Source organism: Phycicoccus sonneratiae (assembly GCF_016887965.1).
In the GTDB taxonomy this organism is placed as follows: Bacteria; Actinomycetota; Actinomycetes; order Actinomycetales; family Dermatophilaceae; genus Phycicoccus; species Phycicoccus sonneratiae.
This window is the reverse complement of the sequence record NZ_JAFDVD010000007.1, coordinates 113,281-167,824: the sequence shown is the minus strand read 5'-3', so window position 1 is coordinate 167,824 and position 54,544 is coordinate 113,281. Positions and strand designations below refer to the sequence as shown.

Below are 54,544 nucleotides of genomic sequence, written 5' to 3'. Positions count from 1 at the left end.
CGACGGTGTCGACGGCCGCGTGCGCGGCGGCGTCGACGTGCTCGCGGGCCACGGCCTCGGCGGCGTCGGGGTCGCCGGCGGCGATCGCGTCGACGAGGCGGATGTGCTCCTCCCACGAGTGCGGCGCCCGTTGCGCCGCACCGCGCTTGAAGACCCAGTGCACGTGCAGGTACAGCGACTGCGAGATCGAGCGCATCCACCGGTTGCCCGTGATGTCGATGACCCGCATGTGCAGCGCGCTGTTCAGCTCGGCGACGGTGGAGAGGTCGTCGGCGTCGGTGGCCTCGCGGGCCCGGTCGAGGAGTCGGCGCAGGTCGGCGACGTCGTCGGCCCCGGCCCGCTCGGCGGCGAGCCGCGCGGCGACCGTCTCGAGGCTGGCCCGCACCGCGAAGAGGTCGGCGAGGGTCGAGGCGTCCGGGGCGGCGACGACCGCACCGCGCCGGGGGGTGAGAGAGACGAGGCCGTCGGCCTCGACGACGCGCAGCGCCTCGCGGACCGGGTTGCGGGAGACCCCGAAGTCCTCGGCGAGCCGCTCCTCGGTGAGCCGCTCGCCGGGCGGGTAGTCGCCGTCGACGATCCGCCGCCGGAGCTCGGCGAGGACCTGGTCGCGCAGCGGGACGTGGGCCCCGCCGATGGTCTGGCCACTCGCCACGACGCCACCTCCCGGGAGACCGGAACGGGGTCGCTCCGCCGCTCCTGACCCCGACCGTATACGAAAGACAAGAGGGTGAGACCGCTGTTCCCCACCGCCGGCCCGGCCCCCGCCGCCTCCGTCCCCGGCGTGCCCGTCGGGCACTGGCTGCTCGCCGTCAGCCCCGTCGTCGTCCTCCTCCTGCTCGTCCTCTGGGGACGCCTGCCGATGTGGGTCAATGCCGTCGTCACCGTCGCGTGGGCCTCGCTCGTCGCCTGGTCCTCCTTCGGTGCCGGCACCGCCACGGTCCTCGTCGGGCTCGGCAAGGGCGCGTGGGTCGGGGTGTGGATCCTCTACGTCATCGGGCCCGCCCTCCTCGTGCACCACCTCGCCTCGAGCGTCGGCATGACCGCGCTCGGCCGCGTGCTCGCCGGCATCCTCCCGACGCGCACCGAGAACGTCCTCCTCCTCGCGTGGGTGCTGCCCTCCTTCATCCAGGGGGTCTCGGGTTTCGGGACCCCCATCGCCGTCGCGGCGCCCCTGCTCGTCGCGCTGGGGGTCGGGCGGACCCGGGCCGTCGCGCTGCCGCTCGTCGGCTACCACTGGGCCGTCGGCTTCGGGTCGATGGGCTCCTCGTTCTACATGGGGGCGCTCACGGCGCACCTCGACGGGTCCGAGACGGCCGAGTACGCCGCCGCCGCCGCCCTCGCCCTCGGGGTCAACTGCCTCCTCTCGGGCCTGCTCGTCGCCCTGATGTCCGGCGGCCGGTCGGCCCTGCGCGAGGCCTGGCCGATGCTCGTGACGGTCGGTCCGGCGATGGCCCTCGTCCAGGCCGCGGTCGTCCGCGTCGAGCCGGGGATCGGGGCCCTGTGCGGCGGGGCGGCCGGGGTCGCGGTCGTCTTCCTCCTCCGCCGGCTCCGCGGCGGGAGCGCGCCGGCCCCCGAGGCGAGGGACGAGGTGGTGCCGGAGGAGCGCGGTCGCGCCCGGGCCGCCGTCGTGCCGTACGTGCTGCTCGCGGCCGTGGCGCTCGCGGTGTTCCTGCCGCCGCCGGTGCGGGCCTGGGCCAAGGGCCACCTCCTGCTCGGGCCGTCGTTCCCCGCGACGTCGGCCGCGGACGGGGTCCGGACGGCCGCGGTCGACACCTACAACCCGATCGCCGTCGTCGGCCACCCCGGCACCTTCCTCCTCGTCGCCTGCCTCGGGAGCGTCCTCGTCTGGCGGTGGGGCGGGCGCTGGCCGCACGGCTCCTGGGGCCCGGTGTGGCGCGGTGCGCTGCGCCAGCTGCGCAAGTCCTCGCCGTCGGTGGTCCTCCTCGCCTCGGTCGCCGGGGTGCTCGTCGACAGCGGGATGGTGACGACGGTGGCCCGCGGGGCGGCCGCGGCCGCGGGCTCGGCCTACCCGGCGGTCGCTCCGCTCGTCGGGGCGCTGGGGTCGTTCGTCACCGGGTCGACGACGAGCTCGAACGCCCTGTTCTCGGCGCTCCAGGCCGAGGTCGCGACGCTGACCGGTGCCCCCCGGGCGGACCTGCTCGCCGGGCAGCTCGCCGGGGGGAACATCGGCAACTCGCTCGCGCCGGTCGTCATCGTCCTCGGGCTGAGCGCCGTCGGGGGCGACCGCTCCTCGGCCGGGCGGGTGCTGCGGACCACCCTCCTCCCGGCGGCTGTGCTGCTCGCCGCGACCGTCGCGGTGACGAGCGCCGTGGTGGCCCTGCACGCGTGACGGCGGGCTGGCCTAGGCTCGCGGCGTGAGCGGACGGGACGGGGTCTTCATCGCCTTCGAGGGCGGCGACGGGGCGGGCAAGTCCACGCAGGTGCGCCTCCTCGCCGAGGTCCTGCGCGCCCGAGGCCGCGAGGTGCTGCTCACCCGCCAGCCCGGCGGCACCGAGCTCGGCGCCGCCATTCGCGACCTCGTGCTCCACGGCGACCACGTCTCGCCGCGGGCCGAGGCCCTGCTCTTCGCTGCGGACAAGGCGCACCACGTCGACCTCGTCATCCGGCCGGCACTCGCCGCGGGGCAGGTGGTGCTCACCGACCGGTACACCGACTCCTCCGTCGCCTACCAGGGCGCGGGTCGCGACCTCGGCGCCGACGAGGTGCACGACCTCCAGATGTGGGCCGTCGACGAGCTCGTCCCCGACCTCACCGTCGTCGTCGACGTGCCCCCCGAGGAGGGCCGGCGCCGGCGCGGCGAGGTCCACGACCGGCTCGAGGCCGAGGCCGACGCCTTCCACGCCTCCATCCGCGAGCACTTCCTCGCGATGGCCCGGGGCAACCCGCAGCGCTACGTCGTCGTCGACGGCACCCGGCCGGCCGAGGACATGCACGCCGAGGTGCTCGCCCGGGTCGAGGCCCTCGGCGTCCTCGACCCCGTCACCGGAGGGGCGCCGTGAGCGTCTGGCGCGACGTCATCGGCCAGGAGGCCGCCGTCGCCACCCTCGAGCGGGCGGTCCGCGACCCCGCCTCGATGACCCACGCGTGGCTGTTCACCGGCCCGCCGGGGTCCGGGCGCTCGGTGGCGGCCCGGGCCTTCGCCGCCGCGCTGCTCTGCCCGCAGGGCGGCTGCGGCACCTGTCGCGAGTGCCGCACGGCCCTCGACGCCACGCACGCCGACGTCGACGTCATCGCCACCGAGGGGCTCTCGATCAAGGTCGAGCAGGCCCGCGACCTCGTGGCGCTCGCCGCGCACCGGCCGTCGGTCGGGCGCTACCGCGTCATCGTCGTCGAGGACGCCGACCGGCTCACCGAGCGGGCCGCCGACGCCCTCCTCAAGGCCCTCGAGGAGCCGACGCCCCGCACCGTGTGGATGCTCTGCGCCCCGTCCGTCGAGGACGTCATCATCACCATCCGCTCGCGCTCGCGGCACGTGCGGCTGCGCACGCCCTCGGTCGAGGCGGTCGCCGACCTCCTCGTGCGCCGCGACGGCGTCGACCACGCGATGGCCCTCTACGCGGCCCGGGCCGCCCAGTCGCACGTCGGGCTGGCCCGGCGGCTGGCCCGCGACGAGCACGCCCGCATCCGGCGCCACGACGTCGTCGCGATGGCCGCGCGGATCACCTCGGTCGGCGAGGCCGTGGGGGCCGCGCAGGACATCATGACCATCGCCGCCGAGGAGTCGGCCGCGGCGTCGGGGGAGCGGGACGCCGCCGAGAAGGCGCGACTGATGGAGGTCCTCGGGGCCGACGCCACGGCCCGCACGCAGCCGCCGCACATCCGGTCGCAGGTGGCCTCGCTCGAGCGGGAGCAGAAGGCCCGGGCCACCCGGTTCACCCGCGACGTCGTCGACCGCGCGCTCGTCGACCTGCTGTCGGTCTACCGCGACGCGCTCGTCCTGCGCACCGGGGCCGGCACGGCGCTCGTCAACGAGGACGGACGGCCGGTCGTCACGCGGGTCGCCGAGGTCTTCACCGCCGAGCAGGTGCTCGCGGCGATGGACGCCATCGGCACGGCGCGCGAGCGCATCGGCGCCAACGTCGCCCCGCTGCTCGCCCTCGAGGCGATGGCCCTCGACCTACGCCTGCCACGCTGAGGCCGCTGCCGCCGCAGCCGGTCGGGGCGCCGACTGCGGCCGGATCGTGACCTCCCCGGCGCGAGGGCTCCCATGGTGCTCACCTATCGTGCGAGGCATGACCCCGCGCCGTCCCCTCGCCCTCGTCGCGGGTCTGACCGCCGCCCTCACCCTGCTCGGTGGGTGCTCGCTCGTCGACGGCCTCCGCGAGGACGACGCGACGCCCGCGGCCACCGGGTCGCCGCAGAGCCCGCCGGCGGGGTCCGAGGCGCTGGCCCGGTTCTACTCCCAGACCCTCGACTGGACCGAGTGCTCGGGGGCCCAGTGCGCGCAGCTCACCGTGCCGGTCGACTACGCCCGCCCGGACGGCAGCACCATCGAGGTCGCGCTGCTCAGGGTGCCGGCCAAGAAGGCCTCGAAGCGGCTCGGCTCGCTCGTCGTCAACCCCGGCGGACCGGGCGGCTCGGGGGTGGACTACGCGCGGGCTGCGGACTTCATCGTCGGGCCCGGGGTCCGCGACCGCTACGACGTCGTCGGCTTCGACCCGCGCGGGGTCGGGCGCTCGGCGCCCATCGACTGCCTCACCGACACCCAGCTCGACGCCTTCCTCGGCTCGGACCCGACCCCGGACGACGAGGCCGAGCAGCGCACCTTCGCGCAGGGCTCGGCCGCCTTCGCGCGCTCGTGCGCGACCAAGGCCGGCGCGCTGCTGCCGCACGTGTCGACCGTGGACGCCGCGAAGGACCTCGACGTCCTGCGCGCGGCGCTCGGCGAGGAGAAGCTCACCTACCTCGGCAAGTCCTACGGCACCTACCTCGGCGCGACCTACGCCGACCTGTTCCCGAAGCAGGTGGGGCGCTTCGTCCTCGACGGCGTCGTCGCCCCGGACCTCACCTCGGAGCAGATCAACCTCGGCCAGGCCAAGGGCTTCGAGCTCGCGACCCGCACCTGGGCGAAGTACTGCGTCGACGAGGGCGACTGCCCGCTCGGCGACTCGGTCGAGAAGGTGATGGAGAACCTGCGCACCTTCCTCGCCGACGTCGACGCCACCCCGGTGCCGAGGACCGGCGACGGCTCGGTGCCGAAGCTCACCGAGGGCTGGGCCTCGCTCGGCATCGCGGCCGCGATGTACGACCAGGGCGCCTGGCGCACCCTCGTCGACGCGATGGACGACGCGCTCACGGGCGACGGCACCGCCCTCATGCAGCTCGCCGACCAGTACGCCGACCGCAACCCGGGCGGCGGCTACGCGGGCAACATCATGGAGGTCATCTACGCCGTCAACTGCCTCGACAAGCCGGAGTCCGACAGCGTCCCCGAGCACCTCGCCCAGGCCGACGCCGCTGCGAAGGAGGCGCCGACGTGGGGCCGCTACCTCGCGTGGAGCTCGCTCGTCTGCGGGTACTGGCCGGTGCCGGTCACCGGGGAGCCGCACGAGGTGAAGGCCGAGGGCGCCGAGCCGATCGTCGTCATCGGCACGACGCGCGACCCCGCGACCCCGTACGAGTGGTCGGTGCGGCTGCGCGACCAGCTCGACAAGGCCTCGCTCATCACCTTCGACGGCGACGGGCACACCGCGTACACACGCTCGAACTCCTGCGTCGACGACGCCGTCGACGCCTGGTACCTCAAGGGCAAGGTCCCGAAGGACGGCCTGCGCTGCTGAGCCGCAGCTCCCAAACCGTCGAGAGGACAGAACACGCCGTGTGCGGCCACGTGCAGACGGCGTGTTCTGTACTCTCGACGGGTTCGCCGGGCGGATTCGCGGCGCGTGCCGTGGCCTGCCTATACTCGTCCGCGCGCCCTCGGGCGCACGCCGCCTTAGCTCAGTCGGCCAGAGCGATTCACTCGTAATGAATAGGTCGTCGGTTCGATTCCGACAGGCGGCTCCACCACGGTGGCCCTGTCCTGCAGCGATGCAGGGCGGGGCCACCGTCGTTCTCCCGCCCAACCGGCCCCGGGTGACGCGTGGGGCGACCCCGCGTGATCGGGCGACGTCGCGGCCTCACGGTGCGGGACCCAGCAGACCTGCTCGGGCGGCGGTGAGTGCGACGGCCGCGGCCCGGTCGCAGTCGTGGTCGGTGACCGGGGCGCTCGTCACGAGGAGGTTGAGGTACAGGGGGGCGACGAGGGTGGACAGCAGCGCCGTCGGGTCGGTGCCGGCGGGGAGCTGGCCGGCCGCGACGGCGGCGGCCACCCGGTCCGAGGCGACGGCGGCCCGTTCGGCGAAGAAGCGGCGCTTGGCGCTTTGGACGGCGGGCAGGCGCCCGGCGTCCGAGGCGAGCATCGCGACGAGGGGGCGGCCGACGGGGCCGTCGAGCCATCGGGCGAGGGCCCGGACCCCGTCACGCAGGTCGGCGTCGATGTCGCCGGTGTCCGGGATGCCGAACTCGGTGGAGGAACCCTCGAGGACCGCGTCGGTCACGAGCGCCTCGCGGTTCGACCACCGTCGGTAGACGGTCGTCTTGTGCACTCCGGCCCGTTCCGCCACGGCCTCCATGCTCAGGGACGCGTATCCCGAGTCGGCGAGGAGCTCGAGGGCGGACCGGAGGACGCCGGCCCGCACGGCGGCGCCGCGGCGTCCCGTCGCCGGTCCACGGGCCGTCATCGCAACTCACAGTTGCGTTGGCTGATCGAAGGGTGCATAGTCGGGAGCCTAACGCAACAAGGAGTTGCGATGATGGAGGAGCCGCCATGTCGCCCACCACTCGACGCCGACTGACCGGCGCGCTGGCCCTCGAGCTCCTCGCGGTGGGTGTGCTCGCCGGCGTCGGGCCGGAGTTCCCCCGCGGCGGCTCGCCCGCATCCGGCTGGGACGCACTGCTCCACGACGGGGTGGCCGCGGCGCACGCCGGCCTCGGGGTGGTGATCGCCGTCCAGGCCCTGGTGCTCCTCCTCCTGCCCCGTCCCCGGACGTTCGTCGCGCTCGCCGCCGTCGCGGCCGTCGTCGCCGCGGGGGCCGGGGCGTGGTATATCGGCGGCGGCCAGGAGGACGCACCGCTGATGGCGATGACGGTGGGGTGGGTGGTGGCCACCCTCGCCGCCCTCGTCGCGTGGGTGCAGCAGCGCAGGGACCGGGTCGCCGGGACCCCGATCGGACCCGTGGCGGGCGAGTCCCGGCACTGATCGTCGGGCGGCGGCCGCGCGCGCCTCAGGTGGTGGGCGATGACGGGTCGCCCGGGACCCGGACCGGCGCGCCCCGACGGCGCCGCCGGAGGACGACGAGGCCGGCCAGCGCCGCGCCGGCCGTGCCGAGCACCTCGTCGCCGATCGTGTCCTGGTACAGCCCGTCCGACTCGACGCCGGCCTTGAGGAAGACGTACCACTCGCCGACCTCCCAGAGGACCGCGAGCAGGGCGCCGACCCCCGCGACGGTGAGCACCGTCAACCCGGGCCGCGCCACGGACTCCCGCGTGGGGAAGACGAGCAGACCGATGCCCCACAGCAGGAGGAACCAGTTGACGAGGTGGTTGAGGTCGTCCCAGGCCTCGATGCGGTCGTAGAGGTCGAGGAAGTTGCCGAGGACGTCGACGAGGAACGGCGTCATGACGAGCGCGAACGCGCCCCACGGCGGCTCGACCCCGCGTCCGCGGTGCCGCCACCACCAGGCGAGCGGGACGGCGAGCATGAGCACCGGGTAGATGACGATCCGCGCCACGAAGCCCTTGCCGTTGAAGGACTCGAACCCCACGGTGAGGCCGACGACCATGAGCAGCACCGTGACGACCAGCACCCCGGCCGGCAGCGCCGCACCCCGCGACCACCGCATCCGCCCGCTCCCGTCCGGCGCGTCCGGTCCGCGCCCGCGTCGAACCTAGCGACACCGCGCCCCGAGGGCCACGACCGCGGACGTAGCGTGGGCGGATGCGACGTCCCGTGCCCGAGCGACCCGGACCCGGCCAGGAGTCGGTGTGGGACTACCCCCGCCCCCCGGCCGTCGACCCGAGCCCCGAGTCCGTCGAGGTCTGGCTCGGCGGCGTGCGCGTCGCCGCCTCGACCCGCACCCTGCGCGTGCTCGAGACGAGCCATCCACCGACCTACTACCTGCCGCGCGAGGACTGGGTCGACGGTGCGCTGCGCCCGGCCCCCGGGTCCTCCTTCTGCGAGTGGAAGGGCGAGGCGGCCTACCTCGACGTCGTCGGGGGAGGCGTCGTCGCACCGGGCGCCGCGTGGACCTACCCGCAGCCGACGCGCGGCTTCGAGGGCCTGCTCGACCACGTCGCCGTCATGCCCGCGGCGATGGAGCGCTGCGTCGTCGACGGCGAGGTCGTCACCCCGCAGGCCGGGGGCTTCTACGGGGGTTGGGTGACGAGCCGGGTCGTCGGCCCGTTCAAGGGCGAGCCCGGCACCTGGGGCTGGTGACGGGCAGACCCGTCCGGGGCCCTCAGTCGTCGCTGAGCGGCTTGTCCTTCGTCGCGAGCTCGGAGCGCGCCTTCTCGGCGGCCGCGGTGACCTCGTCCGGGGTGTGCGCGGAGGTCACGGCCGTCTCGGAGGTGACGTCGGTGGCGTGCGCCGGCATCCGCCAGCGGGCGGTCGAGAGGCCGGCCGAGCGGGCCCGCTCGATGGCCTGGGTGATGCACGCCTCGGCCTCCTCGCGGCCGGCCCAGTGCGCGCCCTCGACGGACTTGCCGGGCTCGAGGTCCTTGTAGGTCTCGAAGAAGTGCTGGATCTCGAGGCGCTCGAACTCGTTGATGTCCTCGAGCTCGGTGACGTGGCTGCGCCGCGGGTCACCGGCCGGGATGCAGAGGATCTTGTCGTCGCCGCCGGCCTCGTCGCGCATGTGGAACATCCCGATCGGGCGGGCGCGGACGATGCAGCCGGGGAAGGTCGGCTCGTCGAGGAGGACGAGCGCGTCGAGCGGGTCGCCGTCCTCGCCGAGCGAGTCCTCGATGTAGCCGTAGTCCGACGGGTACGACATCGCCGTGAAGAGCATCCGGTCGAGGCGGATGCGCCCGGTCTCGTGGTCGACCTCGTACTTGTTGCGGTGACCCTTGGGGATCTCGATGGTGACGTCGAACTCCACGGTGTACCGGCTCCCTCGGGGTGTGTGACCTAGGCTCGACGGACAGTCTGACGCATGAGGGGCGCGGAGCACGAAGGGAGCAGGGGTGAGACGTGTCATGGTGGCCTCCGCCGTGGCCGCCACCCTCGTCGCGGTCGGCGGCTACGCCACGGCCGACGTGCTCGACCTCGTCCCCGGCGTCCTCACCCTCGACCGGCCGGCCGGTGCGTCGACCCCCGGCGCGCGGACCCCGGCCGCCGACCTCCTGCCGACCCCCTCGACGTCCGCCGGCGTCCTCGCGGCCGACGGGTCCGACGCCCCCGTGCCCACCGCCGCCGGCCTGGCCCGCGCCGTGGCCGCCGCCTCGGGCGACCCGGACCTCAGGAAGGGCCTCGGCGTCAGCGTCCGCGACGGCGTCACCGGGGACGAGCTGTGGTCGCTGGCCGGCAGCACCCCGCGGCCCCCGGCCTCGACGGCCAAGCTCCTCGCGGCGCTGGCCGTCGCCGAGACCCTCGACCTCGGCGCCCGGGTGCCGACCACGGTCGTCGCGCCGGCCGGCTCCTCCGAGCTCGTCCTCGTCGCCCGCGGTGACATGCTGCTGGCCCCCGGCGCGGGCGACGCCACCGCCGTGGCCGGCCACGCCGGGCTCGCCGACCTCGCCGACGACGTCGCCGCCGCGCTGACCGCCGACGGCCGCACCCGCGTCGGGCTCCGGCTCGACCTCTCGTTCGCCCCGGGCCCCCGCGTCCCCCCGTCGTGGAACCCCCACGACGTCCGCGACGGCTTCGCCGGCCCGGTGCTCATGACCGGCTTGACGACGACGCGGGCCACCCCCACCCGTCCGTCCCCGGCGAGGCCGGAGGCCGTCGTGGCGAGCACCTTCGCGAAGCTGCTCGCATCACGCGGCGTCAAGGCCACCCTGCGGGACGAGAAGGGCTGGACCGCACCGGCACCCACCGCGGCCGTCGAGCTCGGGCGGGTCGAGTCCGCCACCTACGGCGAGCTGCTGTCCCTCGCCCTCGACGAGAGCGACAACTCGCTCGCCGAGAGCCTCGTGCGCCAGGCCGCGGCGACGGCGGACGCGCCCACGACCGGCGCCGGGGCCAACGCCGCGTTCATCCGGGGGCGGCTCGAGGCCGCCGGGGTGCCGACGACCGGCCTCGTCCTGCGCGACGCCAGCGGCCTGAGCCCCGGCCAGGCGGTGGCTCCGGCCACGCTCTCGGGCGTGCTGGGGCTGGCCGTCCGCGGCGAGCCCGAGCAGTTCCGCGACGTCGTGGCCCGGCTGCCGGTCTCCGGGCTCTCCGGCACCCTGCGCGGGCGGTTCGCGGCGAAGGCCACGCGCGACGTCCTCGGGGTCCCGCGGGCCAAGACCGGCACGCTGCGGGCGGGGTCGGCGCTCGCCGGCACGACGGTCGACGCCGACGGCCGGCCGCTCACCTTCGTCGTGCAGGTCAACGGGTTCCCGCGCACCTACGACGGCACGCTGCGGGCCCGGGCCGCCCTCGACCGCGTCGTCGCCGCGATCACCCGGTGCGGTTGCGGCGCCGCGGCGTCCGGGTCCGGATGAGAGGCTGACCCCGTGGGATACGTCGACTGGGAGTTCGCGAAGACGACGGGACGCACGCTCGTCCCGGCCGGGCCGGTGGTCTCGCCCGCCGAGGCGCGGGCGGAGGTCGAGGCCATCCGCTCCGCCGCCCGGGCCGCGCGCGAGCCGGTCGCCGAGACCGCCCGGATGCACACGCCGCCGGACGCCCCCGACGCTCTCGTCGTCGACCGCGCCACCTGGATCGCCGTCAACGCCGACTCGATGTCGGCCCTGCTCGACCCCGCCGTCGACGCCATCGTCGAGAAGCGCGGCGTCGTCCCCGGCGCGGCCGCCCAGGTCGTCGGCGGCAAGGTCACCGGCGCCGAGGCCGGAGCGCTGCTGGCCTTCATGGCGAGCAAGGTGCTCGGGCAGTACGACATCGCCCCCGACGGCACGCCCAGCCTGCTCCTCGTCGCCCCGAACCTCATGGCCACCGCGCGCGAGCTCGACGTCGACCCCGCCGACTTCCGCGCCTGGGTGTGCATGCACGAGGAGACCCACCGCGTTCAGTTCACCGCCAACCCGTGGCTGCGCGAGCACCTCGTCGCCGAGGCCCGGCACCTCGCCATCGACCTCGCCCCGGACCAGGAGCGGCTCCAGGAGATCGCCTCGCGCGTCACCGAGCGGCTCCCGGAGCTGTTCTCCGAGGGCGGCACCGGGCTCGCCGAGCTCTTCGCCACGCCCGAGCAGCGCGAGCAGCTCGCGCGGCTCACCGCCGTCATGTCCCTCCTCGAGGGGCACGCCGACGTCGTCATGGACGACGTGGGGCCGGCGCACATCCCCTCGGTCGCCGAGATCCGGCGCAAGTTCACCGAGCGGCGCAAGGGCGCGGGGGCCCCGGACCGGCTGCTGCGCCGGCTGCTCGGGCTCGAGGCCAAGATGCGCCAATACCGCGACGGCGCGGCGTTCGTCCGTGGTGTGCAGGCCGAGGTCGGGGTCGAGGGGTTCAACGCCGTGTGGACCTCGCCGGAGACCCTCCCGATGCCGCAGGAGATCGCCGACCCGACCGCCTGGGTCCGCCGCGTCCACGCCTGACCCGATGGGCACCCGCGCGTGGGGGCGGCCGCACCCGGCCGTCGCCGCCGTGCGGTCGGCCGTGCGCGCCGTCCTCGCCGAGTGCGACCCCGGTGACCTCGTCCTCGTCGCCTGCAGCGGGGGAGCGGACTCCACCGCCCTCGCCGACGCCGCCCGGTTCGAGGGCGAGCGCATCGGGCTGCGGGTCGGGGCGGTCGTCGTCGACCACGGCCTGCAGCCCGGCTCCCGCGAGGTCGCCGAGGAGGCCGGCGCCCGGGTGCGCGCGCTCGGCCTCGACCCCGTCGGCGTCACCTCGACGTGGGTCATGGCCGACGGCCCCGACGGCCTCGAGGCGATGGCCCGCGCCTCCCGCTACCGGGTCCTCGACGCCGCCGCCGAAGACCTCGGCGCCCGGCTCGTCCTCCTCGGCCACACCCGCGACGACCAGGCCGAACAGGTGCTCCTTGGGCTGGCGCGCGGCTCCGGGGCCCGCTCCCTCGCCGGGATGCCGGCCGCCCGGGGCCGCTACCGCCGCCCGCTGCTGGGCGTCACGCGCGAGCAGACCCGGGCCGCCTGCACCGCCGAGGGCGTCACGTGGTGGGACGACCCGATGAACGACGACCCGGCCGTCACCCGTGTCCGCGCCCGCCGCGCGCTCGCCGACCTCGAGGCCGACCTCGGCCCCGGCCTGGCCGCGGCCCTGGCCCGCAGCGCCGACCAGCTGCGCGAGGACGCCGACCACCTCGACGCCCTCGCCGACGCCGCCGTCGCCGCCCTCGGCAGCAGCCCGTGGCCGGTCGACGCCCTCGCCGACCTCCCGCGACCGGTCCGCACCCGCACCTGGCGCCGCCTCGCCGTCGCCGCCGGGTGCCCCGCCGGGCAGCTGTCGAGCCGGCACACCGACGCCTGCGACCGGCTGCTCACCCACTGGCGCGGGCAGGGCCCCGTGCACCTGCCGGGTGGTCTGCGCGCCACCCGGTCCGACGGTCGGGTGTCCATCGCCCCCGCCGCTCGGGTTGAATAGCCCCGACCGCCCGCCCACCCCGACCCGGGAGCCGCAGTGGACGCCGCCCACATGGGAGCAGACCTCGAACGAGTCCTCGTCACCGAGGAGGAGATCCACGCCAAGCTCGACGAGCTGGCCCAGTTCATCGCCACCGAGTACGAGGGCAAGGACCTCCTGCTCGTCGGCGTCCTCAAGGGGGCGGTCATGGTGATGGCCGACCTGATGCGCGCCCTGCCCCGCAGCGTCCCCGTCGACTGGATGGCCGTCTCGTCCTACGGGTCGGGCACCAAGTCCAGCGGCGTCGTGCGCATCCTCAAGGACCTCGACACCGACATCACCGGCCGGCACGTGCTGATCGTCGAGGACATCATCGACTCCGGGCTCACCCTCAGCTGGATCCGCTCCAACCTCGAGTCCCGCAGCCCGGCCTCGGTCGAGATCTGCACGCTCCTGCGCAAGCCGGACGCCGCCAAGGTCGAGGTCGACGTCCAGTGGGTCGGCTTCGACATCCCCAACGAGTTCGTCGTCGGCTACGGCCTCGACTACGCCGAGGACTACCGCGGGCTGCGGGTCGTCGGCACGCTCGCGCCACACGTCTACAGCTGAGCCGTCCGGCCGGGATTTCCCGGCGGAACACGAGCACCGACGGGCTCGTTGCTAGCGTGTACGGGTCCCGCCGGAGCTCTCCGCGGGGCGAGAAGACGACGAGCAGGAGGGTGGGGCCACGGCCCCGCGACCAGATGGACTTCAAACGCATTCTCCGGGCGCCGGTGTTCTGGGTGCTCGCCGCCCTCGTGCTCCTGCTGCTCGTGTTCACCGTCGGCGGCAACGGCGGCTACACGACCATCACGACGGCCCAGGCCGAGAAGCTCATCACCGACAAGAAGGTCGACAAGGCGGTGATGACCACCGACAACGTCATCAGCCTCGACCTCAAGTCCGGCCAGTCCTTCTCCGACCCCGACGCGAAGATCTCGGGCGCCACGAAGGTGCGTGCCGAGTACGTCGACGCCCGCGCCGAGCAGCTCATCACCGAGCTCAAGAGCTCGCTGCCCGACGGCTACGACGACAAGGTCGAGGGCGACAGCGCGTTCTGGACCCTCTTCATCTCCTTCTTCCCGGTGCTGCTGCTCGTCGGCCTCTTCTGGTTCCTCATGAGCCAGGCCCAGGGCGGCGGCTCGCGGGTCATGCAGTTCGGCAAGTCCCGCGCCAAGCTCGCGAGCAAGGACACCCCGAAGGTCACCTTCGCCGACGTCGCGGGCGCCGACGAGGCCGTCGAGGAGCTCCACGAGATCGTCGAGTTCCTCCGCGAGCCGGCCAAGTTCCTCGCCGTCGGGGCGAAGATCCCCAAGGGCGTCCTGCTCTACGGCCAGCCCGGTACCGGCAAGACCCTCCTCGCCCGCGCCGTCGCCGGCGAGGCCGGCGTGCCGTTCTACTCGATCTCCGGCTCGGACTTCGTCGAGATGTTCGTCGGCGTCGGCGCCAGCCGGGTCCGCGACCTCTTCGAGCAGGCCAAGGCCAACGCGCCGGCCATCGTCTTCGTCGACGAGATCGACGCCGTCGGCCGGCACCGCGGCGCCGGCCTCGGGGGTGGTCACGACGAGCGCGAGCAGACCCTCAACCAGCTGCTCGTCGAGATGGACGGCTTCGACGTCAAGACCAACGTCATCCTCATCGCGGCCACGAACCGGCCCGACATCCTCGACCCCGCCCTGCTGCGCCCGGGCCGCTTCGACCGCCAGATCGCCGTCGAGAACCCGGACATGATCGGGCGGCACAAGATCCTCCAGGTGCACGCGCAGGGCAAGCCGATGGCCTCCGACGTCGACCTGCTCGCTGTCGCCCGCCGCACGCCCGGGATGACCGGTGCCGACCTCGCGAACGTCCTCAACGAGGCCGCGCTGCTCACCGCGCGCACGAACAAGAAGCTCATCGACGACGAGGTGCTCGACGAGGCCATCGACCGCGTCATCGCGGGCCCGCAGAAGCGCACGCGCATCATGTCGGCCAAGGAGCGCAAGATCACGGCCTACCACGAGGGCGGTCACGCCCTCGTCGCGGCGGGGATGAACAACCTCGACCCCGTCACGAAGGTCACGATCCTGCCGCGCGGCCGGGCCCTCGGCTACACGATGGTCATGCCGGTCGACGACAAGTACTCGACGACCCGCAACGAGATCCTCGACCAGCTGGCGTACGCGCTCGGCGGCCGGGTCGCGGAGGAGATCATCTTCCACGACCCCACCACGGGCGCCGCGAACGACATCGAGAAGGCCACCGCGATGGCCCGCAAGATGGTCACCGAGTTCGGCATGTCCGAGCGGGTCGGGGCGATCAAGCTCGGCCAGAGCCAGGGCGAGCCGTTCCTCGGGCGCGACATGGGCCACCAGCGCGACTACTCCGAGCAGGTCGCCGCGGTCGTCGACGAGGAGGTCCGCAAGCTCATCGACTCCGCGCACGACGAGGCGTGGCACGTCGTCAACGACAACCGGCACATCCTCGACGCGCTCGTCCTCGAGCTGCTCGAGAAGGAGACCCTCAACGCGGCCGAGCTCGCCGAGATGTTCAAGGACATCCACAAGCGTCCGGTCCGGCCGCTGTGGCTCTCCAGCGAGCACCGCACGCTCTCCGACATCCCGCCGGTCCTCACCCCGGCCGAGGAGGCCGCGCTCGCCGGTCGCACGAACGGGTCGGGTGCCCCCGCGGGGGCCGCGGTGACCCCGGGCGACCCGGCCACCGAGGCGGCCATCGACGCGCGGGCCCAGGACGGTGCACGGCGCGAGCACGACGAGCACCCGCCGACCGAGGTCATCGAGGTGCCCGAGGGTGGTCGTGTCGAGCCCTGAGCCCGACGTCGCCCCCGCGACGACCCGCCCCCCGGTCGACGTCCCGCGGGCCGAGGCGGCCGTGCGCGAGTTCCTCCTCGCGATCGGCGAGGACCCCGAGCGCGAGGGGCTGCTCGACACCCCGAAGCGGGTGGCCAAGGCCGCCCACGAGCTCTACGCGGGGCTCTGGCAGGACCCCGCCGAGGTGCTGTCGGCGACCTTCCCGATCGAGCACGAGGAGCTCGTCATCGTCCGGGACATCCCGATGTACTCGACGTGCGAGCACCACCTCCTGCCCTTCCACGGGGTCGCGCACATCGGGTACATCCCCGGTGAGGACGGCCGGGTGACCGGGCTGTCCAAGCTCGGCCGGCTCGTCGAGGTCTTCGCCCGGCGCCCGCAGGTCCAGGAGCAGATCACGACCCAGGTCGCCGACGCGCTCGTCGAGCACCTCGGGGCCCAGGGCGTCATCGTCGTCGTCGAGGCCGAGCACCTGTGCATGTCCATGCGCGGGGTCCAGAAGCCCGGCTCGCGCACCATCACCTCCGCCGTGCGCGGCCAGCTCCGCGACCCGGCCACCCGGGCGGAGGCGATGTCGCTCCTGCTCGGCGGGAAGCGGTGACCACGACCGGGGAGCTCCCCACCGGGCGGCCGGGACGCCCGGTCGTCATGGGCGTCGTCAACGTCACGCCCGACTCCTTCAGCGACGGCGGCGCGTGGTTCCAGCCCGAGGACGCCCTCGCCCACGGCCGGCTGCTGCGCGAGCAGGGGGCCGACGTGCTCGACGTCGGCGGCGAGTCGACCCGTCCGGGTGCCGAGCGACCGTCCGAGGCCGAGGAGCTGCGCCGGGTGCTCCCGGTCGTCGAGGGGCTCTCGACCGACGGACCGGTCTCCATCGACACCATGCGCGCGTCCGTGGCGGCCGCCGCACTCGACGCCGGTGCCACCCTCGTCAACGACGTCTCCGGTGGGCTCGCCGACCCCGACATGGCGGCCCTCGTCGCCGAGCGCGGCGTGCCGTACGTCGCGATGCACTGGCGCGGCCACAGCCTCGGGATGCAGGATCGGGCGCACTACGACGACGTCGTCGCCGACGTCTGCCGCGAGCTCGGCGAGCGGGTCGAGGCGCTGCTCGGGGCGGGGATCGCACCCGAACGGCTCGTCCTCGACCCCGGGTTCGGCTTCGCCAAGCTCGCCCACCACAACTGGGCGCTGCTGCGCGACCTCGAGGCCGTGCTGGCCCTCGGCTTCCCGGTCCTCGTCGGCACCTCGCGCAAGAAGTTCCTTGGGCTCGTCGGGCGCGAGGGCGCCGAGGAGCGCACGCCGCTGGACCGCGACGTCGCCACTGCCGTCACCACGGCACACGCCGCGGTCCACGGCGCGTGGGGGGTGCGCGTCCACGACGTCGTCGCCGCCGTCGACGCGCTCGACGTCGCCGCCGAGCTCGTCCCCCGGGACCCGCGATGAGCCCGGCCGGCACCGCCCGCGACCGCATCGTCCTGCGCGGCGTGCGGGGTCGCGGCTTCCACGGCGTCTTCGAGCACGAGAAGCGGGACGGGCAGGACTTCGTCGTCGACGTCGAGCTCGCCGTCGACCTCGCCGCGCCCGGCGACTCGGACGACCTCGCCGACACGGTGAACTACGGGGAGATCGGTGCGGCCGTGCTGGCCCGCATCGAGGGCGAGCCGTTCGACCTCATCGAGCGGCTGGCCGACGTCATCGCGTCGGACGCGTTGTCGCACAGCGCCGTCGACGAGGTCACGGTCACCGTGCACAAGCCGCAGGCGCCGGTCGGGGTCGCGTTCGAGGACGTCGAGGTGCGGGTCGTGCGGCGTCGTCCGCCGGTCGCGGCCGTGGTCGCCGTGGGGGCCAACCTCCCGTGGGGCGAGAGCTCGCCCGCCGAGACGCTCGCGGGTGCGGTCGAGGCGCTGAGCCACCACCCCGCGCTGTCCGTCGTCGCGCGCTCCGCGGTCGTCGAGTCCGACCCCGTCGGGGGCCCGGCCGGCCAGCCGGTGTACGTCAACGCCGTCGCGCTCGTGCGCACCTCGCTGTCTCCGGTCTCGCTGCTGCGCGAGCTGCACGCCGTCGAGGCCGCCTTCGACCGGGTGCGCGAGGTCCGGTGGGGTGCTCGCACCCTCGACCTCGACCTCGTGCAGTACGGCGAGCCGTCCGCGGGCACGGACGTGGTGTCCGCCCGGCCGCACCTCACCCTGCCGCACCCGCGGGCCCACGAGCGGGCCTTCGTGCTCGCGCCGTGGCTCGACGCCGACCCGGCGGCGGTGCTGCGGGTCGGGGACGAGCTCGTCCCGGTCGCCGACCTGCTCGCGGCCACCGACACCTCCGGCGTGCGCCGCCTCCCTCCGACCGACAAGGACCTCCGTTGAGCCGCACCGGGATCCGCATCAGGACGCTCATCGGCGTCGCGGTCGCCACGACCGTCCTCGGCTTCCTCGTGGCGATGGTCGTCACGCGCGACGGCACGCTCCTCCAGCGGCCGCCGTGGGTCGCCGGGCTGCTGCTCGTCGTCATGGGCGGGCTCGTGCTCTGGCTGGCCCGGCCGGTGCGTCACCACCTGCGCAGCGGCCGGCGGACCTCCATCGACGCGCTGCGGGCCGCCCGCACCGTGGTGCTGGCCCAGGCGGGCGCCCTCACCGGTGCCGCCGCCGCGGGCTGGTACCTCGGGCAGGTGCTCGCGCTGCTCGGGGACCTCTCGCTCGTCGCCAACCGTGAGCGGCTGCTGCCCTTCGGGCTGATGACGCTCGCGTCGCTGGCCCTCGCCGGGGCCGGCCTGCTGGCCCAGGCGTGGTGCCGCATCGACGAGGGCGACGACGACCGCCCCGACGACGACCGACCCGCCTGAGGCGGGCGGGGGCTCAGGCGAGGTCGGCCCAGAGGACCCAGTTGCCCTCGTAGTGGCCGCTCTCCAAGGGGGTGGTGGGGTCGCAGGTGATGAGCCGCAGCAGCGGCCGGGGGTTGCCGGCGTCCCAGATGGAGTCGTCCTCGGGCGTCTGCGTCTTCGGCATCCCGGCCGAGCGCTCGACGACGAAGTGCACGACGTCGCCGGAGTCGTAGCGCACGGTGACGCGGTCGCCCCGCCGGGCCCGCGGCAGGAGCCGGAAGACGTCGGCACCGCTCGAGGGCGTGCCGACGTGCCCGGCGAGGATCGAGGCCCCGGGGTAGCCGGGCCGGGGCCATCCCTCCTCGTCGTACCAGCCGACCACGCCGCCGGGCGGCGAGAGGATGCCGCGGTCGTCGAGGCCGACCGGACGCACCGGGGCGTCGACGATCGTCTCGCCGTCGGCCCGCACGAGGACCACGTGGTCGGGTCGACCCTTCGGGTTCTTCGCCGCACGCTGGGTGGCGGTCGTCGTCGGGACCGGGGTGCTCGACGGCGTCGGCACCGGGGGCGGCGAAGGCGGTGTGGGTGTGGCCGTCCCGGGGGTCGTCGTGGCGGCGGGGCGGCCGTCGGAGCAGGCGGCGAGGTACCCGAGGGCGAGCGAGCCCGCCGCCGCGAGGACCGCGCGGCGCGAGCCCTCCGGACGCGGGGTGGGCACGGTCCTCAGTGGCGGCGCGGCGCGCGGCGCACGACGTGGCGCAGCCCGGCCGCGAGCGCCAGCGAGAGGGCACCGCCGACCCACGCGAGCCCGTGGCCACCGGAGGACCCGCCCTCGGCGGCGTCGGTCTGCACGAGGGCCGGCCGGATCGGGGAGGGGGCCACGGCCGGCGCGGTCGTGGCCGGCGGCGTGGTGGTCGGGGCCTCACCGACGGCCTCGAAGGCGTCGATCGTCGGGTCGCCCTCGTCGGTCAGCTCGCAGGCCAGGCCGGTGTTCTCGTCCTCCTCGACGAAGAGCTGGAAGTCCGCGGTGACGAGCGTGTAGGTGCCCGGCTCCGGGGTGTCGACGGACACCTCGTCGAGACCCTCGACCTGCAGGGTCATCGGGCCCTCGGCCGGCACCGCGGTCGGCCCGTAGAGCAGCTCGAGGTCGAAGGCCTGCTCGCTCTCGTCGACGACGACGAGGTGGAAGCCACCGCCGGCGAGGTCCGGGCGCTCCTGGGCCCGCAGCGCGTCGACGAAGGGGGTCGGGAGGGTGATGGTCCCGGTGTACGGGGACAGCGGCACCGAGGTGCCGGTGGCGACGACGAGGTCGTCGGCGATGCCGGAGTCCCACGTGGCCGAGGCGGCGTCACCGCTGCCCTCGACCCCGCCGTCGCCGTCGTCGACGCCCCAGTCGCAGCTGTAGGCGAGGTCGCGCGAGGCCGCCGCCGCCGGGGTCGCGGAGAGGCCGACGAGGGCGGCCGCGCCGCAGAGGGCGAGCGTGCCGGCGAGCACGGTGGGCTTGGACATCGGTGGTCCCCTGGTGGTCGACGGCCTGGGCCGGTGGAGGAGCGGGCGGGCGCCCACGGGGAACCTAGCGGGTGGCCGGTCCCGGCGCACCCCGTCGCCCGGCTCGCGGCTACTTGTCGACGTCGCCGACGACGAAGAACATCGAGCCGAGGACGGCGACCATGTCGGCGACGAGGCACCCGGGCAGCACCTCGGAGAGCACCTGGACGTTGCCGAACGACGCCGACCGCAGCTTGAGCCGCCACGGCGTCTTCTCCCCGCGCGAGACGAGGTGGTAGCCGTTGAGCCCGAGCGGGTTCTCGGTGGCGGTGTAGCGCTCGCCCTCCGGCACCTTGAGGACCTTCGGGAGGCGCTGGTTCACCGGGCCGGGGGGCAGCGACCGGAGCCGGTCGAGGCACGCCTCGGCGAGGTCGAGGCTGACGTGCACCTGCTCGAGGAGCACCTCGAGGCGTGCGAGGCAGTCGCCCTCGGTGCGGGTGACGACCCGGCCGGGCCCGCCGGCGGCGAAGAGCTCGCCGTACGCGAGGTAGGGGTCGTCACGGCGCAGGTCGAGGTCGACCCCGCTCGCGCGGGCGATCGGGCCGGAGACGCCGTACTGCAGCACGGTGGCGGGCTCGAGGACGCCGACGCCCCGGGTGCGGGCGAGGAGGATCTCGTTGCCGACGAGCAGCGACTCGAGGTCCGGCAGGCGGCGGCGCACGGCCGCGACCGCATCGGCCACCCGGCCGGTCCAGCCGGCGGGGACGTCCTCCTTGAGGCCCCCGACCCGGTTGAACATGTAGTGCATCCGGCCGCCCGAGGCCTCCTCCATGACCGCCTGGAGCTCCTCGCGCTCACGGAAGGCGTAGAAGACCGGCGTGATGGCGCCGAGCTCGAGCGGGTAGGACCCGAGGAACATCAGGTGCGAGAGAACCCGGTTCAGCTCGGCGAGGAGGGTGCGCAGCCAGACGGCCCGCTCGGGCACCTCCATCCCGAGCATCGCCTCGACGCCGAGGACGACCCCGAGCTCGTTGGAGAACGCCGAGAGCCAGTCGTGCCGGTTCGCGAGGACGGTGATCTGCCGGTAGTCGCGCACCTCGAAGAGCTTCTCGGCGCCGCGGTGCATGTAGCCGACGACGGGCTCGGCGCGGACGATGCGCTCGCCGTCGAGGACGACCTTGAGCCGCAGGACGCCGTGCGTGGCCGGGTGCTGCGGGCCGATGTTGAGCACCATGTCGGCCGTCGCGAGGCCCCCGGCACCGACGGCGACGTCGAGGGCGCGCGGCTCGGCGGGGGCGTCGGGGCTCACCCGGCCAGTCTGCCGCACGTCGCCGGGGGTCACCCGGTCGCGACCCGGCGCAGCACCCACCAGAAGCCGCCGAGACCGTCCGGGTCGGTGAGGGCGCGGACGGCCGAGGCGCGGGCCAGCCCGGCGAGGTAGGCCGGGGGGTCGGTGCGGGCGAGGTCGATGTCCGGCGCGGCGGCGGTGAGGCCGAGGGCGCGCAGGGCATCCCGCTGGGTCGTCCGCTCGTCCTGCTCGAGGGTGTCGACGGCGACGTGCGCGGTGAGGTCGCAGGTCCCGTCGGGGACCGCCGGGACGGTCGTGCCCGCGCGGTAGCCGACGAGGGTGCCGGCGGGGGGCCGGGTGGCGCGGGTGTGCCCGTAGTCGACGGCGAGGAGGGTGCCGTGGCGCACCCGGGACACGAGGTCGCCCCACGCCCGGTCGCGGGCGAGGCCGACCTCGACGCGCGACCCGGGTGCGAGCCCGTCGAGCGGCCAGTGCGCGGCGCACCACGCCGCGTCCTCGTCGGTGACGGGGCCGGTCGCCTCCTCGGCACCGGCTGCGGCGTCGACGAGGACCTCGTGCGGGAGGCCGTCTCCGTCGACCTCGACGACGGTGCACGGCACGACGTCGAGCCACTCGTGGGCGACGACGAGCACGTCGTCGAGGTCGCGGAGGTCGTCGGGCAGGGTGGCGCCGCCGGGGGAGCGCAGCCAGTGGATGCCTGCGGCGAGCGCGGTCGGACGCTCGACGACGTCGACGCCCGTGAGCGCGAGGTCGGGGCGGACCGCGTGCAGCGCGCCGAGCAGCTCGCCGCGGCCGCACCCGACGTCGACGACGTGGGTGACACCCTCGCGGTCGGCCAGCCGGCCGAGCGCCTCGGCGAGGACCGCACCGAGCGGTCCGTGCGTCGAGGTCGTGAAGTGCCCGGCGGGGCCCTCGTCGCGCCGGTAGAAGCCGTCCGTGCCGTAGAGGGCCTGCTGCCACGCGTCGCGCCAGGGCACCGGGTCCACCCGCGGCACGCTACCGCTGCGCTGCCGGAGTAGCGTGCTCGCTCGTGGACGGCCTCGAGCACCCCGCCCGCCTCACCGTCGGAGTCGTCGGTGCGGGGCGGGTCGGCGCGGTCCTCGGCGCGGCCCTCGCCCGGGCCGGCCACCGGGTCTCCGGCGCCTACGCCGTCTCCGACGCCAGCCGAGAGCGCGCCGAGGCCCTGCTGCCGGGTGTCCCCGTCGCCGACGTGCCCACCGTCGTCGCCGGCGCCGAGCTCGTGCTCCTCGCCGTCCCGGACGACGCGCTCGGCGGCCTCGTCGCCGGCCTGGCCTCCACCGGCGCCTGGCAGGCCGGGCAGATCGTCGTCCACACGAGCGGACGCCACGGCACGACCGTCCTCGACCCGGTGCGCGAGCACCACGCGATGCCCCTGGCCCTCCACCCGGCGATGACCTTCACCGGCACCGCGATGGACCTCGACCGGCTCACCGAGTGCGCCTTCGGGGTGACGGCCGACGAGGTGCTGCGCCCGGTCGCCGAGGCGCTCGTCCTCGAGATGGGGGGCCAGCCGGTGTGGGTGCGGGAGGAGGACCGGGTCGGCTACCACGCGGCGCTGGCGCACGGGTCGAACCACCTCGTGACCCTGACGGCGGAGGCGATGGAGGTGCTGACCCGCGCAGGGGTGCCCGAGCCCCGCCGCCTGCTCGGGCCGCTCATGCACGCCGCGCTCGACAACGCGCTGCGGCTGGGTGACGCGGCCCTCACCGGCCCCGTCGCGCGCGGCGACGTCGGTACGGTGGGTGACCACCTGCGCGAGCTCGACCGGCTCGCCCCCGAGATCCGGAGGACCTACGTGGCGCTCGCCCGGGCCACCGCGCTGCGCGCCCTCGACGACGGACGACTGCGGGCCACCGCGGCCGAGCCCCTCCTCGACATCCTCGCCGACCAGGAGCGCTGAGTTGACCACCACCACCTCGACCCCCGTCGTCGCGCACACGCGCGAGGAGCTCAAGGCCGCCCGCGAGGCGCTGACGAGCCGCGACGTCGCCGTCGTCATGACGATGGGGGCGCTGCACGACGGGCACGCGCAGCTCATCCGCGCCGCGCGCCAGCGTCACGACCACGTCGTCGTGACGATCTTCCTCAACCCGCTCCAGTTCGGGCCGAAGGAGGACCTGTCCCGCTACCCGCGCACCTTCGACGCGGACATGGAGATCTGCCGCGAGGCCGGCGTCGACGTCATCTTCGCCCCGACGCCGGACGTCGTGTACCCCGACGGTGACCCCGGGGTGCGGGTGTCGGCGGGTCCGCTGGGCGAGGTGCTCGAAGGAGCCTCGCGCGCAGGGCACTTTGACGGCGTGCTCACCGTCGTCGGCAAGCTCCTGCACCTCACGGCCGCCCGCAGCGCGTACTTCGGCCAGAAGGACGCCCAGCAGCTGCTCCTCATCCGGAGGATGGTCCGCGACCTCGACTTCCCCGTCGACATCGTGTCGGTGCCGACGGTCCGCGAGGCCGACGGGCTGGCTATGAGCAGCCGCAACACCTACCTCACGGCGTCCGACCGCGAGGTCGCCCTCTGCCTGTCCCGGGCGCTGCGGGCCGGGGCCGAGGCCGCGCCGTTCGGGCCGTCCGCGGTCCGCCGGGCCGCTCGCGAGGTGCTCGTCGAGGAGCCGCTCGCCCTCGTCGACTACCTCGTCCTCGTGCACCCGCAGACCCTCGCCGACGTGCCGGAGTGGTACCGCGGCGAGGCCCTGCTCGCCGTCGCCGCGCGCATCGGCACGACGCGGCTCATCGACAACACCCCGGTCGTCGTCGGACCCGGCGGCGGGGCCGTCGACGTCTTCTCCGACGTCCCGCACGCCCGCGCCGACGTCTGACCCCACCTGCACCGCCGACCCGACCACCCGAGGACCCATGCAGCGCTTCATGCTCCACGGCAAGATCCACCGCGCCACCGTCACCGCCGCCGACCTGCACTACGTCGGTTCGCTGACCCTCGACCGTGACCTCATGGACGCCGCCGACCTCCTCGTCGGCCAGCAGGTCGACGTCGTCGACGTCGACAACGGGCAGCGCTTCACGACCTACGTCATCGAGGGTGAGCGCGGCTCGGGCGTCGTGTGCGTCAACGGCGCCGCGGCACGGCTCGTCGCGCCGGGCGACACCGTCATCGTCATCGCGTACGCCGCGATGGACGACGCCGAGGCCCGGGCGTTCGCGCCGCACGTCGTCTTCGTCGACGAGGCCAACCGGGTCGTCTCGGTGGGCGGTGACCCGGGCGAGGCGCCCGACGGCTCGGGGCTGTCGACGTCGGCAGTGCCTCGCGGACCCCTTGTGCCGGAGGCGGTTCGGTGACCGACGTGCTGGTCCCTCGGCGACTCGCGGCGCCGGAGCCGGGCTGGACGGTGGCGGCCGACGTCGTCGTCGTGGGGTCCGGCATCGCGGGGCTCACCTGTGCGCTCCGGCTGCGCGAGCGGGTCGACCGGGTGCTGCTCGTCACGAAGACCGTTCTCTCGGCGGGCTCCACGCAGTGGGCGCAGGGCGGCATCGCGGCGGCCCTCGACCCCGAGGACACCCCGCAGGAGCACCTCGACGACACCCTCGTCGCCGGCGTCGGGCTCTGCGACGTCGAAGCGGTGCGGGCGCTCGTCACCGAGGGGCCGGACCGGGTGCGCGAGCTCGTGGCCCTGGGTGCCGAGTTCGACCGCGACGCCGGGGGCGAGATCAAGCTGACCCGCGAGGGCGGCCACCACCGCGACCGGATCGCCCACGCGGGCGGCGACGCCACCGGGGCCGAGATCTCGAGGGCCCTCATCGCCGCGCTGCAGCGGGTGCTCGACGACCCGGGCATCGAGGTCGTCGAGCACGCCCTCGTCGTCGACGTCCTGACCGCCGGCGACGGCTCGGCCTGCGGGGTGACGCTGCACGTCATCGGCGAGGGGCAGGTCGACGGGGTCGGCGCGGCGCACGCGCGGGCGGTCGTCCTCGCGACCGGTGGCCTCGGCCAGATCTACACCTCGACGACCAACCCGCCGGTGGCCACCGGTGACGGGATGGCCGCCGCGCTGCGGGCCGGTGCGCGGGTCACCGACCTCGAGTTCGTCCAGTTCCACCCGACCGTGCTCTTCCTCGGCGAGGGGTCCACCGGGCAGCAGCCGCTCATCTCGGAGGCCGTGCGCGGCGAGGGCGCGTTCCTCGTCGACGACCGCGGCGAGCGGTTCATGGTCGGACGCCACGAGCTGGCCGACCTCGCGCCCCGCGACGTCGTGGCCCGCGGCATCCTCGACGTCATGGGCGAGCGCGGCCTCGACCACGTCTGGCTCGACGCCCGGCACCTGGGCGCGCGGTTCCTCGAGGAGCGCTTCCCCTCGATCGTCGCGCGCTGCCGCGAGCTGGGCTTCGACCCCGCCACCGAGCTGCTGCCCGTCGCGCCGGCGCAGCACTACGCCTCGGGCGGGGTCGAGACCGACCTGCGCGGCCGGACGTCGGTCGACGGCCTCTACGCGTGCGGCGAGGTGTCGTGCACCGGGGTCCACGGGGCCAACCGGCTCGCGTCGAACTCGCTGCTCGAGGGGCTGGTCTTCGCCCACCGCATCGCCGACGACGTGACCTCGCGCCTGGCGGCGGGTGAGCTGCCCGAGCGGCGGGCGGTGGAGCCGACGGACGAGCCGGCCCGGTTGCTCGACTCGTCCCAGCGGATCGGGTTGCAGCGCACGATGACCCGTGGCTGTGGTCCGCTTCGCAGCGCGGACTCGACGGCCCGCGCGCTGGTCGAGCTGGAGGCCCTCGCCGCGCTGCCCACGGGGGCCGCCGAGCCGGGTCCCCGGACGTGGGAGACGACCAACCTGCTGCACCTCGGGCAGGCCCTGGCGACGCTGGCGCGGCGGCGCGAGGAGACCCGCGGCGGGCACGTCCGCACCGACTTCCCCGAGCGTGACGACGACCGGTGGCTGGTCCACCAGGGCCTCGTGCGCTCGGCCGAGGGGTCGCTCGTCGTCGGCGAGCGGCCGGTCTCCGAGCCGATGGGCGGTGCGTGGTGAGCGGGTTCGGCTTCCCGGACGAGGACGCCCGGCTCGTCGTCGAGCGGGCGCTCGACGAGGACCTCGGCACGGTCGGCGGCGGACGCGACGTCACGACGCTGGCGACCATCCCGGCGTCCCAGGAGTCGGTGGCGCACGTCGTGGCGCGGGCCGACGGCGTCGTGGCCGGGCTGCCGGTCGCGGCCCTCGTGCTCGACGCGGTGGCCCGCCGGCTCGGGACGGGTCGGGTGTCGGTCGAGCCGCACGTCGCCGACGGCGACCGGGTCGCGCGCGGTGACCACCTCGCGACCCTCCGGGGGGCGACGCGGACGACGCTCGTCGCCGAGCGGACCGTCCTCAACGTCCTGTCCCGCACCTCCGGGGTCGCCACGCACACCCGGCGCTGGGCCGACGAGCTCGCCGGCACCGGGGCGACCGTCCTCGACACCCGCAAGACGACGCCGGGACTGCGGGCGCTGGAGAAGTACGCGGTGCGCTGCGGTGGTGGCACGAACAAGCGGATGGGTCTCTACGACGTGGCGATGATCAAGGACAACCACAAGCTCGCCGCCGGTGGGCTGACGGCCGCGTACGACGCGGTGCGGCGTGACTTCCCCGACGTCGACGTGCAGGTGGAGGTGACGACCACGGCCGAGGCGCTGGAGTCGGTGACCGCCGGCGCGCGGTTCCTGTTGTGCGACAACATGTCCCCGGCGCTGCTGGCCGAGACCGTGGCGGCGGTGCGCGCGACCGGCGAGGTCGTGGAGCTGGAGGCCACGGGCGGGCTGACGCTCGAGGTGGCCAGGTCGTACGCGGAGACAGGGGTCGACTACCTGTCGGTCGGCGGACTCACCCACTCGTCCCCGATCGTCGACATCGCGCTCGACCTCGACCCCGAGGGTGCGTAGCCGTCGGTCAGGTCCGCGGCCACTCGCGGAGCACGACGCAGACGGTGGTGGCGTCGAGCATCGCGAACTCTCTTGCGCCCCAGGGTCGCAGGCGGGGCGTCGGGAGGTTCGGGTGGAGGAGGTCGGGGCGGCGCGCGGAGACGTCGGCGAAGACCGCGTCGAGGTCGTCGGTCTCGAGGCCGAGCTCGGGGCGCTCCGAGTGCGCGGCGGCCTCGGCGTTCTCGGCCAGCTGGATCTTCGCGCCGTCGCGCTCGAGCACGACGAAGCCGCCGTCGCGGTGGACGACGTCCATCCCCAGGCCGTCGACGAAGAGGTCGAGCCCGACGGAGAGGTCGGCGTAGAAGACGGTGGCGACGAAGCGGGTCAGCATCCCCACAGTGTGCGCGCGGAGGCCGCGGTCGAACGCCTAGGCTCGGGGGATGCGTCACGAGCTCGCCGTCGGCCACGGACCCGAGGACGCGCGGATGCGCCCCGGGGCGGCGTACCGCCTGCTGAACTCCGCGGTCGTCCCGCGCCCGATCGCCTGGGTCAGCACCCGGTCGGCCGCGGGGGTCGACAACCTCGCGCCGCACTCGTTCTTCACCGTCGTCAGCACCGACCCGGCGATGCTCGCCTTCACGTCGGTCGGGCGCAAGGACACGCTGACCAACGTCGAGGAGACGGGCGAGTTCGTCGTCAACGTCGTGGGCGGGTCGCTGTCGCGGGTTGTCAACGGGACGAGCACCGACTACCCGCCGGAGACGGGCGAGTTCGACGCCGAGGGGGTCGAGCGCGAGCCGTCGGTCGTCGTGGGACCGTTCCGGGTGGCCTCGTCACCGGTCGCGTTCGAGTGCCGGCTGCACGAGGTCCGGCCCACGGGCAACTGCTTCGTCGTCGTCGGGGTCGTGCTGCACGCGGCGGTGTCGGAGTCTGTGGCGGGGTCGGACGACATGCTCCACCGACCGCACGTCGACGTGCGTGCCCTCGACCCGTGGGCCCGGCTCGGGGCCGACGAGTGGGCCCGGCTCGGCGAGGTCGTCGACCTGCCGCGCCCGAGGTACGACGGCTGATGGCGACCCCCGAGTTCATCCTCCGGCTGCGCGCGGGCGTCGGTCACGAGCTGCTCTGGCTGCCGGGAGTGACGGCCGTCGTCCTGTGCGGCGACGAGGTGCTGCTCGTGCGGCGTGCCGACACGGGGGCCTGGACCCCCGTCACCGGCATCTGTGACCCTGGGGAGCACCCGGCGGTGACCGCGGTGCGGGAGTGCCTCGAGGAGACGGGCGTCCGGTGCGAGGTGGAGCTGCTGGCCGCCGTGGGCGTGACGGGGGTCGTCGAGTACCCGAACGGCGACCGCTCGCAGTACGTCGACCACACCTTCCGGTGCCGGTACGTCGCGGGGGAGGCGCACGTGGCCGACGACGAGTCCTCGGAGGTCGCGTGGTTCCCGCTCGACGGGCTGCCCCCGATGTCGGACGAGCACCTCGGGCGGGTGCGGGTGGCGTCGGTGCAAGAGGGTCCGACGCGGCTGGTGTAAGAGGCTCGGTCGCGCTGGATCTGACTGTGGCGGAACCGGTTCCCTGTGGATGGACCGGGCGGGCTGTCGGTGGCGGCGGGTAGGATCGGGGGTAGCAGGGAGGAGCCCCGATGACCACGACCGCCGGTCCGCGCGAGGTGCTCGCGGCTGCTCGGCGGGCGCGGGCGGAGGTGGCGTCGGTGGTGGCCGGGGCCGGCGGTGGGGGCTCGGTCGCGCAGTGGGCGCAGGTGGTCGGTGAGCTGCAGGCGCTGGTCGACGTCGCGACCGCGGTGCAGGACAGTGCGGTCGTGGCCCTGGCCGCCGTGGAGACCGAGGTCGACGAGGACGGCACCCTGGTCGAGGTCCGTCACGCCCCGGGGCACGTGGCCCTGGATGCCCCGGCGGTGATCTCGGGGGTGTTGTGCGTGTCGGCGGTGCACGCCGAGCGGCGGGTGCGTGAGGCCGTGCGGGTCGCGGCGGACGGGCCGGAGGGGACGCCGGCGAGCACCGGCCTGGGTGGGCTGCACGTGGCGATGGGCGATGGGCGGCTCGACCCGTACCGGGCGCAGGTCCTCGCGCACGAGCTGGACGAGGCTCCGGCGCAGGTGGCGCGGGTCGTCGTCGACGCCCTCGAGGCGTGGTTCGAGCAGGAGGACGCCACACGACTGCGGCGCCGCTGCCGGCGGCTGCTGGCCCGCATCTGCCCGGACCTGCTGCGCCAGCGCGCGGTCCGGGCCCGCAGCGAGTCCGGGCCTGCGGCGGTGGGTCGACGAACCCGGCGTCGACACCTGGCTCGGGACCTTCCCCTCTGAGGAGGCGTGCACCGCGTGGGCCGCGATCGACGCCCTCGCCCAGCAGTACCTGCGTGACGGGGTGTGCGATCGCGTCGACCGGGCCCGCGCCAAGGCCCTGACCGACCTGGTCACCCAGCAGGCCAGCATCGACGTCCAGGTCACGCTCACCACGACCGCCGGTGCCTGCGGGGCGCCGGAGCTCGACGACGCGCGTTCCACGGACCTCGTGGCCGCCGCCGGCGTCGCCAGCGCGGAGCCGGTGCTCGTCGAGCGCGGATGGCTCTCGCAGGCGATCGCTGCCACCAACTGCCGCACCAGCCGCTCCGGCCGCGTCGTGATGTGCGACCCCGCGACCGGGGCGCTGCTCGACCCCGACGACGCCCTCGCCACCGACACCTATCGGCCCGGCGCCGCCCTCGTCCGGTTCGTCCGCGCCCGCGACGGACACTGCCGCTTCCCCGGCTGCCACGTCTCCGCCCGGTACTGCGACCTCGACCACGTCCGTCCGTTCCCCGCCGGCCCCACGAGCGCCGCCAACCTCGTCTGCCTCTGCCGCCGCCACCACCGCATCAAGCAACGCCCCGGCTGGCGGGCCGTCCTCCACCCCGACGCCACGATGACCTGGACCGACCCCACCGGCCGCGTCCGGACGACTGCCGCCCGCGACCACCGGCCCGTCGTCCTCCCGGACCGCGGCGCCGACCGCGCTCCGCCCGCTGTGCGCCGCCGGGGCGCGCTGCCCGACGGACCCCACTCCACCCTCGAGCACCACCTCGAGCACCATCCACCGCCCCGGGCGTGGGTCATCGAGTACCGGCCCCGAGACGGCCACGCGGGCCGCCGCTGCGCACTGCCGACCGGCGATCCCCCGTTCTGACCGCACGCGACGCCGCGCGGTGACTACCCTCGCGGCATGGGGAGCCGACACGGGAGGGCGGGCGGTCCTCGCGTCGCGACCGCGGTCGTGCTCGGCCTGCTCACCGCGGCCCTCGTCTCCGGGTGCCAGCCGCCGGGCCTGACCATCGGCAACGGGACGAGCACGACGGTGCGGGTCGTCGAGGAGACGACGGACCTCGAGCTGGTCCCTCGCATCGTGCCCGGCTCCACCGTCAGCCTCCGGGTGGCGGCGATGGACGCGGACGGGTGCGCCGTCAGCTGGCGGCTGGTGGCCATCGCCGAGGACGGCCGGGTCGTGGCCGCGCTCGACGGCCCGTGCCCCGGGACCTGGAAGATCCGGGAGGCCCGCCGCTGACCCGCGGTGCCGAAGTCCGACCGGCGTGCGGCACGACGTCCCCGGTGGGGGCGGGCCTCAGTAGCGGCGCCAGCGCAGCGCCACGGCGTAGTCGACGACCAACCCCTCGTGCGACGCCAGCACCTCGTCGGCCGGCCCGGGCGGCAGCTCGATGCGGACCACCGCCTCGAGGTCCTCGCGCCGCTCGAACCGCCACTCGATGGTCAGCGCCTGCGTCGTGAACCCCTGCCGGTCCCAGAAGCGCTGTACCGCAACGGGGTCGTAGGCCGGGTAGGCGCGCGAGAACCACGCCCCGAACGTCGAGCGCGTCGCGTCGTTGTCGACCAGGCAGGCCACACCCCCCGGCCGCAGCACCCGGGCCAGCTCGTCCAGCCCCGGTTCGCACCCCGGCCCGAAGAAGTACGCCCACCGCGCGTGCACCACGTCGACCGACCCCGCGCCCAGCGGCAGGGCCTCCGCGTCACCGGCCACCACCCGCGCCCGGGAACCCCTCGCCCGCAACCGGTTCGCCGCCCGACGCACGAGCGGCAGGTGCGGCTCGACGCCCAGCACCCGGGCTCCGCGCTCGGCGAAGCGCGGTAGGTGGAACCCCGTCCCGCAGCCGACGTCGAGCAGGTCCGCGCCCCGCAGGGGGTGCAGCGCGTCGATCGCCCGGTCGATGACCCCCGCCCGGTCGGACGCGATGTTCTCCAGCTCGTAGACCTCGGGGGTGTCCCAGATGTTCGGGCTGCGGATCACGGTGTGCCGCAGTCGTTCAGTCGTCGGTGGCCGACGAGGGGTGCGCGGGCTCGTTGGCCCCGTCCGGCAGCGCCGACCCGCCGCGCACCCGCTTCACCCGCGTCCGGCGTCCGCCGATGGTTCCGGCCTCGGCCGTCGCGGGGTGCACGAGCAGGGGGATGAGCTTGCGGGCGCCGGCCGACCGCGCGTGCCGCACGACGGCCAGGTGGGCCTCGCAGCGCACGACGAGCTCCTGGTACGCCGCCTCGCCCATGAGCGCGACGAGCTCGGCGTGGCTGCTGCGGTAGACCGGCTCACGGCCGACGTGCGCCTCCGGGTTCGACGAGCAGTACCAGTCGAGGTCGTGGCCGCCGGGCCCCCATCCGCGCCGCGTGTACTCGGCGATGGTCACCTCCTGGTACGAGGTGTCGTCCGGCTGCTCGACCGTGCGGTAGGAGCGGCGGATCGGCAGCTGCCAGCAGACGTCCGGCTTGGCCTCGTGGGGCGGGGTGCCGGTGAGCACGGCGTGCTGGTGCAGCGCGCACCCGGCGCCGGCCGGGAAACCCGGCCGGTTGAGGAAGATGCACGCGCCGTCGACGACCTTGGTCTTGCGGTCGCCGTCCTCGTCGACCTCGGTCCAGGCCGACCGGCGCGAGGGGTCCTTGTCACCGCGCTTGCCGCGCCCGGGGTGGTGCTGCCACTCGTCCTCGCCGAGCTCGGCGACGACCGCCCGGACCCGCTCGAGGTCGTCGTCGTCGGTGAAGTGCGCCCCGAGCGTGCAGCAGCCGTCGTCCGGCCGGTCGGCGTAGATGCCGCGGCACCCCGACCCGAAGATGCAGGTCCAGCTCGAGGTCAGCCAGGTGAGGTCGACGCGGAAGCGCTGGCCGGGGTCGGCCGGGTCGGCGAACTCCGCCCAGGTGCGCGGGATGTCGAGGGAGGCTTCGGGCACCCGCCCACCCTATGCACGACGGTGGGCACCCGACCGCGGTGCAACGCCGCACCCACTAGGTTTGCCCCATGCGCCTCGGGGTCGTCGACGTCGGTTCCAACACCGTCCACCTCCTCGTGGTCGACGCGCACCCGGGGGCCCAGCCGCTGCCGGCGAGCAAGCACAAGATCGACCTGCGCCTCGCCGAGCACGTCACCGACGACGGCCGCATCGCCGACGAGGGCCGCGAGCGGCTCGCCGACTTCGTCGCCGAGTGCCTCACCGTCGCCGAGGACCAGGGGGTCGAGGACCTGCGCGGCTTCGTCACGAGCGCCATCCGCGAGGCCCCCAACGGCCAGGACGTCCTCGACCACGTCGCCGAGCGCACCGGCGTCCGCCTCGACGTGCTCACCGGCGAGGAGGAGGCCCGGCTGACCTTCCTCGCGGTGCGCCGCTGGTTCGGCTGGTCGGCCGGCATGCTGCTCGTCGCCGACATCGGGGGCGGCTCCCTCGAGCTGGCGATGGGCATGGACGAGGAGCCCGACGTCGCCATCTCCGTGCCCCTCGGCGCCGGGCGCGTCACCCGCGACCTCCTGCCCGGCGACCCGCCCTCGCCCGACGACGTCCGCGAGGCCCGGCGCCGGGTGCGCGCGACGATCGCCGCCGAGCTGCGGCCGCTCGCCAAGGCCGGCCCCCCCGACCTCGCCGTCGGCACCTCGAAGACGATGCGCTCCCTGGCCCGCATCTGCGGCGCCGCCCCCAGCTCGGAGGGGATGTACGCGGAGCGCCTCCTGCCCCGCGACCGGCTCGTCGAGCGGCTCCCCGAGATCGCGGCGATGACGACGCGGCAGCGGGCCGACCTCCCCGGCGTCTCGGCCTCGCGCGCCCGCCAGCTGCTCGCCGGGGCGGTCGTCGCCGACGCGACGATGGACCTCCTCGGGCTCGACCAGCTCCAGATCTGCCCCTGGGCGCTGCGCGAGGGCATCCTCCTGCGGCACCTCGACCGGATGGGGTGAGCGTGCCGGGGCAGCGGCCCCGACGCCGCGGCCGGCGCGCCGCGGCGGGGTCGCCCCGCGTCACCCTCTCGACCGCGTCGGTCTACCCGGAGGGGTGCGCGGCCGCGTTCGCCACCGCCGCCCGGCTCGGCTACGACGGGGTCGAGGTGATGGTCTGGACCGACCCGCTCACGCGCGAAGCCGGTGCGCTGCAACGGCTCTCGGAGCTCCACGGAGTACCGGTGCTCTCGGTGCACGCCCCCACGCTGCTCGTCACCCAACGGGTCTGGGGCACCGACCCGTGGGAGAAGGTCGACCGGTCCGTCGAGCTCGCCCACGACCTCGGTGCCGACACCGTCGTCCTCCACCCTCCGTTCCGCTGGCAGCGTGACTACGCGCGGGGCTTCGCCGACGGCGTCGCACTCCGCGAGGAGGACTCGGGCATCCGGCTGGCCGTCGAGAACATGTACCCCTGGCGGGCCGGGGCACGCACCCGCGAGCTCGAGGCCTACCTCCCGCACTGGGACCCCGTGCCGCAGCCGTACGACCACGTGACCCTCGACCTGTCGCACACCGCGACCGCCGGCTCGGACGCCCTCGAGATGGTGCAGCGGCTCGGGCCGCGGCTCACCCACCTGCACCTCGCCGACGGGTCGGGTGCGCCGCGCGACGAGCACCTCGTCCCCGGTCGCGGCGGGCAGCCGTGCGGCGAGGTGCTCGAGGCGCTGGCCGGGGCGGGGTACGGCGGTCAGGTCGTCGTCGAGGTCGCGACCCGGCGCGCCGACGAGGAGCAGCGCGAGCTCGACCTCGCCGAGGCGCTCGCCTTCGCCCGGCTGCACCTCGGCTGAGGCGGGACACCCGCCCGCCGCGGTCGGGTCGTCAGCCCGAGGTGCCGACCGACGCGATGGTCAGCTGCGGCGAGCCGCCGGTCGAGCCCTGGCAGACCTGGACCTTCTTCTCGACGTAGGCGGCCTCGGTCGAGCCGGGCGGGTAGACCCGGAAGCCGTCGGCCGTCGTCGGGGCGCAGCTGCGCTCGTCGTAGGCACCGGCGTCCGCGATGCGCAGCAGCGCCGTCGTCGACCCGCCGGCCGCGAGGTCCACGGTGCGGGCGCTCCCGGTGCGCACCGCCGGCGCCCCGAGCTGGGTCCCGTCGCCCTTCCCGACGAAGGAGACGCCCGGGAAGCCGGAGAGCACGCAGGTGCCCGACCCGGTGTTGCGGAAGGTCAGCAGGAGGTAGCTGCTCCCGGCCGACCCGCCGCCCTCGGGGGAGCGGGCGCCGACCGCGAGGTGGCCGAGCGTGCACCGCCCGGTGCGGTCGTCCCCCGAGGAGCCGGACGTGCCGGACGTCCCGGACGTGCTCGTCGCCGACGGCGAGGTGCCGGTGCCGTCCGACGACGGCGAGCTCTCGCCCGGGGCCGGCGTCGCCGGCGAGGGCGAGCCGGACGAGGACGACGTCGTCGACGGGCCGGACCCGGTGACGGCACCGTCGGACTCGAGGCCGTTGCCGCAGGCGGTGGCGCCGAGCGTCGCGACGAGGGCGGCGACGACGAGGACGGGACGGGCGGGGTGTGTGCTCATGCCGTCGACGCTAGGTCGCGCGGGTCTCGGCACCGGCTCGAGCGGGTCACGGTCGCCGACCGGTTCGCTCACGGGCTCGTGAGCCGTCCGTGACCTCGTCGTGAGGTACCGCGTCGGGCGGAACGTCGGCCGCTCCGGGCGGCGTCGCGGGCAGGAGCAGACGGGCCCGGGCCCCGCCTCCCGGCGCGTTGTCGAGCTCCAGCCGGGCCCCGAGCACGCCGGCCTGCCCGGCGGCGATGACGAGGCCGAGCCCGTGACCTCCGGCGTCGGCGCGGTCGTGGCGCAGTCGCTGCGGGCCGTCGCGCAGCAGCGGCTCGTCGAACCCCGGGCCGTGGTCGCGCACCTCGACGACCGACCCGCGCTGGGCGACCTCGACCGGAGCGGCCCCGTGCCGCAACGCGTTCCGGACGAGGTTGCTCACCACCCGGTCGACGCGGCGGGCGTCCGTGGCGACGAGCGCCGGTCCGTCCGAGGACACGGTCACCGCCTCGGCCGGCAGCTCGCCGCTCGCCACGCCCCGGCGCACGACCCGCCGCACCACCTCGCCGAGGTCGACCTGCTCGACGAGCGCCTGCTCGTCCCCGCCGTCGAGGCGGGCGACCTCGAGCAGCTCCTCGACGAGCGCGGCCAGCGCCCGGGCGCGGTCGCGCACGAGCTCGGCGGCCCGCGACGGCTCGAGCAGCTCGGCGGCGGTGAGCAGGCCGGTGACCGGGGTCCGCAGGTCGTGCGCGACGTCGGCGGTGAAGCGCTGCTCGGCGCGGACCCGCTCGGCGAGCCGGCCGGCCATCGCGTCGACGGCCTCCGCGAGGGCGCCCACCTCGTCGCGACGGTCGCCGACGACGCGGCGCAGCGAGGCGGGGTCGCCCCCGGACGCGACCGTCCGGGCCGTCTCGGCCGCCCGCCGGAGCCGGCGCGCCAGCCGGCCGGCGGTGACCCACCCGACGAGACCCGCGAGGAGCACGACGACCACCCCGGCGAGCAGCAGGGCGCGGTCGACCTGGGCGAGCGTGCCCTCGCCCGGGACGAGGCGGGTTCGCGTCGAGAGGACGACGTCCCCCGAGCGTCCGGCCGCCCACACCGTGCGGACCGAGCCGCCGGTGACGAGCGTGGCCCGCGCCCCGTCGCCGCGCACGGCGTCGCGCAGCTCGGCCGGCACCGCGGGGTCGTCCTCTCGGGCGTCGAAGGAGAGCAGCCCGGTCGCGGCCCGCACGTCGAGGGCGGCGGCCATCCGGTCGGCCGCGGCCCGGCGCGCCGTGTCGACCTGCTCGCGCAGCACGAGGAGGTGCACCGCCACCCCGAGGCCGGCGACCGCCGCGAGGACGACGAGGATGACGACCGCGGCGATCCGCGCCCGCAGGCCCCCGCCCGTCCGGGTGCGTCCGGCCCCCCGAGCCCGGGTCACCGGAGCAGCCGGTAGCCGAACCCGCGCACCGTCTCGACGTGCTCGGCGCCGACCTTGGCCCGCAGGCGCTGCACGTGGACGGTGACGAGGTGGTCCTCGTCCTCGGCGTCGCCGTAGCCCCACACCCGCTCGAGGAGGGCGCGGCGCGAGAGCACGCGGCCCGGCTCCTCGGCGAGCTCGAGGAAGAGGCGCATCTCGGTCGGGGTCAGCGCGAGGACCTCCTCGCCGCGGCGCAGCTGCACGGCCCGGCGGTCGAGGACGAGGTCGCCGAAGGTCTCGGTGCCGTCTGTGGGGGAGGCCTCGCCCGCCGGCACGACCCCGCCGGCCGGGCCCCGGTCGCCGGCCCGCCGCAGCGCGTTGCGCAGGCGCGCCCGGAGGACCTGGACGTCGAAGGGCTTGGTCACGTAGTCGTCCGCGCCGGCCTCGAGGCCGCCGACGACGTCGAGGCTGTCGGTGCGGGCCGAGACGAGGACGACGGGCACCGCGTCGGTCTCCCGGATCCGTCGGGTCAGGCTGGCGCCGTCGAGGCCGGGGAGCACGACGTCGGAGACGACGAGGTCGAACGGCGGGTCGGCCGCCCGCCAGGCGTCCCACGCCTCGAGGCCGTCGGTGTGCCAGGCGACCTCGAACCCGTCGCGCGCGAGGTGCGCGGCGGTGGCCTCGCCGATGACGGCGTCGTCCTCGACGAGGAGGACGCGCCGGCCGGCGTCGCGTGCGCTCGGGTCGTTCACCCGGCCACCCTAGGCTCGTGACCTGCGCGACAGGGCCCGCAGGTGCTCGACGCCGGACCGGCCCCGTGCCAGAGTCGGGACCATGACGAGCGACGCGATCGTCGTCGAGCACCTGCGGGTCCAGCGCGGTGGCCGCGAGGTCCTGCCCGACCTGTCGCTGCGGGTCCCCCGCGGCCAGGTCGTCGGGCTGCTCGGACCGAGCGGCGGCGGCAAGTCGACCCTGATGCGGTCGGTCGTCGGCGTGCAGGTCGTCGCCGGCGGATCGGTCACCGTCCTCGGCGAGCCCGCCGGGTCCCCGGCGCTGCGGGCCCGGGTCGGCTACCTCACCCAGGCCGCGAGCGTCTACGCCGACCTCACCGTGCGCGACAACGTCCGCTACTTCGCCCGCGTGCTCGGGGTCGGGGCCGACGCCGCCGACCGGGCCATCGCCGCGGTCGACCTCACCGACCACGCCGGCGCCCGCGTCGAGAACCTCTCCGGGGGCCAGCTGTCCCGGGCCGGGCTGGCCTGCACGCTCGTCGGCGACCCCGAGGTGCTCGTCCTCGACGAGCCGACGGTCGGGCTCGACCCGGTGCTGCGCCGTGACCTCTGGGAGATCTTCCGGGGGCTCGCCGCCGACGGGCGCACGCTGCTCGTCTCGAGCCACGTCATGGACGAGGCGGTGCGCTGCGACCGGCTGGTCCTCCTGCGCGCCGGTCGGGTGCTCAGCGACTCGACGCTCCCGGACCTGTTGTCGCGCACCGGGACCGACGATGCCGAGGCGGCCTTCCTCGCCCTCGTCGACGAGGACGCCGCCCACGACGGGGGTGCCGCGTGAACCCCCGCATCACGCTCGCGACCGCGGGCCGCATCCTGCGCCAGCTCCGCGGCGACCACCGCACGGTCGCGCTGATGCTCGTCGTCCCCTGCGTCCTGCTCGGCCTGCTCGCCTGGGTCTACTCCGACTCGCCCGTCGTCTTCGACCGGATCGGGCCGGCCCTGCTCGGCGTCTTCCCGCTCGTCGTCATGTTCATCGTCACGAGCATCGCCACCCTGCGCGAGCGCACCACCGGCACCCTCGAGCGGCTCCTCACGACCCCGCTCGGCAAGGGCGACCTCATCGTCGGCTACGCGCTGGCCTTCGGGGTGATGGCCGTCGTGCAGGCGGTCGTCGCGAGCGCCTTCGCGGTGTGGGTCTGCGGCCTCGACGTCGCCGGGCCGCTGTGGCTGCTCGTCGTCATCGCCGTCGTCGACGCGGTGCTCGGCACCGCCCTCGGGCTGCTGGCCAGCGGGTTCGCGCGCACCGAGTTCCAGGCCGTCCAGTTCATGCCGGCCTTCGTCCTCCCGCAGTTCCTGCTCTGCGGGCTGCTCATGCCGCGCGACCAGATGCCCGGTGTGCTGGAGGCGGTCTCGGACGTCCTGCCCCTGTCCTACGCCGTCGACGCGATGAAGGACGTCTCGGCGCAGGCCGACCCGCTCGGCGACGTGCTGCCGAGCCTCGGCGTCATGGTGCTCTGGGTGGCCGTCGCGCTCCTGCTCGGCAGCCTCACCCTCCCGCGCCGCACCCCCTGAGTGCATCTTTCGACGAATGTGTCAGTTCTTGTCGTCCCCGAGCGACAGATATCGACACATTCGTCGAAAGATGTCGGGTGGCCGGCTCGGGCGCAGGCACCCCGAGGTCACGGGTTCGGGATCTCGAAGTGCTGGTAGTCCTTGAGCGTCACGTAGTCGCCGCCCCACGCGAAGCCCTTGTCCGCGAACGCCTTCACGACGGCGTCGCCCGCGACGACCATCCCCGGCCGGACGTCCGTGCGGTCGAGGAACGCGCGTCCGGCGGCGGGCAGCACGAGGTCGCCCTTGACATAGGGGTTCTCGATCGTGTTGACGTCGATCGCCTTGCCGTAGCTGTGGATCGAGAACCGGTCGGTCGTGCCGGTGATCGGACGGCAGTTGAAGGCCGAGGTGTTGTCGGCCGCCATCGACGCGTCGTCGTCGGCGTCGTACCTCTCGATGAGCTCCATCCGGCGGATGGGGAAGCGCCGGTCGTACAGCTGCCCGAACACCCGGGCCACGTCGCGCGCGACGTCCTCGTGGACCATGAGCCGGCCGAGGTGCGGCCGGTCGTCGAAGCCCCAGTAGGTCATCGTGACGATCCGCAGGTCCTCGATCGGCACCGGGCAGCCGGGCTTCCAGCTGACCCCGACCATCGAGGCCCGCGTCCGCCGGTCGACCGGCGTGACGAGGGCGAGGAACGGCAGCCGGTGCCCGGGGTGCCACGCCGCCACGGCCCGCTCGAGCCCGGCCGCGGGCGCCGGGCCCGAGGACGCGGGGGCCGCCGCGGCGCCCGGCACGGCGAGCGTGCCGAGGAGGGCGGCGGCGGCGAGGAGGACGGCGGGGGTGCGGGGTCGCATGGGGGGCTCCCGGGATCGGGGACGGGCGGCGGCGTGCCGCGGGGACGTCCGGCCACCGTAGGTCGGGTCGGCCGGTACCGCGCGTCGAGCGGCCCGTGACCCGGCGCTAGCCTGCTGGACGTGGACGCCTCCGACCTCCTCCGTGGAGCCCTGCTGCAGCTGTCCGGGTCCGACGCCGTGCGCGCGGCGGTCGTCAAGGCGCCGGTCAGCCGCTCCGTCGTCGCCCGCTACGTCGCCGGCGAGGAGGTGGCCGACGCGGTCCGGGTCACCGGCGAGCTGCGCTCGACCAACCGGCTGACCACCATCGACCACCTCGGCGAGGACGTCACCGAACGCGCCCAGGCCGAGCACACCCGCGACACCTACCTCGCCCTCCTCGGCGCCCTCGACGAGGCCGACCTCTCCCGCTTCGGGGCGGCCGAGGTGAGCGTCAAGCTGAGCGCCGTCGGGCAGGCCATCCCCGGCGACGGCGACGCCATCGCCCTCGAGAACGCGCGGGCCATCTGCGAGGCCGCCGAGCGGGTCGGCACCACCGTCACCCTCGACATGGAGGACCACACGACGACCGACCGCACCCTCGAGGCGGTCCGGGCCCTGCGCGAGGACTTCCCGTGGGTCGGCGCGGTGCTCCAGGCCTACCTGCACCGCACCGAGGCCGACTGCCGCGACCTCGCCGGTCCGGGCAGCCGGGTGCGCCTGTGCAAGGGCGCGTACAAGGAGCCGGCCTCGGTCGCCTACCAGGACGGCGGCGACGTCGACCTCTCCTACGTCCGCTGCCTCAAGGTGCTCATGGCCGGCGAGGGCTACCCGATGGTCGCCACCCACGACCCCCGGCTCGTCGAGATCGGCCAGGCCCTCGCGAGCCACCACGGCCGCTCCCCGGACAGCTACGAGTTCCAGATGCTCCTCGGTGTCCGGCCGCTGGAGCAGAAGCGGATCGCCGACCGGGGCCACCAGATGCGCGTCTACCTGCCCTTCGGAGAGGACTGGTACGGCTACCTCGTGCGCCGCCTCGCCGAACGCCCCGCGAACGTCCGCTTCTTCCTGCGCTCGCTCGCCTCCAGCGGCTGACGGGCATACTCGCCCCATGGGTACGGTCGCGATCTTCGGTGCCGGTGTCATGGGCGAGACGCTCCTCTCGGGCCTGCTGCGCGCAGGACGGCCGGTCGACGCCCTCGTCATCACCGAGCGGCGCCCCGAGCGGGCCGCCGAGCTCACCGAGAAGTACGGGGTGCGGGTCCTCGAGAACGCCGAGGCCGCCGCGCTCGCCGACACCCTCGTGCTCGTCGTCAAGCCGCAGGACATGGAGTCCCTGCTCGAGGAGGTCGCGCCCCACGTCCGGCCGGGCGACCTCGTCGTCAGCCTGGCGGCCGGAATCACGACGTCGTTCGTCGAGTCCCGTCTGCCGGAGGGGCGTTCGGTCGTCCGCGTCATGCCCAACACACCGGCCCTGGTGGACCAGGGGATGGCGGCGGTCTCCGGCGGGGCGCACTGCGCGCCCGAGCACGTCGCCGAGGCCGAGGCGCTGCTCGCGGCCACGGGCAAGGTCGTCGAGGTCCCCGAGAAGCTCCAGGACGCCGTCACGGCCATCTCCGGCAGCGGGCCGGCGTACATCTTCTACGTCGTCGAGGCGATGATCGAGGCCGGTGTCGTGCTCGGCATGCCGCGTGCGACCGCCACCGAGCTCGTCGTCCAGACCCTCTTCGGGGCCGCGACGATGATCAAGGAGACCGGACAGCACCCCACCGTGCTGCGCGAGCAGGTCACCTCGCCCGGCGGCACGACGGCCGCGGCGCTGCGCGAGCTCGACGACCACAAGGTGCGGGCCGCGTTCATCAGCGCGATGGAGGCCGCCGCCCTCCGCAGCCGCGAGCTCGCCGGTGGCTGAGCCGGTGGACGGGTCCGCGGCCACGCCCGGGCTCGCCCCGCCGCTGCGTGTCGAGCCGGTCACCCTCGACTCCTGGCGCGCCTACCGCGACGTCCGGCTCGCCGCGCTGCTCGACAGCCCGCGCGCGTTCTGGGTCACCTGGGCCGAGGCCACCGAGCGCAGCGACGAGGACTGGCGGTCCTTCGTCGCCGACGGGCCGCTCGTCTGGCTCGCGTGGGACGGCGACCGCCCGGTCGGCACCGTCGGCCTCTGGCACGCCGACGACCAGCCCGACGACGAGGTGCACCTGGTCGGCATGTGGGTCGCCTCGGGAGCGCGCGGCAGCGGGGCCGCGGACGCGCTCGTCGACGCCGCCCTCGACCGCGCCGCCGCCGACGGGCGCGGACGGGTCACCCTCGACGTCGCCCGCGAGAACACCCGGGCCTGCCGCTTCTACCTGCGGCACGGCTTCGCGCTCACCGGCGAGACCGGGACGATGCCCTGGGACCCGACGTGCGACGAGGTCCGGATGGCCCGCCGGGTGGGCTGAGCACCGGCTGTTCATCCTCCCCGGTTGCCGGATGCCGAGGGTGTCGTGGGAGAGTGACGTGCCATGAGCGACATCACGGTGCGCCCCCTGGGCGTCGAGGACTGGGAGCAGTACCGCTCCGTGCGCCTCACCGCCCTCGCCGAGTCACCGGACGCGTTCGTCGCGACGCACGCCGACGAGGAGGCCGAGCCCGAACAGTTCTGGCGCGACCGGATGGAACGCTCGACCCGCCTGCTGGCGGAGGTCGACGGCGAGCCGGTCGGCATCGCGAGCGTCGGCGAGGTCGGTCCGCAGAAGCCGGAGGCCGCCCAGCTGTTCGGCCTCTTCGTCCGCCCCGAGGCCCGCGGCTCCGGGGTGGCCACCGCCCTCGTGCGCGCCGGCGCGCAGGTCGCGGCCGAGCAGGGCCGCGCCCAGCTCTACTACTGGGTCGGCACCGACAACGGCCGCGCCGTGGCCTTCGCGAGCGGCTTCGGGTTCCGCCCCACGGGGCTGCGCCGGCCGATGCGCGTCGTCTCCGAGGACGACGGCGAGGAGGAGGTCGCGATGACCCTCCCCCTCGGCGGCGACCGCGGCGGCATCCCCAGCCTCTGAGGCCGGGGGCACCACCACCGGCTACGGCCGGGCGGCGAGCCGCTCGATGAGGGTCGTCGGGCCGCTGACGATGAGCACGTCGTGCGCCGACACCTTCGTCGACGGCACGGCGTACGTGAAGTCCTCGCCGGGCGCCTTGACGCCGACGACGGTGACCCCGTACTTGCTGCGGATCGCGCTCTGCTCCAACGTGAACCCGACGGTCTCCGTGGGCGGGCGCATCTTGACGATGGCGAAGCCGTCGTCGAACTCGATGTAGTCCTGCATCCGGCCGCCGACGAGGTGGGCCACCCGCCGGCCGGTGTCGGCCTCGGGACGGACGATGTGCTGCACCCCGATCCGGTCGAGGATGCGCGCGTGCTCGGGGGAGAGGGCCTTGGCCCAGATGGCCGGCACCCCGGCGTCGACGAGGTTGGCGGCGGCGAGCACCGAGGCCTCCACCGACGAGCCGATCGCGACGACGGCGATGCCGAAGCGGCCGGCCTTGGCGTCGCGGATGACGCCGACGTCGCTCGCGTCGCCGTGGACGACGTGGGCGATCCGGCCGAGGAACTTCTCGGCGAGGAAGCCGTCCTTCTCGATGGCGGTCACCTTGTGCCCCAGGCGGCGCAGCTCGAGGGCGGCCGCGGCGCCGAAGCGTCCCAGCCCGATGACGAGGACCTCGCCGTCGCCGTGCGCGCTCTTGCCCATCGTGTGTCCTCCCGGTGTGGGGTCGGTCGGGGCCAGCCTGCCACGAGCGGGGCACCGAGTAGCGTGCAGCCATGGCCCCACGGACGAGCGTCATCTGGGATGACGTGTTCACCGCCTACGACTTCGGGCCGGACCACCCGATGCGCCCCGTGCGCCTCGACCTCACCACCCGCCTCGCCCGATCGCTCGGGGTCCTCGACCACGTCGACGTCGTCCGCCCCGACGTCGCCGACGACCACCTGCTGACCACCGTGCACGACCCGGCCTACGTCGCCGCGGTCCGGGCGGCCTCGGCCGACCCGAGCCGCGCCGACGTGCACCGCGGCCTCGGCACCGACGACGACCCGGCCTTCGCTGGCATGCACGAGGCGTCGGCACGCATCGTCCAGGGCACGGTCGAGGTCTGCCGGCGGGTGTGGGAGGGCGAGGCCGAGCACGGGGTCAACTACTGCGGCGGCCTCCACCACGCGATGCGCACGCACGCCGCCGGCTTCTGCATCTACAACGACATCGCCGTCGGCATCCAGTGGCTCCTCGACCACGGTGCCGAGCGGGTCGCCTACGTCGACATCGACGTCCACCACGGCGACGGCGTCGAGCGGGTCTTCTGGAACGACCCGCGCGTGCTCACGGTCTCCCTCCACGAGAGCGGCCAGCACCTCTTCCCCGGCACCGGCTGGCCCGGCGACGTCGGCGGACCGGACGCGCGGGGCAGCGTGGCGAACGTCGCGCTGCCGCCCGGCACGAGCGATGCCTCGTGGCTGCGCGCGATCGACGCCGTCGTGCCGCCGCTCGTGCGGGCCTTCGCCCCCGACGTGCTCGTCACCCAGCACGGGTGCGACACCCACCTCGAGGACCCGCTCGCCCACCTCGCGATCACCGTCGACGCCCAGCGCCGGGCCCACGACGAGCTGCACTCGCTCGCCCACGAGGTGTGCGGCGGCCGGTGGGTGGCGCTCGGCGGCGGGGGCTACGAGCTCGTCGACGTCGTGCCGCGGTCGTGGACCCACCTCACCGCGATCGCCGCGCACTGCCCCGTCGACGTCACCACCGAGGTGCCGCAGGAGTGGCGCGACCACGTGCAGAGCCTGCTCGGGCGCCCCGGCCCGCGCCGGATGGGTGACCTGCCGGCCGACCGGCTGCCGATCTGGGTGCAGCCGTGGGGGATGGGGCACAACCCCGAGAGCCCGGTCGACCGGTCCGTCTTCGCCACCCGGCAGGCCGTCTTCCCGCTCCACGGCCTCGACCCCTGGTTCGACTGAGCAGCGGCCCCCGGGTCGTCCCATCGGCGCCGACACGCCTCATTCGGCGCCGTCCGTTCGGCGTGTCGGCTGGACATCCGGAGGTATTTCCGTCCGTTCCCCTTCACAGTGGTCACAACTGCCCCTATGGTTGCGACAGCACGACGCAGGGAGCCAAGCCGGGGTCATCCGGCGCTGCGGAGAGCAGAAGATCGAGGTCACGATGTCCACGGAGCGTCAGCTCGGCGAGGTGCGGTTCCTCACCGTCGCCGAGGTCGCCACGATCATGCGCGTCTCGAAGATGACGGTCTACCGCATGGTCCACGCCGGCGAGCTGCCGGCGATCCGGGTCGGTCGGTCGTTCCGCGTCCCGGAGGACGAGGTGCACACCTACCTCCGCAGCTCGTTCGTCGACACCGCCTGATCCCGGGACCACCCGGTCGCGAAGGGGCGGCCGGTCAGCCGAGCGAGAGCAGCCGCGGGCCCCACTTGACGACCTCGAAGGCCAGCACGAGCGTCAGCCAGATGACGAGGCCGGCCATGAGGTAGCCCTTGGCGACGGCCGAGAAGGCGCGGGCCTGCACGCCGGCCGGCAGGTAGAGGTTGTCGTGGAGGACGTTCCAGTGCGTCATCGAGACGAAGACGAAGGTCGTCGAGACCGTGACGAGCAGGCACCAGGGGCACAGGGCGCCGATCTCGAAGGTCGACTGCCAGAGCAGCCAGTAGGCGAAGACGACACCGAGGAAGTAGACGACGTTCGCCGTGAACATGAACCAGCGGGGGAAGCGGGTCCCGGCGAGCGACGCGACGGCGATCGTCATGACGACCGGCTCGGCGACGAGGCCGATGAAGGCGTTGGGGAACCCGAGGACGTGGGCCTGCCAGGAGGCGCCGACCCGCGCGCAGTCGAGGACCGAGTTGATCGAGCAGCCGAGGATGACGTCCGGGTTCTCGGCGATCTTGATGGCGTCGACGCTGAGGACGAAGGAGGCGAGCAGGCTGAGGGCCGCGAAGAGGAGCATCTCCCCGAAGACGAAGCCGGGGGTGTGCTGCCGTCCGGGCAGGACGACGTCGTCGAGGTCGTCCTCGACGTCGTCGGGTCCGGACCGACCCGTGTCGACCGTCGTGTCGCTCATGAGGTTCCTCTCGCGCCGTGGTGCCGGACCCCATCGTAGGTCGCCGACCCGGGTGCGGTTTGGGGGGCACGCGTGCCTGCCGGTAGGGTGGGCCGCCGCACCCCCAGTACCACCGTGAGGAACACCCATGGGTTCTGTCATCAAGAAGCGGCGCAAGCGGATGGCCAAGAAGAAGCACCGCAAGCTGCTGCGCAAGACGCGTCACCAGCGTCGCAACAAGAAGTGACCCCGCGTCACCGCTGATCGTCGAAGGTCCCCGGCTCGAGCCGGGGGCCTTTGTCGTCCCCGCACCCTCCGGCGGGGTGACGCGGCGGCGGGGGCAGTGGGTAGGGTCGGACCCAGGAACGGCGTGAAGGAGCAGGCGTGGCGCGGGTGGTTCTGGTCACGGGGGTGTCCCGGTACCTCGGGGGGCTCCTCGCGCGCCGCATCGCGCTCGAGCCGGGGGTCGACCACGTCGTCGGCGTCGACGTCATCCCGCCCCCGCACGACATCGGCGGCGTCGAGTTCGTCCGGGCCGACATCCGCAACCCGATGATCGGCCGGGTCATCGACTCGGCCGGGGTCGACACCGTCGTCCACATGAACGTCATCGCGACGCCGACCTTCGTCGGGGGGCGCACCCCGCAGAAGGAGATCAACGTCATCGGCACGATGCAGCTGCTCGCGGCGTGCCAGAAGTCCTCCACCGTGCGCCGGCTCGTCGTCAAGTCCTCGGCGGCGGTGTACGGCTCGACCCCGCGGGACCCGGCGATGTTCACCGAGGACATGGGGGCCCGGCGCACCCCGAGCGGCGGCTTCGGCAAGGACTCCATCGAGGTCGAGGGCTACGTCCGCGGCTTCGCGCGCCGCCGCCCCGACACCGAGATCCTCATGCTGCGCCTGGCCAACGTCATCGGTCCGCGCATCCGCACCTCGATCACCGACTACTTCTCGATGCCGGTCATCCCCGTGCCGCTCGGCTACGACGCCCGGATGCAGTTCCTCCACGAGGACGACGCCATCGACGCCCTCGTCCTCGGCGGCGCGGGCTCGACCACGGGCGTGGTCAACGTCGCGGGTGACGGCGTCGTCACGGTCCTCCAGGCCGCCGCGCTCGCCGGACGGCCGGTGCTGCCGCTGCCGCTCAACACCGCGGGTTTCGTCGGCGGGATGACCAAGCGGCTCGGGCTCGCCGACTTCTCGCCCGACCAGATGTCCTTCCTCGCCTTCGGCCGCGGCCTCGACACGACGCGGATGCGCGACGAGCTCGGGTTCACGCCGCGGTTCACGACGCGCGAGGCCTTCGAGGCCTTCGCCGCGACCCTCGGCCCGGCCGTGCCCGGCGGGTCGGTGCTGTCCGACGCCGTCAGCGGGGTCGCCGGCACCGCCAGCCAGGCCGTGCTGCGGGCCCTCGGCGCGGGGAGCGGTCGCTGATGGCCGCGCGACGGGGCACCCTCGCGGCCGGGGCGGCGCGGGCGGGCGGCGAGCGGGCCCGGCGCCGCACGACACCGCTCATCGGCGCGGACCCGGTGCAGGAGGCGCCCGCGGCCGAGGCGCCGGTGCGGCGGCCCGCCGCGAAGGCCACGACGACGAAGGCCACGACGACGAAGGCCACGACGAAGAAGGCCGCGACGCGGAAGGCCGCGACGCGGAAGACCGCGGCGACGGCGACGCCGGCGACGGTCTCGACCCCGAGGCCCACGCCGGCGACGGCTCCGGCGTCGAAGCCCACCCCGCCCGCCCCCGCGCCGCCGGCGACCCCCGCCCGGCGCAAGCACCGGCCCGCGCCGCGGGTCACCTCGGCCCCGTCGGCCCGGGCGACCACCCAGGCGGGGGAGCGCACCGGCCGGGCCCGCCTGTCCCCGCGCGAGAAGGCCCGCCGCGACGCCGAGTCCCGCCGGCCGCACCTGCGCCTCGCCGAGCCGCCGCCCCCGCCCGTCGAGGAGGCCGCGCCGCCGCTCGACCCCACGATCTCGGACGCCCCGGGCCGCAGCGGCCTGCCGGTGCCCGACCTCACCGACCTCGTCGAGGCCCTCGTCGTCGCGCTGCGGGTCGCCGCCGAGGCCGCCGGGGTCGCCCCCGAGGACGTCGAGCGCCGGGTCGCCCAGGTGCTGGCCTACCTGCGCCGCCGCCTCGACGGCGACTACACCGTCGACGACTTCGGCTACGACGAGCACTTCACCGAGCACGTCTTCTACCCGATGCTCCGGCCGCTGTACCGGCACTGGTTCCGGGTCGAGGTGCGGGGCATCGAGAACATCCCGGCCGAGGGCGGCGCGCTCGTCGTCTCGAACCACTCGGGCACCGTGGCCCTCGACTCGCTGATGGTCCAGCTGGCCATCCACGACGAGCACCCGGCCCATCGCACGATGCGCGCGCTCGGGGCCGACCTCGTCTTCCAGACCCCGTTCGTCGGGACGATGGCCCGTCGCTCCGGCTCCACGCTGGCCACCAACGACGACGCGGAACGGCTCTTCGCCCGCGGCGAGCTGGTCGGCGTCTTCCCCGAGGGCTTCAAGGGCACCGGCAAGCCGTTCAGCGAGCGCTACAAGCTCCAGCGCTTCGGCCGGGGCGGCTTCGTCTCGGCGGCGCTGGCCGCAGGCGTGCCGATCGTCCCGTGCTCGGTCGTCGGCGCCGAGGAGATCGCGCCCATCCTCGGCAACATGGGCACCCTGGCCCGGCTGCTCGGCCTGCCGTACGCGCCGATCACGCCGACCTTCCCGTGGCTCGGCCCGCTCGGGCTCGTGCCGCTGCCGAGCAAGTGGATCATCGAGTTCGGCACCCCCATCGAGACCGAGGGGCACGAGGACGGCGCCGCCGACGACCCGATGCTCGTCTTCGACCTCACCGACCAGGTGCGCGAGACCATCCAGCAGACCCTCTACACCCTGCTCATGCAGCGCCGCTCGGTGTTCTTCTGACGATGGCCGCCACGCCCGTCCGGGTCACCCTCGTCGGCCGCGCGGGGTGCCACCTGTGCGACGTCGCCCGCGAGGTCGTCGAGCGGGTGTGCGCCGACCTCGGCGTCGGGTGGCAGGAGCTCGACGTCGACGCCGACCCCGCGATGCTCGAGCGCTGGTCCGAGGAGGTGCCGGTCACCCTCGTCGACGGCCGGCAGCACGACTTCTGGCGGGTCGACGAGGGTCGGCTGCGGGCCGCCCTGGCCGGTCCGCCCGCGCCGCCCGGCCCGGGGGCGCCCCACCCCGGGGCCTAGCACACGGGCCGGGTGAGGCATCTCACCGGGTCCGCCGTCACTTTGTGCCCGTGTTCACAAAGTCGTAGGCTGACGGGGTTTCCCGCGGGTCCCGGGGGCCGTCCCGGCCCCACCCCTCGTCCCGGGCCCGCGGTCCGCGAAAGGAGTCGGTGACCGCTCGTGTCCGCCGCAGCAGCCACCCGCCGGGGAGTCCCGGAGGCGTCGGTGGCCCGTCTGCCGGGGTACCTGCGGGCCCTCACCGCCCTCGCCGCCGACGGCACCCTCTCGGTCAGCTCCGAGGAGCTCGCGTCGGCCGCGGGCGTCAGCTCGGCGATGCTGCGCAAGGACCTCTCGCACCTCGGCAGCTACGGCGTGCGCGGGGTCGGGTACGACGTCGACCGGCTCTCCTCCGAGATCGCCGCTGCGCTCGGCCTCACCCAGGACTGGCCGGTCGCCATCGTCGGGATGGGCAACCTCGGGCGGGCGCTCGCCGCCTACCGAGGGTTCGCGGAGAGGGGTTTTCGCGTCATCGCGCTCCTCGACCGCGACGAGCGGGTCGTCGGCGAGGTCGTCGCCGGCACGCGCGTCCGCTCCACCGCCGACCTCCCCGCGCTCGTCGAGGACGACGGCCTGGCCATCGGCGTCATCGCCACCCCGCCCGAGGGCGCCCAGGAGGCGTGCGACGAGCTCGTCGACGCCGGCGTGCGCTCGGTGCTCAACTTCGCCCCGGTCGTCCTCTCCGTCCCCGACGAGGTCGTCGTCCGCAAGGTCGACCTCTCGACCGAGCTCCAGATCCTCGCGTTCCACGGCCAGCGGCTCGCCGTCGCCGAGGCGGTCGCCCCGTGAGCCTCGTCGTCCTCGGGCTGTCCCACCACGGGGCGCCCCTCTCGCTGCTGGAGTCGGTCGCCCTCGACGGCGCCGCCGCCACCGCGCTCGAGGAGGCGGTCCTCGCCTCCGAGCACGTCACCGAGGCGGTCGTCCTCTCCACGTGCAACCGCACCGAGGTCTACGCCGAGACGCTCACCTTCCACGGCGCGCTCGTCGACGTCACGAAGGCGCTCGCCGACTCCTGCGGCGTCGACCGCTCCGAGCTCCAGCCGCACCTCTACGTCCACTACGAGGACCGCGGCATCTGCCACGCCTTCACCGTCGCCGCCGGGCTCGACTCGATGGCCGTCGGCGAGGCGCAGATCCTCGGCCAGGTGCGCCGCTCGCTGTCCCGCGCGCAGCGCCACGGGCACGTCGGCCCCGCGCTGAACGGCCTTCTGCAGCAGGCGCTCCGGGTCGCCAAGCGGGTGCACGCCGAGACCGAGATCGACCTCGTCAGCGGGTCCCTCGTCCAGGCCGGGCTCACGCGCACCGAGGCCGTCCTCGGCGGTCTCGGCGACCTGTCGGTGCTCGTCGTCGGCGCCGGGGGGATGGGCGCGCTCGCCGCGGCCACCGTCGCCCGGCTCGGTGCCGGCGCGGTCGTCGTCGCCAACCGCGACCCCGACCGCGCGGCGTCCGTCGCCGAACGGGTCGGTGGCACCGCGGTGCCGCTGGCCGACCTCGGGACGGCCCTCGAGGGCGCCGACGTCGTCATCTCCTCCACCGGCGCCCGCGGCCAGCTCGTCACCGCCGACCACGTCGCCGCGGCGCTCGCCACCCGCGGTGGCCGCCCCCAGGTCTACGTCGACCTCGCGCTGCCGCACGACGTCGACCTCGCGGTCGCCGACCTCGACGGCGCGACCCGGGTCGGGCTCGCCGAGCTGGGCGAGGACCTCGCCGAGGCCGGGTCGGCGCCCCAGGTCGCCGTGGCCAACGAGCTCGTCACGGCCGAGGTGGCCGCCTACCTCGTCCAGCGCTCGGCCCAGGCCGTCGCCCCCACCGTCACCGCCCTGCGCGCCCGCGCCGGCGAGCTCGTCGACGCCGAGCTCGCGCGCCTCGAGCGCCGCACGCCCGGGATGGGCGAGGCCGAGCGGGCCGAGGTCCGTCGCGCCGTCGAGCGGGTCGTCGACAAGCTGCTCCACACGCCCACCGTCCGGGTCAAGGAGCTCGCGCAGGAGGGCCAGGGCGGCAGCTACGCCCGCGCGCTCAGCGAGCTGTTCGACCTCGACCCCGGCGACATCGCCCTCGTGTCGGCGCCGCCGACCCTGCCGGGGGAGGACGCATGAGCACCCTGCGCCTCGGGACCCGGCGCTCGGCCCTCGCGACGACGCAGTCGTCGTGGGTCGCCGACCGGCTGCGCGCGCTCGGGCACGACGTCGAGCTCGTCGAGGTGAGCACCGAGGGCGACCGCGACCGCGAGACGCCGCTGGCCCAGCTCGGCGGCACCGGGGTCTTCGTGTCCGCGCTGCGCGAAGCCCTCGCCGAGGGCCGCGTCGACCTCGCGGTGCACTCGCTCAAGGACCTCCCGACCGCCGCGGACCCGCGGGTCGTCGTCGCCGCCGTGCCGGCGCGCGAGGACGTCCGTGACGCGCTCGTCGCCCGCGACGGCCTCACCCTCGGCGAGCTCCCGTCCGGCGCCACCGTCGGCACCGGCTCGCCGCGCCGCCGGGCCCAGCTCGAGGCGCTCGACCTCGGGCTCGCGCTCACCGACCTGCGCGGCAACGTCGACACCCGGCTCGCCCACGTCCACGAGGGCCGGCTCGACGCCGTCGTCCTCGCCGCCGCCGGCCTGCGCCGGCTGGGGCGCGCCGACGAGGTCACCGAGTACCTCGACCCGCTCCAGGTGCTCCCCGCGCCGGGGCAGGGCGCCCTGGCCGTCGAGGTCCGGGCCGACGACGAGGCCACCCGCGCCGCCGTCGCCCCGCTCGAGGACCCCGACGCGCGCGCCTGCGTCACCGCCGAGCGCTCCCTGCTCGCCGAGCTCGAGGCCGGTTGCTCGGCCCCGGTCGGCGCGCTCGCCGAGGTCGTCGAGGGCCTCGACTCCACCGAGCTGTCCCTCCGGGCCGTCGTCGCGGCCCCGGACGGCTCCTCCGACCTGCGCCGGTCCCTGACCGGCGACCCCGCCGAGGCCGCAGACCTCGGCCGGAGGCTGGCCCGCCTCCTCCTCGAGGACGGCGCCGCCGACCTCATGCCCACGTCCACCGAACGACTCGTCACGGAGCGTGCCCAGTGAGCCCCACGCGCTCGTCCACCCGTCCCTCCCGCGTCCCCGCACGCGTCGCCTTCGTCGGCGGCGGCCCCGGTGACCCCGGGCTGCTCACGGTCCGCGCGACCGAGCTGCTCGCGGCTGCCGACGCCGTCGTCATCGACCAGGTAGCGCGCGAGGAGATCGCCCTCCGGCACGCCCGTCCGGACGTCGACGTCGTCGACGCCGGCCACGGCGACCAGGGCGAGCGGCTGACCCAGGCCTCCCGGGCCAAGCTCGTCGTCCGCGCGGCCAAGGCCCACCCCGGTGGGCTCGTCGTGCGCCTCATGGACGGCGACCCGGCGATCTTCAACGGCCTCGCCGAGGAGGCCCAGGCGCTCGTCAAGGCCGGCATCTCCTTCGAGGTCGTCCCCGGCGTCAGCAGCCTGACCGCGGTCCCGGCCTACGCCGGGGTCCCGCTCACGTCGAAGACCTCCACGGCGGTGCACGTCGTCGTCGCCGGCCCCGGGACCCCCGACGTCTCCGGCGGCGTCGACCCGTCGGTCACGGTCGTCGTGCTCGGCACGCCGGACAGGGCCGCCGAGGCGCTGCGCGCCCTCGCCGCCGCCGGCCGCGACGAGGCGACCCCCGTCGCGGTCACCGAGCGCGGCACCACCACCGAGCAGCGCACCGTCGTCACGACCCTCGGCGCCGCTCCCGAGGCGATGGCCGCCGGGCACTTCCCGGTGCTCGCCGTCGTCGGCGACACTGTCGCGATGCGCGACGCGCTGTCCTGGTTCGAGACCAAGCCGCTCTACGGCTGGTCGGTCCTCGTGCCGCGCACCAAGGAGCAGTCGGGCTCGATGACGGCCCGCCTCGAGCACCACGGCGCGCACGCCGAGATCGTCCCGACCATCTCCGTCGAGCCGCCGCGCACGCCGCAGCAGCTCGAGCGCGCGGTCAAGGGCATGGTCACCGGTCGCTACGAGTGGGTCGGCTTCACCTCGGTCAACGCCGTGCGCGCCATCCGCGAGAAGTTCGACGAGTTCGGCCTCGACGCCCGCTCGTTCGCCGGCCTCAAGGTCGCGGCCGTCGGCGGTGTCACGGCAGAGGCGCTGCGCGAGTGGGGGATCAACCCCGACCTCGTGCCCACCGACGAGCAGTCGGCCAAGGGACTGCTCGAGGCGTGGCCGCCCTTCGACCCCGACCTCGACCCGATCAACAGGGTCTTCCTCCCGCGCGCCGACATCGCCACCGACACCCTCGTCGCCGGGCTCCAGGAGACCGGCTGGGAGGTCGACGACGTCACGGCGTACCGCACCGTCCGGGCCGCCCCGCCGCCCGCGCCGGTCCGCGACGCCATCAAGTCCGGTGCCTTCGACGCGGTGCTCTTCACGTCGTCCTCGACCGTGCGCAACCTCGTCGGCATCGCCGGCAAGCCGCACCCGAGCACCGTCATCGCGTGCATCGGCCCGGCCACGGCCAAGACCGCCGAGGAGCACGGCCTGCGGGTCGACGTCCTCGCGCCGGAGCCGAGCGCCGAGGCCCTCGTCGACGCGCTCGCCGACCACGGCCGCTCGCTCGCCCTCGACGCCACCGAGGCCGGCGAGGAGGTCGTGCGCCCGAGCCAGCGCCGCGCCGGCGGCCGGAAGCGCGCCACGTGACCCGCGGCGGCCTGCTGCCGGGGGCGCCGTTCCCGGTCGGCCGCCCGCGCCGGCTGCGCACGACGCCGGCGCTGCGGCGGCTGGTCGCCGAGACCCGGCTGCACCCGGCCGAGCTCGTCCTGCCCGTCTTCGTCCGCGAGGGCGCCGAGGCCCCGGTGCCGATCTCGGCGATGCCCGGGGTCGTGCAGCACACCCTCGACTCGCTCGTCGAGGAGGCACGGCGCTGCGTCGACGCCGGCGTCGGCGGGATCATGCTCTTCGGCGTGCCGTCGGCCAAGGACGGCCGGGGCTCCGGCGCCGACGACCCCGAAGGCATCCTCAACGTCGCGCTGCGGCGGGTCGTCGAGGCGGTCGGCGACGACCTCGTCGTCATGTCCGACCTCTGCCTCGACGAGTTCACCGACCACGGGCACTGCGGGGTGCTGGCCGACGACGGCTCGGTCGACAACGACGCCACGCTCGAGCGGTACGCCTCGATGGCGCTGGCCCAGGCCGCCACCGGCACACCGGTTCTCGGCCTGTCCGGGATGATGGACGGTCAGGTCGGGCACGTGCGCGCGGCCCTCGACGCCGCGGGGCACACCGACACGGCGATCCTCGCGTACGCCGCGAAGTACACCTCCGGCCTCTACGGTCCGTTCCGCGAGGCCGTGCAGTCCTCGCTCGTCGGCGACCGCGCCACCTACCAGCAGGACCCGGCGAACGGGCGCGAGGCGTTGCGCGAGCTCGAGGCGGACATCGCGGAAGGGGCCGACCTCGTCATGGTCAAGCCGGCCGGACCGCACCTCGATGTGGTCGCGGCCGCCGCTGCCGTGTCTCCGGTTCCCGTTGCGGCGTACCAGATCTCGGGGGAGTACTCGCAGATCGTGGCCGCCGCCGAGCGGGGCTGGATCGACCGCGACCGGGTCGTCGACGAGTCGCTGCTCGGCATCCGCCGGGCCGGGGCGAGCATCGTCCTCTCGTACTTCGCCCTCGAGGCCGCTGCCCGCCTCTGAGACCGAGTCAGTGGTCGTGGTCGTGCGGCGCCTCGCCGCTGACGGCGACCATCTCCACCGGGGTGTGCTCCAGGGCGTGCCGGGCCGTGACCTTCCCCGTCCCCAGGTCGGTGACGACGAGCTCACGCTTCTCGGCGTCGGTGACGAACGCGGTGTCGCCGACGACGCGCAGCACCGGACCGGGCTGCTGCCAGTCGTCCTTCTCCCGCCACGGCGC

The 54,544-nt window shown here is 74.9% G+C and carries 62 protein-coding genes and 1 tRNA gene (2 of these 63 running past the window's edge); 45 read left to right on the top strand and 18 right to left on the bottom strand.

The window, feature by feature from the left end:
- Positions 1-652 carry the 5' portion of a GntR family transcriptional regulator gene (locus tag JQN70_RS06280; protein WP_204130464.1) on the bottom strand. 14 nt of this gene lie to the left of the window's left edge, so 652 of the gene's 666 nt are visible here — the first part of the coding sequence; the start codon lies at positions 650-652; the stop codon falls past the left edge of the window.
- A gap of 75 nt (positions 653-727) precedes the next feature.
- On the opposite strand from JQN70_RS06280, the gene JQN70_RS06275 reads away from it, so the two are divergent.
- The 5 genes from JQN70_RS06275 to JQN70_RS06255 all read left to right on the top strand — a co-directional run bounded on the left by JQN70_RS06275 (position 728) and on the right by JQN70_RS06255 (position 6,027).
- Entirely contained in the window at positions 728-2,350 is a 1,623-nt protein-coding gene (locus JQN70_RS06275) for an L-lactate permease (RefSeq protein WP_204130463.1), read from the top strand.
- 25 nt (positions 2,351-2,375) lie between these two features.
- Entirely contained in the window at positions 2,376-3,020 is a 645-nt protein-coding gene (gene tmk / locus JQN70_RS06270; protein WP_204130462.1) for a dTMP kinase, read from the top strand.
- Positions 3,017-4,156, top strand: coding sequence for a DNA polymerase III subunit delta' (locus tag JQN70_RS06265; RefSeq protein ID WP_204130461.1), 1,140 nt, complete (start codon positions 3,017-3,019; stop codon positions 4,154-4,156). The genes tmk and JQN70_RS06265 overlap by 4 nt, the downstream gene beginning before the upstream one ends.
- Before the next feature lie 97 nt (positions 4,157-4,253).
- Positions 4,254-5,801 (top strand): alpha/beta hydrolase, encoded by a 1,548-nt coding sequence (locus tag JQN70_RS06260; protein WP_204130460.1) that lies wholly within the window; start codon positions 4,254-4,256, stop codon positions 5,799-5,801.
- 149 nt (positions 5,802-5,950) lie between these two features.
- Positions 5,951-6,027 (top strand) — tRNA-Thr (locus JQN70_RS06255).
- A 113-nt stretch (positions 6,028-6,140) separates the two neighbouring features.
- Here JQN70_RS06255 and JQN70_RS06250 read toward each other — a convergent pair.
- Entirely contained in the window at positions 6,141-6,743 is a 603-nt protein-coding gene (locus JQN70_RS06250; protein WP_204130459.1) for a TetR/AcrR family transcriptional regulator, read from the bottom strand.
- Positions 6,744-6,829: 86 nt separating this feature from the next.
- On the opposite strand from JQN70_RS06250, the gene JQN70_RS06245 reads away from it, so the two are divergent.
- A complete protein-coding gene (locus tag JQN70_RS06245; RefSeq protein WP_204130458.1) occupies positions 6,830-7,261 on the top strand; it encodes a hypothetical protein in 432 nt (143 codons plus the stop codon).
- A 25-nt stretch (positions 7,262-7,286) separates the two neighbouring features.
- On the opposite strand, the gene JQN70_RS06240 is transcribed toward JQN70_RS06245, so the two are convergent.
- Complete coding sequence (locus JQN70_RS06240) at positions 7,287-7,904, bottom strand: DUF2238 domain-containing protein (RefSeq protein ID WP_204130457.1); 618 nt, start codon at positions 7,902-7,904, stop codon at positions 7,287-7,289.
- A gap of 95 nt (positions 7,905-7,999) precedes the next feature.
- Between JQN70_RS06240 and JQN70_RS06235 the strand changes: the two genes are divergently transcribed.
- Positions 8,000-8,497 carry a DUF427 domain-containing protein gene (locus tag JQN70_RS06235; RefSeq protein WP_204130456.1) on the top strand — a complete coding sequence of 166 codons (498 nt, stop codon included), beginning with the start codon at positions 8,000-8,002 and terminating at the stop codon, positions 8,495-8,497.
- 22 nt (positions 8,498-8,519) lie between these two features.
- Here the strand turns inward: JQN70_RS06235 and JQN70_RS06230 are convergent, their stop codons facing one another.
- Entirely contained in the window at positions 8,520-9,158 is a 639-nt protein-coding gene (locus JQN70_RS06230; protein ID WP_204130455.1) for an inorganic diphosphatase, read from the bottom strand.
- Between the two features lie 85 nt (positions 9,159-9,243).
- Here JQN70_RS06230 and JQN70_RS06225 point away from each other — a divergent pair, with 85 nt between their 5' ends.
- From JQN70_RS06225 to JQN70_RS06185, 9 genes are all read left to right on the top strand, one after another.
- Positions 9,244-10,704, top strand: a complete 1,461-nt coding sequence (locus tag JQN70_RS06225; protein ID WP_204130454.1) for a D-alanyl-D-alanine carboxypeptidase — start codon at positions 9,244-9,246, stop codon at positions 10,702-10,704.
- A 12-nt stretch (positions 10,705-10,716) separates the two neighbouring features.
- On the top strand, positions 10,717-11,757 hold the full coding sequence (locus tag JQN70_RS06220; protein WP_204130453.1) for a zinc-dependent metalloprotease: 1,041 nt from the start codon (positions 10,717-10,719) through the stop codon (positions 11,755-11,757).
- Between the two features lie 4 nt (positions 11,758-11,761).
- Positions 11,762-12,760: a tRNA lysidine(34) synthetase TilS gene (tilS, locus tag JQN70_RS06215; RefSeq protein ID WP_204130452.1), complete on the top strand. Its 999-nt coding sequence runs from the start codon at positions 11,762-11,764 to the stop codon at positions 12,758-12,760.
- Between the two features lie 36 nt (positions 12,761-12,796).
- Positions 12,797-13,348 (top strand): hypoxanthine phosphoribosyltransferase, encoded by a 552-nt coding sequence (gene hpt / locus JQN70_RS06210; RefSeq protein ID WP_204130451.1) that lies wholly within the window; start codon positions 12,797-12,799, stop codon positions 13,346-13,348.
- A 134-nt stretch (positions 13,349-13,482) separates the two neighbouring features.
- Positions 13,483-15,588 (top strand): ATP-dependent zinc metalloprotease FtsH, encoded by a 2,106-nt coding sequence (gene ftsH / locus JQN70_RS06205; protein WP_204130658.1) that lies wholly within the window; start codon positions 13,483-13,485, stop codon positions 15,586-15,588.
- The gene (gene folE, locus JQN70_RS06200; RefSeq protein ID WP_307835846.1) at positions 15,575-16,189 is read left to right on the top strand and encodes a GTP cyclohydrolase I FolE; all 615 of its coding nucleotides are present in this window, start codon (positions 15,575-15,577) and stop codon (positions 16,187-16,189) included. Before ftsH ends, folE begins: the two co-directional genes overlap by 14 nt.
- 47 nt (positions 16,190-16,236) lie before the next feature.
- Positions 16,237-17,034 carry a dihydropteroate synthase gene (gene folP, locus JQN70_RS06195; protein ID WP_204130657.1) on the top strand — a complete coding sequence of 266 codons (798 nt, stop codon included), beginning with the start codon at positions 16,237-16,239 and terminating at the stop codon, positions 17,032-17,034.
- Entirely contained in the window at positions 17,031-17,951 is a 921-nt protein-coding gene (gene folK, locus JQN70_RS06190) for a 2-amino-4-hydroxy-6-hydroxymethyldihydropteridine diphosphokinase (RefSeq protein WP_204130449.1), read from the top strand. Before folP ends, folK begins: the two co-directional genes overlap by 4 nt.
- Complete coding sequence (locus JQN70_RS06185) at positions 17,948-18,427, top strand: DUF3180 domain-containing protein (protein WP_204130448.1); 480 nt, start codon at positions 17,948-17,950, stop codon at positions 18,425-18,427. The genes folK and JQN70_RS06185 overlap by 4 nt, the downstream gene beginning before the upstream one ends.
- Before the next feature lie 13 nt (positions 18,428-18,440).
- Here JQN70_RS06185 and JQN70_RS06180 read toward each other — a convergent pair whose 3' ends face one another.
- The 4 genes from JQN70_RS06180 to JQN70_RS06165 all read right to left on the bottom strand — a co-directional run bounded on the left by JQN70_RS06180 (position 18,441) and on the right by JQN70_RS06165 (position 22,186).
- Complete coding sequence (locus JQN70_RS06180; RefSeq protein ID WP_204130447.1) at positions 18,441-19,121, bottom strand: class F sortase; 681 nt, start codon at positions 19,119-19,121, stop codon at positions 18,441-18,443.
- Between the two features lie 5 nt (positions 19,122-19,126).
- Positions 19,127-19,912, bottom strand: coding sequence for a hypothetical protein (locus JQN70_RS06175; RefSeq protein WP_204130446.1), 786 nt, complete (start codon positions 19,910-19,912; stop codon positions 19,127-19,129).
- Positions 19,913-20,021: 109 nt separating this feature from the next.
- A complete protein-coding gene (locus tag JQN70_RS06170) occupies positions 20,022-21,125 on the bottom strand; it encodes an NADH-quinone oxidoreductase subunit D (protein WP_204130656.1) in 1,104 nt (367 codons plus the stop codon).
- Between the two features lie 104 nt (positions 21,126-21,229).
- Complete coding sequence (locus JQN70_RS06165) at positions 21,230-22,186, bottom strand: SAM-dependent methyltransferase (protein ID WP_204130445.1); 957 nt, start codon at positions 22,184-22,186, stop codon at positions 21,230-21,232.
- A gap of 44 nt (positions 22,187-22,230) precedes the next feature.
- Between JQN70_RS06165 and JQN70_RS06160 the strand changes: the two genes are divergently transcribed.
- The 5 genes from JQN70_RS06160 to nadC are packed head-to-tail and all read left to right on the top strand — an operon-like array spanning position 22,231 to position 27,090.
- Positions 22,231-23,121, top strand: coding sequence for a Rossmann-like and DUF2520 domain-containing protein (locus tag JQN70_RS06160; RefSeq protein WP_204130444.1), 891 nt, complete (start codon positions 22,231-22,233; stop codon positions 23,119-23,121).
- A gap of 1 nt (position 23,122) precedes the next feature.
- A complete protein-coding gene (panC, locus tag JQN70_RS06155; protein ID WP_204130443.1) occupies positions 23,123-24,040 on the top strand; it encodes a pantoate--beta-alanine ligase in 918 nt (305 codons plus the stop codon).
- Between the two features lie 37 nt (positions 24,041-24,077).
- Complete coding sequence (gene panD, locus JQN70_RS06150; RefSeq protein ID WP_204130442.1) at positions 24,078-24,518, top strand: aspartate 1-decarboxylase; 441 nt, start codon at positions 24,078-24,080, stop codon at positions 24,516-24,518.
- Positions 24,515-26,203, top strand: a complete 1,689-nt coding sequence (locus JQN70_RS06145; protein WP_204130441.1) for an L-aspartate oxidase — start codon at positions 24,515-24,517, stop codon at positions 26,201-26,203. Before panD ends, JQN70_RS06145 begins: the two co-directional genes overlap by 4 nt.
- On the top strand, positions 26,200-27,090 hold the full coding sequence (gene nadC, locus JQN70_RS06140; protein WP_204130655.1) for a carboxylating nicotinate-nucleotide diphosphorylase: 891 nt from the start codon (positions 26,200-26,202) through the stop codon (positions 27,088-27,090). The genes JQN70_RS06145 and nadC overlap by 4 nt, the downstream gene beginning before the upstream one ends.
- A gap of 7 nt (positions 27,091-27,097) precedes the next feature.
- Here nadC and JQN70_RS06135 read toward each other — a convergent pair whose 3' ends face one another.
- Positions 27,098-27,460: a VOC family protein gene (locus tag JQN70_RS06135; RefSeq protein WP_204130440.1), complete on the bottom strand. Its 363-nt coding sequence runs from the start codon at positions 27,458-27,460 to the stop codon at positions 27,098-27,100.
- Between the two features lie 49 nt (positions 27,461-27,509).
- On the opposite strand from JQN70_RS06135, the gene JQN70_RS06130 reads away from it, so the two are divergent.
- From JQN70_RS06130 to JQN70_RS06110, 5 genes are all read left to right on the top strand, one after another.
- Complete coding sequence (locus JQN70_RS06130; RefSeq protein ID WP_204130439.1) at positions 27,510-28,139, top strand: flavin reductase family protein; 630 nt, start codon at positions 27,510-27,512, stop codon at positions 28,137-28,139.
- A complete protein-coding gene (locus tag JQN70_RS06125) occupies positions 28,139-28,603 on the top strand; it encodes an NUDIX hydrolase (protein ID WP_204130438.1) in 465 nt (154 codons plus the stop codon). The genes JQN70_RS06130 and JQN70_RS06125 overlap by 1 nt, the downstream gene beginning before the upstream one ends.
- A 110-nt stretch (positions 28,604-28,713) precedes the next feature.
- A complete protein-coding gene (locus JQN70_RS06120) occupies positions 28,714-29,394 on the top strand; it encodes a hypothetical protein (protein WP_204130437.1) in 681 nt (226 codons plus the stop codon).
- A gap of 61 nt (positions 29,395-29,455) precedes the next feature.
- On the top strand, positions 29,456-30,253 hold the full coding sequence (locus JQN70_RS06115; protein WP_204130436.1) for an HNH endonuclease signature motif containing protein: 798 nt from the start codon (positions 29,456-29,458) through the stop codon (positions 30,251-30,253).
- A gap of 36 nt (positions 30,254-30,289) precedes the next feature.
- A complete protein-coding gene (locus JQN70_RS06110) occupies positions 30,290-30,628 on the top strand; it encodes a hypothetical protein (RefSeq protein WP_204130435.1) in 339 nt (112 codons plus the stop codon).
- Between the two features lie 57 nt (positions 30,629-30,685).
- Here JQN70_RS06110 and JQN70_RS06105 read toward each other — a convergent pair whose 3' ends face one another.
- Entirely contained in the window at positions 30,686-31,366 is a 681-nt protein-coding gene (locus JQN70_RS06105; RefSeq protein ID WP_307835845.1) for a class I SAM-dependent methyltransferase, read from the bottom strand.
- Positions 31,367-31,382: 16 nt separating this feature from the next.
- Positions 31,383-32,294, bottom strand: coding sequence for a DUF3109 family protein (locus JQN70_RS06100; RefSeq protein WP_307835844.1), 912 nt, complete (start codon positions 32,292-32,294; stop codon positions 31,383-31,385).
- Between the two features lie 68 nt (positions 32,295-32,362).
- On the opposite strand from JQN70_RS06100, the gene JQN70_RS06095 reads away from it, so the two are divergent.
- Positions 32,363-33,289, top strand: a complete 927-nt coding sequence (locus JQN70_RS06095) for a Ppx/GppA family phosphatase (protein WP_204130434.1) — start codon at positions 32,363-32,365, stop codon at positions 33,287-33,289.
- A 2-nt stretch (positions 33,290-33,291) separates the two neighbouring features.
- Entirely contained in the window at positions 33,292-34,116 is an 825-nt protein-coding gene (locus JQN70_RS06090) for a sugar phosphate isomerase/epimerase family protein (protein WP_204130433.1), read from the top strand.
- A 31-nt stretch (positions 34,117-34,147) separates the two neighbouring features.
- Here JQN70_RS06090 and JQN70_RS06085 read toward each other — a convergent pair whose 3' ends face one another.
- Genes JQN70_RS06085 through JQN70_RS20825 form a run of 3 tightly spaced genes read right to left on the bottom strand, consistent with a single transcriptional unit; the run spans position 34,148 to position 36,979 of the window.
- On the bottom strand, positions 34,148-34,846 hold the full coding sequence (locus JQN70_RS06085) for a DUF4232 domain-containing protein (RefSeq protein WP_204130432.1): 699 nt from the start codon (positions 34,844-34,846) through the stop codon (positions 34,148-34,150).
- 46 nt (positions 34,847-34,892) lie between these two features.
- Complete coding sequence (locus JQN70_RS06080) at positions 34,893-36,248, bottom strand: sensor histidine kinase (protein ID WP_204130431.1); 1,356 nt, start codon at positions 36,246-36,248, stop codon at positions 34,893-34,895.
- The gene (locus JQN70_RS20825) at positions 36,245-36,979 is read right to left on the bottom strand and encodes a response regulator transcription factor (protein ID WP_204130430.1); all 735 of its coding nucleotides are present in this window, start codon (positions 36,977-36,979) and stop codon (positions 36,245-36,247) included. The genes JQN70_RS06080 and JQN70_RS20825 overlap by 4 nt, the downstream gene beginning before the upstream one ends.
- A gap of 82 nt (positions 36,980-37,061) precedes the next feature.
- On the opposite strand from JQN70_RS20825, the gene JQN70_RS06070 reads away from it, so the two are divergent.
- Positions 37,062-37,796 (top strand): ABC transporter ATP-binding protein, encoded by a 735-nt coding sequence (locus JQN70_RS06070; RefSeq protein ID WP_204130429.1) that lies wholly within the window; start codon positions 37,062-37,064, stop codon positions 37,794-37,796.
- The gene (locus JQN70_RS06065) at positions 37,793-38,530 is read left to right on the top strand and encodes an ABC transporter permease (protein ID WP_204130428.1); all 738 of its coding nucleotides are present in this window, start codon (positions 37,793-37,795) and stop codon (positions 38,528-38,530) included. The genes JQN70_RS06070 and JQN70_RS06065 overlap by 4 nt, the downstream gene beginning before the upstream one ends.
- A 107-nt stretch (positions 38,531-38,637) precedes the next feature.
- Here JQN70_RS06065 and JQN70_RS06060 read toward each other — a convergent pair whose 3' ends face one another.
- The gene (locus tag JQN70_RS06060; protein ID WP_204130427.1) at positions 38,638-39,369 is read right to left on the bottom strand and encodes a M15 family metallopeptidase; all 732 of its coding nucleotides are present in this window, start codon (positions 39,367-39,369) and stop codon (positions 38,638-38,640) included.
- 120 nt (positions 39,370-39,489) lie between these two features.
- Between JQN70_RS06060 and JQN70_RS06055 the strand changes: the two genes are divergently transcribed.
- The 4 genes from JQN70_RS06055 (at position 39,490) to JQN70_RS06040 (ending at position 42,377) form a co-directional block, all read left to right on the top strand.
- On the top strand, positions 39,490-40,440 hold the full coding sequence (locus tag JQN70_RS06055; RefSeq protein ID WP_204130426.1) for a proline dehydrogenase family protein: 951 nt from the start codon (positions 39,490-39,492) through the stop codon (positions 40,438-40,440).
- A 16-nt stretch (positions 40,441-40,456) separates the two neighbouring features.
- Entirely contained in the window at positions 40,457-41,257 is an 801-nt protein-coding gene (proC, locus tag JQN70_RS06050) for a pyrroline-5-carboxylate reductase (RefSeq protein ID WP_204130425.1), read from the top strand.
- Positions 41,250-41,786, top strand: coding sequence for a GNAT family N-acetyltransferase (locus JQN70_RS06045; RefSeq protein ID WP_204130424.1), 537 nt, complete (start codon positions 41,250-41,252; stop codon positions 41,784-41,786). The genes proC and JQN70_RS06045 overlap by 8 nt, the downstream gene beginning before the upstream one ends.
- Positions 41,787-41,849: 63 nt before the next feature.
- A complete protein-coding gene (locus JQN70_RS06040; protein ID WP_204130423.1) occupies positions 41,850-42,377 on the top strand; it encodes a GNAT family N-acetyltransferase in 528 nt (175 codons plus the stop codon).
- A gap of 21 nt (positions 42,378-42,398) precedes the next feature.
- On the opposite strand, the gene JQN70_RS06035 is transcribed toward JQN70_RS06040, so the two are convergent.
- A complete protein-coding gene (locus JQN70_RS06035; RefSeq protein ID WP_204130422.1) occupies positions 42,399-43,067 on the bottom strand; it encodes a potassium channel family protein in 669 nt (222 codons plus the stop codon).
- 71 nt (positions 43,068-43,138) lie between these two features.
- On the opposite strand from JQN70_RS06035, the gene JQN70_RS06030 reads away from it, so the two are divergent.
- Entirely contained in the window at positions 43,139-44,329 is a 1,191-nt protein-coding gene (locus JQN70_RS06030; protein WP_204130421.1) for an acetoin utilization protein AcuC, read from the top strand.
- 202 nt (positions 44,330-44,531) lie between these two features.
- Positions 44,532-44,732: a helix-turn-helix domain-containing protein gene (locus JQN70_RS06025; RefSeq protein ID WP_166102834.1), complete on the top strand. Its 201-nt coding sequence runs from the start codon at positions 44,532-44,534 to the stop codon at positions 44,730-44,732.
- A 34-nt stretch (positions 44,733-44,766) separates the two neighbouring features.
- Here the strand turns inward: JQN70_RS06025 and JQN70_RS06020 are convergent, their stop codons facing one another.
- The gene (locus JQN70_RS06020; protein WP_204130420.1) at positions 44,767-45,444 is read right to left on the bottom strand and encodes a vitamin K epoxide reductase family protein; all 678 of its coding nucleotides are present in this window, start codon (positions 45,442-45,444) and stop codon (positions 44,767-44,769) included.
- A 127-nt stretch (positions 45,445-45,571) separates the two neighbouring features.
- Here JQN70_RS06020 and JQN70_RS06015 point away from each other — a divergent pair, with 127 nt between their 5' ends.
- The 9 genes from JQN70_RS06015 to hemB all read left to right on the top strand — a co-directional run bounded on the left by JQN70_RS06015 (position 45,572) and on the right by hemB (position 54,327).
- On the top strand, positions 45,572-45,670 hold the full coding sequence (locus JQN70_RS06015; RefSeq protein ID WP_003792170.1) for a 30S ribosomal protein bS22: 99 nt from the start codon (positions 45,572-45,574) through the stop codon (positions 45,668-45,670).
- A 146-nt stretch (positions 45,671-45,816) separates the two neighbouring features.
- On the top strand, positions 45,817-46,857 hold the full coding sequence (locus JQN70_RS06010; protein ID WP_434063745.1) for an NAD-dependent epimerase/dehydratase family protein: 1,041 nt from the start codon (positions 45,817-45,819) through the stop codon (positions 46,855-46,857).
- Positions 46,857-48,344 (top strand): lysophospholipid acyltransferase family protein, encoded by a 1,488-nt coding sequence (locus tag JQN70_RS06005; RefSeq protein WP_204130418.1) that lies wholly within the window; start codon positions 46,857-46,859, stop codon positions 48,342-48,344. The genes JQN70_RS06010 and JQN70_RS06005 overlap by 1 nt, the downstream gene beginning before the upstream one ends.
- 2 nt (positions 48,345-48,346) lie before the next feature.
- Positions 48,347-48,637, top strand: a complete 291-nt coding sequence (locus JQN70_RS06000) for a glutaredoxin family protein (protein ID WP_204130417.1) — start codon at positions 48,347-48,349, stop codon at positions 48,635-48,637.
- A gap of 159 nt (positions 48,638-48,796) precedes the next feature.
- Entirely contained in the window at positions 48,797-49,462 is a 666-nt protein-coding gene (locus JQN70_RS05995) for a redox-sensing transcriptional repressor Rex (protein ID WP_204130416.1), read from the top strand.
- Entirely contained in the window at positions 49,459-50,769 is a 1,311-nt protein-coding gene (locus JQN70_RS05990; RefSeq protein ID WP_204130415.1) for a glutamyl-tRNA reductase, read from the top strand. Before JQN70_RS05995 ends, JQN70_RS05990 begins: the two co-directional genes overlap by 4 nt.
- Complete coding sequence (gene hemC / locus JQN70_RS05985) at positions 50,766-51,716, top strand: hydroxymethylbilane synthase (protein WP_204130414.1); 951 nt, start codon at positions 50,766-50,768, stop codon at positions 51,714-51,716. The genes JQN70_RS05990 and hemC overlap by 4 nt, the downstream gene beginning before the upstream one ends.
- Positions 51,713-53,332 carry a bifunctional uroporphyrinogen-III C-methyltransferase/uroporphyrinogen-III synthase gene (locus tag JQN70_RS05980; protein ID WP_204130413.1) on the top strand — a complete coding sequence of 540 codons (1,620 nt, stop codon included), beginning with the start codon at positions 51,713-51,715 and terminating at the stop codon, positions 53,330-53,332. Before hemC ends, JQN70_RS05980 begins: the two co-directional genes overlap by 4 nt.
- Positions 53,329-54,327 carry a porphobilinogen synthase gene (gene hemB / locus JQN70_RS05975; RefSeq protein ID WP_307835843.1) on the top strand — a complete coding sequence of 333 codons (999 nt, stop codon included), beginning with the start codon at positions 53,329-53,331 and terminating at the stop codon, positions 54,325-54,327. Before JQN70_RS05980 ends, hemB begins: the two co-directional genes overlap by 4 nt.
- A 7-nt stretch (positions 54,328-54,334) precedes the next feature.
- On the opposite strand, the gene JQN70_RS05970 is transcribed toward hemB, so the two are convergent.
- Positions 54,335-54,544, bottom strand: partial view of a hypothetical protein gene (locus JQN70_RS05970; protein ID WP_239110854.1) — the final stretch only. 1,059 nt of this gene lie beyond the right edge of the window; 210 of the gene's 1,269 nt are visible here — the last part of the coding sequence; the start codon falls outside the window, past its right edge — the gene reads right to left on this strand; its stop codon occupies positions 54,335-54,337.

Bases quoted from the DNA above. Each gene is read 5' to 3' on its own strand.
- JQN70_RS06260 (WP_204130460.1), top strand. From the start codon at position 4,254: ATGACCCCGCGCCGTCCCCTCGCCCTCGTCGCGGGTCTGACCGCCGCC.
- JQN70_RS06250 (WP_204130459.1), bottom strand. From the start codon at position 6,743: ATGACGGCCCGTGGACCGGCGACGGGACGCCGCGGCGCCGCCGTGCGG.
- JQN70_RS06245 (WP_204130458.1), top strand. From the start codon at position 6,830: ATGTCGCCCACCACTCGACGCCGACTGACCGGCGCGCTGGCCCTCGAG.
- JQN70_RS06240 (WP_204130457.1), bottom strand. From the start codon at position 7,904: ATGCGGTGGTCGCGGGGTGCGGCGCTGCCGGCCGGGGTGCTGGTCGTC.
- JQN70_RS06235 (WP_204130456.1), top strand. From the start codon at position 8,000: ATGCGACGTCCCGTGCCCGAGCGACCCGGACCCGGCCAGGAGTCGGTG.
- tilS (WP_204130452.1), top strand. From the start codon at position 11,762: ATGGGCACCCGCGCGTGGGGGCGGCCGCACCCGGCCGTCGCCGCCGTG.
- ftsH (WP_204130658.1), top strand. From the start codon at position 13,483: ATGGACTTCAAACGCATTCTCCGGGCGCCGGTGTTCTGGGTGCTCGCC.
- folP (WP_204130657.1), top strand. From the start codon at position 16,237: ATGGGCGTCGTCAACGTCACGCCCGACTCCTTCAGCGACGGCGGCGCG.
- folK (WP_204130449.1), top strand. From the start codon at position 17,031: ATGAGCCCGGCCGGCACCGCCCGCGACCGCATCGTCCTGCGCGGCGTG.
- JQN70_RS06175 (WP_204130446.1), bottom strand. From the start codon at position 19,912: ATGTCCAAGCCCACCGTGCTCGCCGGCACGCTCGCCCTCTGCGGCGCG.
- JQN70_RS06170 (WP_204130656.1), bottom strand. From the start codon at position 21,125: ATGGTGCTCAACATCGGCCCGCAGCACCCGGCCACGCACGGCGTCCTG.
- panD (WP_204130442.1), top strand. From the start codon at position 24,078: ATGCAGCGCTTCATGCTCCACGGCAAGATCCACCGCGCCACCGTCACC.
- JQN70_RS06135 (WP_204130440.1), bottom strand. From the start codon at position 27,460: ATGCTGACCCGCTTCGTCGCCACCGTCTTCTACGCCGACCTCTCCGTC.
- JQN70_RS06130 (WP_204130439.1), top strand. From the start codon at position 27,510: ATGCGTCACGAGCTCGCCGTCGGCCACGGACCCGAGGACGCGCGGATG.
- JQN70_RS06125 (WP_204130438.1), top strand. From the start codon at position 28,139: ATGGCGACCCCCGAGTTCATCCTCCGGCTGCGCGCGGGCGTCGGTCAC.
- JQN70_RS06120 (WP_204130437.1), top strand. From the start codon at position 28,714: ATGACCACGACCGCCGGTCCGCGCGAGGTGCTCGCGGCTGCTCGGCGG.
- JQN70_RS06110 (WP_204130435.1), top strand. From the start codon at position 30,290: ATGGGGAGCCGACACGGGAGGGCGGGCGGTCCTCGCGTCGCGACCGCG.
- JQN70_RS06095 (WP_204130434.1), top strand. From the start codon at position 32,363: ATGCGCCTCGGGGTCGTCGACGTCGGTTCCAACACCGTCCACCTCCTC.
- JQN70_RS06085 (WP_204130432.1), bottom strand. From the start codon at position 34,846: ATGAGCACACACCCCGCCCGTCCCGTCCTCGTCGTCGCCGCCCTCGTC.
- JQN70_RS06070 (WP_204130429.1), top strand. From the start codon at position 37,062: ATGACGAGCGACGCGATCGTCGTCGAGCACCTGCGGGTCCAGCGCGGT.
- JQN70_RS06060 (WP_204130427.1), bottom strand. From the start codon at position 39,369: ATGCGACCCCGCACCCCCGCCGTCCTCCTCGCCGCCGCCGCCCTCCTC.
- proC (WP_204130425.1), top strand. From the start codon at position 40,457: ATGGGTACGGTCGCGATCTTCGGTGCCGGTGTCATGGGCGAGACGCTC.
- JQN70_RS06040 (WP_204130423.1), top strand. From the start codon at position 41,850: ATGAGCGACATCACGGTGCGCCCCCTGGGCGTCGAGGACTGGGAGCAG.
- JQN70_RS06035 (WP_204130422.1), bottom strand. From the start codon at position 43,067: ATGGGCAAGAGCGCGCACGGCGACGGCGAGGTCCTCGTCATCGGGCTG.
- JQN70_RS06030 (WP_204130421.1), top strand. From the start codon at position 43,139: ATGGCCCCACGGACGAGCGTCATCTGGGATGACGTGTTCACCGCCTAC.
- JQN70_RS06025 (WP_166102834.1), top strand. From the start codon at position 44,532: ATGTCCACGGAGCGTCAGCTCGGCGAGGTGCGGTTCCTCACCGTCGCC.
- JQN70_RS06020 (WP_204130420.1), bottom strand. From the start codon at position 45,444: ATGAGCGACACGACGGTCGACACGGGTCGGTCCGGACCCGACGACGTC.
- JQN70_RS06015 (WP_003792170.1), top strand. From the start codon at position 45,572: ATGGGTTCTGTCATCAAGAAGCGGCGCAAGCGGATGGCCAAGAAGAAG.
- JQN70_RS06005 (WP_204130418.1), top strand. From the start codon at position 46,857: ATGGCCGCGCGACGGGGCACCCTCGCGGCCGGGGCGGCGCGGGCGGGC.
- JQN70_RS06000 (WP_204130417.1), top strand. From the start codon at position 48,347: ATGGCCGCCACGCCCGTCCGGGTCACCCTCGTCGGCCGCGCGGGGTGC.
- hemC (WP_204130414.1), top strand. From the start codon at position 50,766: ATGAGCACCCTGCGCCTCGGGACCCGGCGCTCGGCCCTCGCGACGACG.